General features: G+C 60.8%; 56 protein-coding genes (2 of these 56 only partly in view). 27 read left to right on the top strand and 29 right to left on the bottom strand.

What is annotated here, in order from left to right:
- Window positions 1-1463, bottom strand: partial view of an ABC transporter transmembrane domain-containing protein gene (locus tag E3O56_RS10435; RefSeq protein WP_248128225.1) — the 5' portion only. The gene continues 304 nt to the left of window position 1, outside the view; 1463 of the gene's 1767 nt are visible here — the first part of the coding sequence; it begins with the start codon at window positions 1461-1463; its stop codon lies beyond the left edge, outside the window.
- A gap of 236 nt (window positions 1464-1699) precedes the next feature.
- Here E3O56_RS10435 and E3O56_RS10430 point away from each other — a divergent pair, with 236 nt between their 5' ends.
- Complete coding sequence (locus tag E3O56_RS10430) at window positions 1700-1873, top strand: PA1571 family protein (RefSeq protein ID WP_005786139.1); 174 nt, start codon at window positions 1700-1702, stop codon at window positions 1871-1873.
- Between the two features lie 53 nt (window positions 1874-1926).
- Here E3O56_RS10430 and pdxB read toward each other — a convergent pair whose 3' ends face one another.
- A complete protein-coding gene (gene pdxB, locus E3O56_RS10425; RefSeq protein ID WP_248128180.1) occupies window positions 1927-3069 on the bottom strand; it encodes a 4-phosphoerythronate dehydrogenase PdxB in 1143 nt (380 codons plus the stop codon).
- 168 nt (window positions 3070-3237) lie between these two features.
- On the opposite strand from pdxB, the gene E3O56_RS10420 reads away from it, so the two are divergent.
- Window positions 3238-4632, top strand: a complete 1395-nt coding sequence (locus E3O56_RS10420) for an MATE family efflux transporter (RefSeq protein WP_248128179.1) — start codon at window positions 3238-3240, stop codon at window positions 4630-4632.
- Here the strand turns inward: E3O56_RS10420 and tusA are convergent.
- Window positions 4629-4874 (bottom strand): sulfurtransferase TusA, encoded by a 246-nt coding sequence (gene tusA, locus E3O56_RS10415; RefSeq protein ID WP_032877224.1) that lies wholly within the window; start codon window positions 4872-4874, stop codon window positions 4629-4631. The genes E3O56_RS10420 and tusA overlap by 4 nt on opposite strands.
- 126 nt (window positions 4875-5000) lie before the next feature.
- On the bottom strand, window positions 5001-6077 hold the full coding sequence (rlmM, locus tag E3O56_RS10410; protein WP_248128178.1) for a 23S rRNA (cytidine(2498)-2'-O)-methyltransferase RlmM: 1077 nt from the start codon (window positions 6075-6077) through the stop codon (window positions 5001-5003).
- A gap of 196 nt (window positions 6078-6273) precedes the next feature.
- Here rlmM and acnA point away from each other — a divergent pair, with 196 nt between their 5' ends.
- The gene (gene acnA, locus E3O56_RS10405) at window positions 6274-9015 is read left to right on the top strand and encodes an aconitate hydratase AcnA (RefSeq protein ID WP_248128177.1); all 2742 of its coding nucleotides are present in this window, start codon (window positions 6274-6276) and stop codon (window positions 9013-9015) included.
- A 137-nt stretch (window positions 9016-9152) separates the two neighbouring features.
- On the opposite strand, the gene E3O56_RS10400 is transcribed toward acnA, so the two are convergent.
- The gene (locus tag E3O56_RS10400) at window positions 9153-10091 is read right to left on the bottom strand and encodes an aspartyl/asparaginyl beta-hydroxylase domain-containing protein (RefSeq protein ID WP_005786126.1); all 939 of its coding nucleotides are present in this window, start codon (window positions 10089-10091) and stop codon (window positions 9153-9155) included.
- 153 nt (window positions 10092-10244) lie between these two features.
- Window positions 10245-11219, bottom strand: a complete 975-nt coding sequence (gene cysK / locus E3O56_RS10395) for a cysteine synthase A (RefSeq protein WP_078820617.1) — start codon at window positions 11217-11219, stop codon at window positions 10245-10247.
- 125 nt (window positions 11220-11344) lie between these two features.
- Here cysK and E3O56_RS10390 point away from each other — a divergent pair, with 125 nt between their 5' ends.
- From E3O56_RS10390 to E3O56_RS10380, 3 genes are all read left to right on the top strand, one after another.
- Complete coding sequence (locus E3O56_RS10390) at window positions 11345-12421, top strand: DUF748 domain-containing protein (protein ID WP_043046513.1); 1077 nt, start codon at window positions 11345-11347, stop codon at window positions 12419-12421.
- Between the two features lie 99 nt (window positions 12422-12520).
- The gene (locus tag E3O56_RS10385; RefSeq protein ID WP_025858471.1) at window positions 12521-13366 is read left to right on the top strand and encodes a MoxR family ATPase; all 846 of its coding nucleotides are present in this window, start codon (window positions 12521-12523) and stop codon (window positions 13364-13366) included.
- Window positions 13366-14544 (top strand): VWA domain-containing protein, encoded by a 1179-nt coding sequence (locus E3O56_RS10380; RefSeq protein ID WP_003189625.1) that lies wholly within the window; start codon window positions 13366-13368, stop codon window positions 14542-14544. Before E3O56_RS10385 ends, E3O56_RS10380 begins: the two co-directional genes overlap by 1 nt.
- Before the next feature lie 107 nt (window positions 14545-14651).
- On the opposite strand, the gene E3O56_RS10375 is transcribed toward E3O56_RS10380, so the two are convergent.
- Genes E3O56_RS10375 through E3O56_RS10365 form a run of 3 tightly spaced genes read right to left on the bottom strand, consistent with a single transcriptional unit; the run spans window position 14652 to window position 17004 of the window.
- Window positions 14652-15566 (bottom strand): biotin-dependent carboxyltransferase family protein, encoded by a 915-nt coding sequence (locus E3O56_RS10375; RefSeq protein ID WP_078820615.1) that lies wholly within the window; start codon window positions 15564-15566, stop codon window positions 14652-14654.
- Window positions 15563-16267, bottom strand: a complete 705-nt coding sequence (gene pxpB, locus E3O56_RS10370) for a 5-oxoprolinase subunit PxpB (protein ID WP_248128176.1) — start codon at window positions 16265-16267, stop codon at window positions 15563-15565. The genes E3O56_RS10375 and pxpB overlap by 4 nt, the downstream gene beginning before the upstream one ends.
- Complete coding sequence (locus E3O56_RS10365; protein WP_248128175.1) at window positions 16264-17004, bottom strand: 5-oxoprolinase subunit PxpA; 741 nt, start codon at window positions 17002-17004, stop codon at window positions 16264-16266. The genes pxpB and E3O56_RS10365 overlap by 4 nt, the downstream gene beginning before the upstream one ends.
- 175 nt (window positions 17005-17179) lie before the next feature.
- Between E3O56_RS10365 and E3O56_RS10360 the strand changes: the two genes are divergently transcribed.
- Window positions 17180-18100 carry a LysR family transcriptional regulator gene (locus tag E3O56_RS10360; RefSeq protein WP_005786115.1) on the top strand — a complete coding sequence of 307 codons (921 nt, stop codon included), beginning with the start codon at window positions 17180-17182 and terminating at the stop codon, window positions 18098-18100.
- Between the two features lie 113 nt (window positions 18101-18213).
- On the opposite strand, the gene E3O56_RS10355 is transcribed toward E3O56_RS10360, so the two are convergent.
- Genes E3O56_RS10355 through E3O56_RS10345 form a run of 3 tightly spaced genes read right to left on the bottom strand, consistent with a single transcriptional unit; the run spans window position 18214 to window position 20103 of the window.
- Entirely contained in the window at window positions 18214-18756 is a 543-nt protein-coding gene (locus E3O56_RS10355) for a DUF2937 family protein (protein ID WP_005786113.1), read from the bottom strand.
- Between the two features lie 10 nt (window positions 18757-18766).
- Window positions 18767-19543, bottom strand: a complete 777-nt coding sequence (locus tag E3O56_RS10350; protein WP_248128174.1) for a class II glutamine amidotransferase — start codon at window positions 19541-19543, stop codon at window positions 18767-18769.
- A 32-nt stretch (window positions 19544-19575) separates the two neighbouring features.
- Window positions 19576-20103: an MFS transporter gene (locus E3O56_RS10345; RefSeq protein ID WP_032877234.1), complete on the bottom strand. Its 528-nt coding sequence runs from the start codon at window positions 20101-20103 to the stop codon at window positions 19576-19578.
- Window positions 20104-20127: 24 nt separating this feature from the next.
- Between E3O56_RS10345 and E3O56_RS10340 the strand changes: the two genes are divergently transcribed.
- The gene (locus tag E3O56_RS10340) at window positions 20128-22170 is read left to right on the top strand and encodes a S9 family peptidase (protein ID WP_248128173.1); all 2043 of its coding nucleotides are present in this window, start codon (window positions 20128-20130) and stop codon (window positions 22168-22170) included.
- A 48-nt stretch (window positions 22171-22218) separates the two neighbouring features.
- On the opposite strand, the gene E3O56_RS10335 is transcribed toward E3O56_RS10340, so the two are convergent.
- Complete coding sequence (locus E3O56_RS10335; protein WP_005786107.1) at window positions 22219-22497, bottom strand: hypothetical protein; 279 nt, start codon at window positions 22495-22497, stop codon at window positions 22219-22221.
- 78 nt (window positions 22498-22575) lie between these two features.
- Between E3O56_RS10335 and E3O56_RS10330 the strand changes: the two genes are divergently transcribed.
- Window positions 22576-23262, top strand: coding sequence for a hypothetical protein (locus E3O56_RS10330; protein WP_032877236.1), 687 nt, complete (start codon window positions 22576-22578; stop codon window positions 23260-23262).
- A gap of 117 nt (window positions 23263-23379) precedes the next feature.
- Here the strand turns inward: E3O56_RS10330 and E3O56_RS10325 are convergent, their stop codons facing one another.
- Window positions 23380-24300, bottom strand: a complete 921-nt coding sequence (locus E3O56_RS10325) for a ParB/Srx family N-terminal domain-containing protein (RefSeq protein WP_248128172.1) — start codon at window positions 24298-24300, stop codon at window positions 23380-23382.
- Window positions 24301-24407: 107 nt separating this feature from the next.
- Here E3O56_RS10325 and E3O56_RS10320 point away from each other — a divergent pair, with 107 nt between their 5' ends.
- The 3 genes from E3O56_RS10320 (at window position 24408) to E3O56_RS10310 (ending at window position 25829) form a co-directional block, all read left to right on the top strand.
- Window positions 24408-24782, top strand: a complete 375-nt coding sequence (locus E3O56_RS10320; RefSeq protein ID WP_005786102.1) for a YajD family HNH nuclease — start codon at window positions 24408-24410, stop codon at window positions 24780-24782.
- Window positions 24783-24943: 161 nt separating this feature from the next.
- Window positions 24944-25411 (top strand): RNA methyltransferase, encoded by a 468-nt coding sequence (locus E3O56_RS10315; RefSeq protein WP_003189607.1) that lies wholly within the window; start codon window positions 24944-24946, stop codon window positions 25409-25411.
- 67 nt (window positions 25412-25478) lie between these two features.
- Entirely contained in the window at window positions 25479-25829 is a 351-nt protein-coding gene (locus tag E3O56_RS10310; protein ID WP_032877238.1) for a DUF2892 domain-containing protein, read from the top strand.
- Between the two features lie 83 nt (window positions 25830-25912).
- Here E3O56_RS10310 and E3O56_RS10305 read toward each other — a convergent pair whose 3' ends face one another.
- Together E3O56_RS10305 and E3O56_RS10300 are read right to left on the bottom strand one after the other, a co-directional pair.
- Complete coding sequence (locus E3O56_RS10305; protein ID WP_248128171.1) at window positions 25913-27133, bottom strand: hypothetical protein; 1221 nt, start codon at window positions 27131-27133, stop codon at window positions 25913-25915.
- Between the two features lie 14 nt (window positions 27134-27147).
- Window positions 27148-27597, bottom strand: a complete 450-nt coding sequence (locus E3O56_RS10300; protein ID WP_003172524.1) for a YcgN family cysteine cluster protein — start codon at window positions 27595-27597, stop codon at window positions 27148-27150.
- 154 nt (window positions 27598-27751) lie between these two features.
- On the opposite strand from E3O56_RS10300, the gene E3O56_RS10295 reads away from it, so the two are divergent.
- Window positions 27752-28345: a nitroreductase family protein gene (locus E3O56_RS10295; protein ID WP_078820608.1), complete on the top strand. Its 594-nt coding sequence runs from the start codon at window positions 27752-27754 to the stop codon at window positions 28343-28345.
- Window positions 28346-28415: 70 nt separating this feature from the next.
- On the opposite strand, the gene E3O56_RS10290 is transcribed toward E3O56_RS10295, so the two are convergent.
- The 5 genes from E3O56_RS10290 to E3O56_RS10270 all read right to left on the bottom strand — a co-directional run bounded on the left by E3O56_RS10290 (window position 28416) and on the right by E3O56_RS10270 (window position 33072).
- Entirely contained in the window at window positions 28416-29348 is a 933-nt protein-coding gene (locus E3O56_RS10290; RefSeq protein ID WP_248128170.1) for a D-2-hydroxyacid dehydrogenase, read from the bottom strand.
- A gap of 108 nt (window positions 29349-29456) precedes the next feature.
- On the bottom strand, window positions 29457-29750 hold the full coding sequence (locus E3O56_RS10285; RefSeq protein ID WP_014717482.1) for a YcgL domain-containing protein: 294 nt from the start codon (window positions 29748-29750) through the stop codon (window positions 29457-29459).
- On the bottom strand, window positions 29747-30880 hold the full coding sequence (gene rnd, locus E3O56_RS10280) for a ribonuclease D (protein ID WP_032877242.1): 1134 nt from the start codon (window positions 30878-30880) through the stop codon (window positions 29747-29749). The genes E3O56_RS10285 and rnd overlap by 4 nt, the downstream gene beginning before the upstream one ends.
- A gap of 122 nt (window positions 30881-31002) precedes the next feature.
- Window positions 31003-31602 carry a class I SAM-dependent methyltransferase gene (locus E3O56_RS10275; RefSeq protein WP_005786086.1) on the bottom strand — a complete coding sequence of 200 codons (600 nt, stop codon included), beginning with the start codon at window positions 31600-31602 and terminating at the stop codon, window positions 31003-31005.
- Window positions 31603-31701: 99 nt separating this feature from the next.
- Complete coding sequence (locus E3O56_RS10270) at window positions 31702-33072, bottom strand: glutamine synthetase family protein (protein ID WP_005786085.1); 1371 nt, start codon at window positions 33070-33072, stop codon at window positions 31702-31704.
- Window positions 33073-33422: 350 nt separating this feature from the next.
- Between E3O56_RS10270 and E3O56_RS10265 the strand changes: the two genes are divergently transcribed.
- On the top strand, window positions 33423-34196 hold the full coding sequence (locus tag E3O56_RS10265) for a transporter substrate-binding domain-containing protein (RefSeq protein WP_148852361.1): 774 nt from the start codon (window positions 33423-33425) through the stop codon (window positions 34194-34196).
- Window positions 34197-34301: 105 nt separating this feature from the next.
- Here E3O56_RS10265 and cynR read toward each other — a convergent pair whose 3' ends face one another.
- Window positions 34302-35168 (bottom strand): transcriptional regulator CynR, encoded by an 867-nt coding sequence (gene cynR, locus E3O56_RS10260; RefSeq protein WP_248128169.1) that lies wholly within the window; start codon window positions 35166-35168, stop codon window positions 34302-34304.
- A 112-nt stretch (window positions 35169-35280) separates the two neighbouring features.
- Between cynR and E3O56_RS10255 the strand changes: the two genes are divergently transcribed.
- Genes E3O56_RS10255 through E3O56_RS10245 form a run of 3 tightly spaced genes read left to right on the top strand, consistent with a single transcriptional unit; the run spans window position 35281 to window position 37314 of the window.
- Window positions 35281-35922 (top strand): carbonic anhydrase, encoded by a 642-nt coding sequence (locus E3O56_RS10255; protein ID WP_005786082.1) that lies wholly within the window; start codon window positions 35281-35283, stop codon window positions 35920-35922.
- Between the two features lie 27 nt (window positions 35923-35949).
- Entirely contained in the window at window positions 35950-36420 is a 471-nt protein-coding gene (gene cynS, locus E3O56_RS10250; RefSeq protein ID WP_005786081.1) for a cyanase, read from the top strand.
- Window positions 36421-36474: 54 nt separating this feature from the next.
- Window positions 36475-37314 (top strand): cache domain-containing protein, encoded by an 840-nt coding sequence (locus tag E3O56_RS10245; RefSeq protein WP_148852364.1) that lies wholly within the window; start codon window positions 36475-36477, stop codon window positions 37312-37314.
- A gap of 87 nt (window positions 37315-37401) precedes the next feature.
- On the opposite strand, the gene E3O56_RS10240 is transcribed toward E3O56_RS10245, so the two are convergent.
- Together E3O56_RS10240 and pobA are read right to left on the bottom strand one after the other, a co-directional pair.
- Entirely contained in the window at window positions 37402-38919 is a 1518-nt protein-coding gene (locus E3O56_RS10240) for an MDR family MFS transporter (RefSeq protein ID WP_103733599.1), read from the bottom strand.
- 66 nt (window positions 38920-38985) lie between these two features.
- Window positions 38986-40179: a 4-hydroxybenzoate 3-monooxygenase gene (gene pobA, locus E3O56_RS10235; RefSeq protein ID WP_148852365.1), complete on the bottom strand. Its 1194-nt coding sequence runs from the start codon at window positions 40177-40179 to the stop codon at window positions 38986-38988.
- A 180-nt stretch (window positions 40180-40359) separates the two neighbouring features.
- Here pobA and E3O56_RS10230 point away from each other — a divergent pair, with 180 nt between their 5' ends.
- Window positions 40360-41235, top strand: a complete 876-nt coding sequence (locus E3O56_RS10230) for a helix-turn-helix domain-containing protein (RefSeq protein ID WP_005786075.1) — start codon at window positions 40360-40362, stop codon at window positions 41233-41235.
- Here E3O56_RS10230 and E3O56_RS10225 read toward each other — a convergent pair.
- Window positions 41228-41407 carry a hypothetical protein gene (locus E3O56_RS10225; RefSeq protein WP_003189580.1) on the bottom strand — a complete coding sequence of 60 codons (180 nt, stop codon included), beginning with the start codon at window positions 41405-41407 and terminating at the stop codon, window positions 41228-41230. The two genes, E3O56_RS10230 and E3O56_RS10225, sit on opposite strands and share 8 nt — an antisense overlap.
- A 100-nt stretch (window positions 41408-41507) precedes the next feature.
- Window positions 41508-42413, bottom strand: coding sequence for a LysR family transcriptional regulator (locus tag E3O56_RS10220; RefSeq protein WP_005786071.1), 906 nt, complete (start codon window positions 42411-42413; stop codon window positions 41508-41510).
- A 105-nt stretch (window positions 42414-42518) separates the two neighbouring features.
- Between E3O56_RS10220 and E3O56_RS10215 the strand changes: the two genes are divergently transcribed.
- From E3O56_RS10215 to E3O56_RS10205, 3 genes are all read left to right on the top strand, one after another.
- Entirely contained in the window at window positions 42519-43385 is an 867-nt protein-coding gene (locus E3O56_RS10215; RefSeq protein ID WP_216090892.1) for an MBL fold metallo-hydrolase, read from the top strand.
- A gap of 34 nt (window positions 43386-43419) precedes the next feature.
- Window positions 43420-44034, top strand: a complete 615-nt coding sequence (locus tag E3O56_RS10210; protein ID WP_078820600.1) for an NAD(P)-dependent oxidoreductase — start codon at window positions 43420-43422, stop codon at window positions 44032-44034.
- 290 nt (window positions 44035-44324) lie between these two features.
- A protein-coding gene (locus E3O56_RS10205; protein WP_248128168.1) for an IS3 family transposase occupies window positions 44325-45688 on the top strand; the annotation gives its coding sequence in 2 pieces (ribosomal slippage) (window positions 44325-44790 and window positions 44790-45688; 1365 coding nt in all).
- 371 nt (window positions 45689-46059) lie between these two features.
- On the opposite strand, the gene E3O56_RS10200 is transcribed toward E3O56_RS10205, so the two are convergent.
- Complete coding sequence (locus E3O56_RS10200) at window positions 46060-46938, bottom strand: LysR substrate-binding domain-containing protein (protein WP_248128167.1); 879 nt, start codon at window positions 46936-46938, stop codon at window positions 46060-46062.
- A gap of 111 nt (window positions 46939-47049) precedes the next feature.
- Here E3O56_RS10200 and E3O56_RS10195 point away from each other — a divergent pair, with 111 nt between their 5' ends.
- The 4 genes from E3O56_RS10195 (at window position 47050) to E3O56_RS10180 (ending at window position 52534) form a co-directional block, all read left to right on the top strand.
- The gene (locus E3O56_RS10195; RefSeq protein ID WP_248128166.1) at window positions 47050-48672 is read left to right on the top strand and encodes a 5-guanidino-2-oxopentanoate decarboxylase; all 1623 of its coding nucleotides are present in this window, start codon (window positions 47050-47052) and stop codon (window positions 48670-48672) included.
- 103 nt (window positions 48673-48775) lie between these two features.
- Complete coding sequence (locus E3O56_RS10190) at window positions 48776-50182, top strand: saccharopine dehydrogenase NADP-binding domain-containing protein (protein ID WP_248128165.1); 1407 nt, start codon at window positions 48776-48778, stop codon at window positions 50180-50182.
- 91 nt (window positions 50183-50273) lie between these two features.
- Window positions 50274-51461, top strand: coding sequence for a cyanate transporter (locus E3O56_RS10185; RefSeq protein ID WP_248128164.1), 1188 nt, complete (start codon window positions 50274-50276; stop codon window positions 51459-51461).
- A 137-nt stretch (window positions 51462-51598) separates the two neighbouring features.
- A complete protein-coding gene (locus E3O56_RS10180; protein ID WP_248128163.1) occupies window positions 51599-52534 on the top strand; it encodes a LysR family transcriptional regulator in 936 nt (311 codons plus the stop codon).
- Window positions 52535-52550: 16 nt separating this feature from the next.
- On the opposite strand, the gene E3O56_RS10175 is transcribed toward E3O56_RS10180, so the two are convergent.
- Window positions 52551-53483 carry a LysR substrate-binding domain-containing protein gene (locus E3O56_RS10175; RefSeq protein ID WP_248128162.1) on the bottom strand — a complete coding sequence of 311 codons (933 nt, stop codon included), beginning with the start codon at window positions 53481-53483 and terminating at the stop codon, window positions 52551-52553.
- A gap of 187 nt (window positions 53484-53670) precedes the next feature.
- Entirely contained in the window at window positions 53671-53817 is a 147-nt protein-coding gene (locus E3O56_RS10170) for a hypothetical protein (protein ID WP_164699504.1), read from the bottom strand.
- Window positions 53818-54015: 198 nt separating this feature from the next.
- Between E3O56_RS10170 and E3O56_RS10165 the strand changes: the two genes are divergently transcribed.
- Both E3O56_RS10165 and E3O56_RS10160 read left to right on the top strand, forming a co-directional pair.
- Complete coding sequence (locus E3O56_RS10165) at window positions 54016-55323, top strand: MFS transporter (protein ID WP_032877256.1); 1308 nt, start codon at window positions 54016-54018, stop codon at window positions 55321-55323.
- Window positions 55320-55504: the 5' end (the start) of a substrate-binding domain-containing protein gene (locus E3O56_RS10160; protein ID WP_248128161.1), read on the top strand. The gene runs 574 nt beyond the window's last position; 185 of the gene's 759 nt are visible here — the first part of the coding sequence; the start codon lies at window positions 55320-55322; its stop codon lies off the right edge, out of view. The genes E3O56_RS10165 and E3O56_RS10160 overlap by 4 nt, the downstream gene beginning before the upstream one ends.

Here is a 55504-nt window from a genome sequence, read left to right as displayed (position 1 = left end):
CCGCCAGAGAGGCCCATGCCACCGTCGCCGAGGTGGGTCTGGTAGCCGTCGGGCATCTGCAGGATGAAATCGTGGGCGTGGGCGATGCGCGCAGCGGCTTCGACCTGGGACATGGTGGCGGACGGGTTGCCGTAGCGAATGTTGTCCTCGACGCTGCCGAAAAACAGCGCCGGGCTCTGGGACACCAGTGCAAAGTGGCGACGCAGGTCCAGGGGGTCCAGCTCGGTCAGCGGGCGGCCTTCGAGCAGGATGCGCCCTTGCTGGGGATCGTAGAAGCGCAGCAGCAGGTCGAAGATTGTAGATTTACCCGCGCCTGATGGGCCTACCAGCGCCAGGGTTTCGCCGGGATTGATGGTCAGGTTCAAGCCATCAATGGCGTAACTGTCCGGCCGTGAGGGGTAGCAAAAGCGCAGATCTTGCAGCTCCATGCGGCCACTGACCCGCTGCGGCAAGCGTTCGCTGCCATCGGCCGGCGCCTGGATGTCGTTGCTCGACTGCAACAGCTCACCGATACGCTCGGCCGCACCGGCAGCGCGCTGCAACTCGCCGAGCACTTCGCTCAGAGTGCCAACCGCACTGCCGACTATCAGGCTATAGAACACAAACGCCGCCAGCTCACCGCCGGAAATGCGCCCGCTGATCACGTCCATGCCGCCTACCCATAGCATCACGCCCACGGCGCCGAGCACCAGCATGATCACCAGGGTTATCAGCCAGGAGCGTTGCAGGATGCGTTTACGTGCGGTGGTGAACGCGTCCTCCACGGTAACAGCGAAACGCTGTTCGTCCTGCACCTGGTGGTTGTAGGCCTGCACCGTTTTGATCTGGCCCAAGGTCTCGGCGACATAGCTGCCGACGTCGGCAATACGATCCTGGCTCAGACGCGACAGGCTGCGCACCCGGCGCCCGAAGATCAGGATCGGCGCCAGTACCAGCGGCAGCGCCACCACCACGATGCTGGTGAGCTTGGGGTTGGTGATGAACAGCAACACGATGCCGCCGATGACCATCAGGGCGTTGCGCAGGAACAGCGACAGCGATGAGCCGATCACCGATTGCAGCAACGTGGTATCGGTGGTCAGCCGCGACTGGATCTCCGAGCTGCGGTTGCTCTCATAGAAGCCTGGGTGCAGGTAGATCAGGTGATTGAACACTTGCCGGCGAATATCGGCCACCACGCGCTCGCCAATCCACGACACCAGGTAAAACCGCGTGAACGTACCCACAGCCAGGCCCAGTACCAGCACCATGAACAAGCCGATGGACTGGTTGAGCAAGTGCGGTGACTGGGTCATGAAACCCTGGTCGACCAGAAGGCGAATGCCCTGCCCCATGGACAAGGTGATGCCGGCGGTGACGATCAGCGCCAGCAAGGCGCCCAGGGCCTGCCAGCGGTAGGGCGCAATAAAGCGGCTGGCCAGGCGGATCGCACGGCGTTGACGGGTTGAGAGCATGGAAGGCACCACCAATGAGGAATCTGTACTTCAACATTGGGGGAACTTGCGCAAATAACAATGAGTCAGGTTAATTATGCCCGCCGATACAGGCCGCTAGAGGCTATCGGTCTAAGACTCATCTGGAAATATGTACCGGTTTCTGGTGGACTGGGTGTTCGAACCGATGAGCGTGCAAGGAGTTGTAACAGCGCGTTCATGCGGGGGATTTAAGATAGGTACACAACCTGATGAGGAGACAGGCCATGACCTTGCAAGATAGCAGCAACGCCAAGATTGAAGTGATCCGCCAGCAGCAGGTGTTGCCTTGCTCGTATATCGATGCCAAGGGCCACGAAGTGCAGATTACCGAAGAGATGATCCAGCAAGCCTGCAGCGAGCTGGAACAGCGACTGGTCAAACCTGCCCAGCAAGGCTGAAGTGCCCACGCTCTTTCAAACCCGGCCCAGGTGGCCGGGTTTTTTATGGGTGTTTACAGCGTTTCAGCGCCCAGAGCCGAAACGATAGCCGACAGCGCCGTCGACTCGCCCTTGATGCGCACTTTCAGGCCATCTATCTCACGGCGCTGCGGGTAGTGCTTGCGCAGCAAATCGAAGGACTGGCGCTGCTCCTGCACGGTCCCCACCAGGCTGCGACGAAAATCTGCATCATCACGGCGCGGGTCGTACACGCTGCGGCACAGGGCCGCCAGTGCCCAGGCCGGATCGGTTGAAGCGTTCAGGTGGACTTCGTCCAGCCACGGTGCCGGCAATAAATCACTGAGCTGAACAGTCGGCTCCTGGCCCAGGTGCGCGCAGAACGCCTGGTAGATCTGCGCGGTGCCGCGCTGCTTGCCATCGAGGCTGTAGCCGGCGATATGCGGCGTGGCCAGCACGCACAGGTCAGCCAGGTCGACGTCCACTTGCGGTTCGCCTTCCCACACATCCAGCACCGCTTGCAGGTCTTCGCGGGCCAGCAGCACCTCGCGCAGCGCGGCGTTGTCCACCACCGCGCCACGGCTGGCGTTGATCAGCCAGGTGCCGGGCTTGAGTTGCTCCAGGCGCTGGCGGTCGAATAAATGCCAGGTGGCGCCATTGCCGGACTTGATCAGCGGCGTGTGCAAGCTGATCACATCGCACTGCTCGATGATCTGTTGCAGGCTGACGAAGTCGCCGTCCTCGGCGAGCTGGCGCGGCGGGTCGCACACCAGCACGTTCCAACCCAGGCCCTTGAGGACCTTGACCAGTCGCCCGCCCACCTCACCGGCACCAACGACACCGTAGGTGCGCGAGCCCAACTCGACGCCTTCGATTTCGGCCAGGGTGTGCAAGCTGCCGAGTACGTAATCCACAACCCCCCGCGCATTGCAGCCAGGCGCGCTGGCCCACTGGATCGCTGCCCGCTTGAAAAAGTCCAGGTCCAGATGGTCGGTGCCGATGGTGCAGGTGCCGACAAAGCGTACGTTGCTGCCTTCGAGCAGGGCACGGTTGACGTTGGTCACCGAGCGCACCAGCAGCACGTCGGCCTGCTCGACGGTAGCGCGGTCGATGGACCGCCCAGGCACGCGGCGAATCTCGCCAAACCCCTGGAAAAAGTCATCAAGCAGCGGAATATTCTCGTCGGCAACAATCAGCATGGCAGGCTCCTTTGGCGGATCAGCAGTGTACAGGCATGGGATTCAACTAACACAACAGATCCCTGTGGGACTGCATTACAAATCAGCAACACAGGTTTTTTCCTGACCACTGCGTCAAAGCGTAGAATCCGCCGTCCTTGCGACTGCTTTTTTATTGGACACCTGTACGTGAACACTGCCACCGCTACCCTTTCCCGCCCCGCCCGCATCAGCCGGGAAGTGCGCGGCCTGCTGACGCTGGCCTTGCCGATCATGATCGGCCAATTGGCAACTACTGCGATGAGTTTTGTCGATGCGGTGATGGCCGGGCGTGTCAGCCCCCAGGACCTTGCGGCGGTCGGCCTGGGTAACTCGATCTGGATCCCGGTGTACCTGCTGATGACCGGCACCTTGCTGGCCACCACGCCGAAAGTGGCCGAGCGCTATGGCGCGGGCAAACTCACCGAGATCGGGCCGTTGGTGCGCCAATCGTTGTGGTTGGCCGTGGTGGTCGGCCTCTGCGGTGCGGTGCTGTTGCTGTGTGCCGAGCCCATCCTGCATGCGATGAAGGTCGAGCCAGACCTGATCGAGCCGTCCATGGGTTACCTGCATGGCATCGCCGCGGGGATGCCGGCAATTGCGCTGTATTACGTGCTGCGCTGCTTCAGTGATGGCCTGGGCCGTACGCGGCCGAGCATGGTCATGGGCCTGTGCGGTCTGGCGCTGAATATTCCGCTGAACTACATCTTCATCTACGGCCACTTCGGCGTACCGGCCATGGGCGGCGTGGGTTGCGGCTGGGCCACGGCCATTGCGATGTGGGTGATGATGCTCGGCCTGGCTGGCTGGACGCGCTGGGGCCCGATGTACCAGAGCAGCGAACTGTTCAAGCGCTTTGACTGGCCGAAATGGGCGGTGATCAAGCGCATCCTGGGCATCGGCCTGCCGATTGGCGTAGCGATCTTCGCCGAGTCGAGCATATTCGCGGTGATTGCCCTGTTGCTTGGCAGCCTGGGCGCCACCGTGGTTTCCGGCCATCAGATCGCGTTGAATGTCAGTTCTTTGGTATTCATGATCCCCTACTCCCTGAGCATGGCCGTGACCGTGCGCGTCGGCCAGGCCCTGGGGCGTGGCGAACCGCGTGAAGCGCGCTTCGCCGCCGGGGTCGGCATGGGCACTGCACTGGCCTATGCGTGCCTGTCGTGCAGCCTGATGCTGGTGTTTCGTGAGCAGATCGCGGCGATCTACACGCCCGACCCGGTGGTCATCCACCTGGCGTCGATGCTGATTGTGTTCTCGGCGCTGTTCCAGTTCTCCGACTCGATTCAGGTCACTGCCGCCGGTGCTTTGCGCGGCTACCAGGACACCCGGGTGACCATGGTGCTGACCTTGTTCGCCTATTGGGGCGTGGGGCTGCCGGTGGGTTATGCCCTAGGGCTGACCGACTGGCTCGGCGAACCCAGCGGCCCAAGCGGTTTATGGCAAGGGCTGATCGTGGGTTTGAGCTGTGCGGCGGGGATGTTGCTGGTGCGCCTGGCGCGCAGTGCACGCCGGCGCATTCGTGCCGAAAAGGCGCTGGCTTAATCGGCTTTCTTGCGGATCCAGTACAGGTAGGTGCCAGCATCTTCCTGTTGATCCACCAGTTCGTGGTCAAGAAACACGCAGAATTTGGGAATATCACGACGGGTCGACGGGTCGGTGGCGATCACCTTGAGCAAGCCGCCCGCCGGCAGGTCACGGATGTGCTGGTGCAGCATCATCACCGGCTCCGGGCAGTTGAGGCCGGTGGCGTCGAGGGTGCCGTCTACGGGTAAATCAACACTCATACTTCACTCCTGAAACAGGCCCGCTCTTATGTGGGAGTGGGCTTGCCCGCGATGACGTGGGCACATTCAACATAGATTTTGACTGTTATACCGCTTTCGCAGGCAAGCCAGCTCCCACAATTAATATCAGCGGCTTTTGGATTTCTTTACGTCCACCAGACGGCGCAGGTGACATGTCACTTCTTCGCGGTCGTGGTACAGCTGCTTGCAACCGATTTCCACCCGTATGCCACGCGCCTTGAAGCCCTCTTCGATGCGTTCGAGCAGGCGCTTCACTTCGGCGTAACGCTGCTTCATCGGCAACTTCAGGTTGACCACCGCCTCACGGCAATGCCCCTCGCCGATCCAGGTTTCCAGCAGCGCCGCGTTGCGCGCAGGCTTCTCAACGATATCGCAGACCATCCAGTCCACCGGCTGCTTGGGCACGAAGGTGAAGCCATCAGCCATCAAGTGCTGCACCAGGCCGGTGTCCATCAGGCTTTCGGCCATGGGGCCGTTGTCGATGGCGGTGACCAGCATGCCACGGTTGACCAGTTGCCAGGTCCAACCGCCCGGCGCTGCGCCGAGGTCGACGCCGGTCATATCACCGTGCAGGCGCTCGTCCCATTGGTCACGGGGGATAAAGTGATGCCAGGCCTCTTCCAGCTTCAAGGTCGAGCGGCTGGGCGCGTCACGCGGGAACTTGAGGCGCGGGATGCCCATCGGCCACATTGCCGAGTTGTTCGACTCGGCCAGCCCCATGAACACTTCGCGGCCGCTCTTGAAGGTCAGCAACAGGCGCTGCTTGCTCGGGTCGTCCACCAGCTTGCCGGCGCCCAGCAGGGCTTTGCGCAGGTGCACTTCGAATTTTTTGCAAAAGTTGGAGAGTTCCTTGCCGTCATTGGTGTCGACCATTTCCAACCACAGGCTGCCGCACACCGGGAAGTCGCGCAGGTGGGTAAGGATCACGCTGATGCGGTCGGTTTCCGGCAGGTCGATAAACACCCCGCGTGCCCACTGCCTTGGGAAGATCAGCTCGGCGAAGCGCTGGCCGTGCATCAAGCGCTGGGCGCCGTCTTCTTCCGTGCAGACAAATTCGGCGCAGGCGCTGCCGGTCTTGGCCTTGGCGTAGCCGGACACGTTCAGGCGCGCGGCGTGTTCCGCGATCTCGGAACAGACTTCGCCTTCAAAACCCGGGCGGCAGTGCATAAAAAGGGTGTTCATCTACTCTCCTGGTGAATCAACTGACCTTGCGCTATCGCAATGCCTGTCATGAAAACGCGCGCATGATAGCCGAGTTCGGAACCTTGGGCTCGGCGATAGAGTCCAGTTATTAGCCTGCTAATGAAAACAGCGCTAACGTGTTAGCTCTGTTCGTCCCGCCAGGTCCGTGGCCGTGCGGACCATAAGGAGTCATGTAATGTCATCCCTTGATAGCCTGAGAACCCTTAAGACACTGCAAATAGACAGCAAGACCTACCACTACTTCAGCCTGCCCGAAGCCGCCAAGAGCCTGGGTGATCTGGACAAGCTGCCGATGTCGCTCAAGGTACTGCTGGAAAACCTGCTGCGCTGGGAAGATGCCAAGACCGTTACCGGCACCGACCTCAAAGCCATCGCCGCCTGGCTCAAAGAGCGCCAGTCGGACCGCGAGATTCAGTATCGCCCCGCCCGCGTGCTGATGCAGGACTTTACCGGGGTGCCCGCGGTGGTCGACCTGGCCGCCATGCGCGCCGCCGTGGCCAAGGCCGGCGGTGACCCGCAGCGCATCAACCCGCTGTCGCCGGTGGACCTGGTGATCGACCACTCGGTGATGGTCGACAAGTTCGGTACCACCAGCGCCTTTGAGCAGAACGTTGACATCGAAATGCAGCGCAACGGCGAACGCTACGCCTTCCTGCGCTGGGGCCAGAGCGCCTTTGACAACTTCAGCGTCGTGCCACCTGGCACCGGCATCTGTCACCAGGTGAACCTGGAATACCTGGGCCGCACCGTGTGGACCAAGGACGAAGACGGCCGCACGTACGCCTTCCCCGACACCCTGGTCGGCACCGACTCCCATACCACCATGATCAACGGCCTCGGCGTACTCGGCTGGGGCGTGGGTGGGATCGAAGCCGAAGCGGCCATGCTCGGCCAGCCGGTGTCGATGCTGATTCCGGAGGTCATCGGCTTCAAGCTCACCGGCAAGCTCAAGGAAGGCATCACCGCCACCGACCTGGTGCTCACCGTTACACAAATGCTGCGCAAGAAAGGCGTAGTGGGCAAGTTCGTCGAGTTCTACGGCGACGGCCTGGCCGACCTGCCCCTGGCCGACCGCGCCACCATCGCCAACATGGCGCCGGAGTACGGCGCTACCTGTGGCTTTTTCCCAGTGGATGAGGTGACGCTGGACTACCTGCGCCTGTCCGGCCGCCCGGCTGAGACGGTCAAACTGGTGGAGGCCTACACCAAGGCCCAGGGCCTGTGGCGCAACGCCGGTCAGGAACCGGTGTTCACCGACACCCTGGCCCTGGACATGGGCAGCGTCGAAGCCAGCCTCGCCGGGCCCAAGCGCCCCCAAGACCGGGTATCCCTGCCGAATGTCGGCCAAGCGTTCAGCGACTTCCTCGACCTGCAATTCAAGCCCACCAGCAAGGAAGAAGGCCGCCTGGAAAGTGAAGGCGGTGGCGGCGTGGCCGTGGGCAACGCCGATCTGGTCGGCGAGGCCGATTATGAATACGAAGGCAACACCTATCGCCTGAAAAACGGCGCGGTGGTGATCGCCGCCATCACCTCCTGCACCAACACCTCCAACCCCAGCGTAATGATGGCGGCCGGGTTGGTGGCGAAAAAGGCCGTGGAAAAGGGCCTGACCCGCAAACCTTGGGTCAAGACCTCGCTGGCCCCAGGCTCCAAGGTGGTCACCGATTATTACAAAGCCGCGGGCCTCACCCAGTACCTCGACAAGCTCGGTTTTGACCTGGTGGGCTACGGCTGCACCACCTGTATCGGTAACTCCGGGCCGTTGCCCGAGCCTATCGAAAAAGCCATCCAGAAGGCCGACCTCGCCGTGGCCTCGGTGCTGTCCGGTAACCGCAACTTCGAAGGCCGCGTGCACCCGCTGGTGAAAACCAACTGGCTGGCTTCGCCGCCCCTGGTAGTCGCCTATGCGTTGGCCGGCACCGTGCGCATCGACATCAGCAGCGAACCGCTGGGTAACGATCAGAGCGGAAACCCGGTGTACCTGAAGGACATATGGCCCAGCAGCCAGGAAATCGCCGAGGCGGTGGCCCAGGTCAGCACCAGCATGTTCCACAAGGAATACGCCGAGGTGTTCGCCGGTGACGAGCAATGGCAGGCGATTGAAGTGCCGCAGGCAGCGACCTACGTGTGGCAAAAGGACTCCACCTACATCCAGCACCCACCGTTCTTCGATGACATTGCCGGCCCGCTGCCGGTGATCAAGGACGTCAAGGGCGCCAACATCCTGGCCCTGCTCGGTGATTCAGTGACCACCGACCACATCTCCCCTGCCGGCAATATCAAGACCGACAGCCCGGCCGGACGCTACCTGCGCGAGCAAGGGGTGGAACCGCGTGACTTCAACTCCTACGGCTCGCGCCGGGGCAACCATGAAGTGATGATGCGCGGCACCTTTGCCAACATCCGTATCCGCAATGAAATGCTGGGCGGCGAGGAAGGCGGCAATACGCTGTATATCCCCACCGGCGAGAAGATGGCGATCTACGATGCGTCGATGAAGTACCAGGCCTCAGGCACGCCGCTGGTGGTGATTGCCGGCCAGGAATACGGCACCGGTTCCAGCCGCGACTGGGCGGCCAAGGGTACCAACCTGCTGGGGGTCAAGGCGGTGATCGCCGAGAGTTTCGAGCGTATCCACCGCTCCAACCTGGTGGGCATGGGCGTATTGCCGTTACAGTTCAAGCTGGACCAGAACCGCAAGACGCTCAAGCTCACCGGCAAGGAGAAGATCGACATCCTCGGGCTGACCGATGCCGAGGTCGAACCGCGCATGAACCTGACGTTGGTGATCACTCGGGAAGATGGCAGCAGCGAGAAGGTTGAGGTGCTGTGCCGGATTGATACCTTGAATGAAGTGGAGTACTTCAAAGCGGGTGGGATCTTGCACTACGTATTGCGGCAGTTGATCGCGTCATAAGCAACACTGCAAACCAATGTGGGAGGGGGCTTGCTCCCGATGGCGGTATGTCAGGTTAAATATCTATACCTGATCCACCGCTATCGGGAGCAAGCCCCCTCCCACATTTGGCTGCATTTCAAGTCAAGAAATCACAATCAGCCGAACAACCACTTCCACAACAGCACCAACACCACCACCGCCAGCACCGGCCGCGCAATGCGGTACGCCTTGGGATGCTTGCGCTTCCACTGCTTGACCTGGCCACTGAACTTGTCGCTGAAGGTCTTGCTCCAGGCATAGGCCTGGTTGATGCCGCCCACGCGTTCGTCGTCAAGGTTCTGCGGCGCAGTAGCACGGCCCAGTTGCTTGCTGACCCAGCGGTTGATGCGGGTCATCACACGGTTGCTCAACGGCCGTTCGATGTCGCAGAACAGGATCACGCGGGTCTGCTCGGTTTCGTTCTTCACCCAGTGCACGTAGGTTTCGTCGAACATCACGTCTTCACCGTCGCGCCAGGCGTAGACCTGGCCGTCGACGAAGATGCGGCAGTCGTCAGAGTTCGGCGTGGACAGCCCCAGGTGATAACGCAACGAACCGGCGAAGGGGTCACGGTGCGGGTTCAGGTGGCTGCCGCCTGGCAACAGCGCGAACATGGCGCCCTTGACGTTGGGGATGCTGCTGACCAGGGCCACGGTTTTGGGGCACAGGGCCTCGGCCGATGGCAGGGGTTTGTCGTACCACTTGAGGTAGAAGCGCTTCCAGCCTTTCTTGAAGAACGAACCGAAACCGGCGTCGTTGTTCTTTTCGGCGGCGCGGATGTAGCCCTCGTCGAACAGGTGCATGGCCTCTTCGCGAATCACTTCCCAGTTGTCCTTGAGCACGTCCAGTTCCGGGAACTTGCTGCGGTCCAGGTACGGCTTGGACGGCACCGCGGAAAACAGGTACATCAAGGCGTTATACGGGGCGAACAGCGCCGAATGGTTGACGAACTGGCGCAGCATCGGCAAACGGGCCTTGCCACGCAGGTGCACATACAGCGTGCTGCCGATAAACAGCAGCAACACCGACAGTTTGGCGGCCAAAGAAAAGGTCATGCAGCAACTCCTGGAAATAAGCGCCTGGCCGGCAAACTTGCGTCAACGGGAAACCAGACGTAACAGCCGGCCATGATAAACACTTGAGCCATTATGCAGAAGGCCCACGCCGACCGGATGACTTACATCAACCTTGTGGGACCGCTTTGAAGATCAGGCCTGGTTTTCCTGGTCGGTAAACACATCGCTGAACAACATGCTCGACAGGTAGCGCTCGCCGGAGTCCGGCAAAATCACCACGATGGTCTTGCCTTGCATTTCCGGCTTCTCGGCCAGGCGTACTGCCACAGCCATGGCGGCACCGCAGGAGATACCGCACAAGATACCCTCTTCCTGCATCAGCCGCAGGGCCATGGCCTTGGACTCTTCGTCGGTCGCCAACTCCACGCGGTCGACCATCGACAGATCAAGGTTTTTTGGCACAAACCCGGCGCCGATACCCTGGATCTTGTGGGGACTGGGCTTGATTTCTTCCCCCGCCAAGGCCTGGGTGATCACCGGGGAAACCATGGGTTCCACGGCCACCGACAGGATCGGCTTGCCCGCAGTGTTCTTGATATAGCGTGACACCCCGGTGATGGTGCCGCCGGTCCCCACGCCCGCCACCAGCACATCCACGGCGCCGTCGGTGTCGTTCCAGATTTCCGGGCCGGTGGTTTTCTCGTGGATCGCAGGGTTGGCCGGGTTTTCGAACTGGGCCGGCATAAAGTAGGTGCTCGGGTCGCCGGCGAGGATTTCACCGGCCTTTTCGATGGCGCCCTTCATGCCCTTGGCCGGCTCGGTCAGCACCAGCTCGGCGCCCAGGGCCTTGAGCACTTTGCGGCGCTCAAGGCTCATGGACGCCGGCATGGTCAGCAGCAATTTATAGCCACGGGCCGCCGCGACAAACGCCAGGCCGATACCGGTATTGCCGGAAGTCGGCTCGACAATGGTCATGCCTGGCTTGAGCTTGCCGCTGCTTTCGGCATCCCAGATCATGCTTGCGCCAATGCGGCACTTCACTGAATAACTCGGGTTACGCCCTTCGATCTTGGCCAGAATCGTCACGCCACGCGGTGCGATGCGGTTGATCTGAACCAGGGGCGTGTTACCGATGGAATGCGCGTTGTCTGCAAAGATACGGCTCATGAGGGATCCTGTTGGCGACTTTGAAGAAGGTCCCAAGGGTATGCCTCGTTCTCCAGGGCGTCCAGACGGGGGAACGTTGCGTTCATCAGAACAGTCAATCTCCTACAAGCAAGGAGAACTGCCCCATGAAACGTCGTTACAGTTGGCCGTTAGGGACAATCGCCGCTCTGGTGCTGGTCCTGATTGCCTTGAATATCGCGCTGCCCTACCTGGTGCGCAATTACCTGAACGAGAAACTCGCCAACATGGGCGATTACCGCGGCGAAATCGCCGATGTGGACCTGGCCCTGTGGCGCGGCGCCTACCGGATCAACGGCTTGCAAATCGTCAAGGTGGACGGCAAGGTCCCGGTGCCGTTCGTGAAGGCGCCGCTGATCGAGTTCGCCGTGAGCTGGCATTCACTCTGGTACGACCACGCCGTCGTGGCCGAGGGGCATTTTGTGCGTCCGCAGATCAACTTCGTCGATGGCGGTGCCAACAAGCAGGCGTCCCAGACGGGTAAAGGCACCGACTGGCAGGAACAACTGCGCAAGTTGCTGCCGATCACCCTCAATGAAGTGCGCATCGAAGACGGCGAGATTGCCTTCCATAACTTCAGCTCCAAGCCCCGGGTCAATATCAACGCCACTGGGGTCAACGCCAGCTTCTACAACCTGACCAATGTGGTGGATGTCAAAGGCAAGCGCGACGCCCGCTTCGAAGGCAAGGCACTGCTGCAAGGCCAGGCGCCGCTGGAGGCCAATGCCACCTTTGATCCGCTGAGCGATTTCGAAGAATTCGAGTTCCGCTTCCGCGCCCGCGACCTGCAACTCAAGCGCATGAACGACTTTGCATCGGCCTATGGCAAGTTCGACTTCAAGGCCGGCACGGGCGACGTGGTGATCGAAGCCCAGGCTGAAAATGGCCGACTCACCGGCTACATCAAGCCGCTGCTGCGTGACGTAGAGGTGTTTGACTGGCAACAAGATGTTGAAAACAAGGACAAGAATATCTTCCGCTCAATCTGGGAGGCCGTGGTCGGAGCCAGCGAGACGGTGCTGAAAAACCAGCGCAAAAACCAGTTCGCCACCCGTGTGGAGCTCAGCGGTAGCGTGCACCAGCAGAATGTCAGTGCGTTTTCTGCGGTGATCGCAATTCTGCGCAATGGGTTTATCCAGGCGTTCAATGCCCGGTATGAACAACCCAAGCCATCGGCGGATTGAGCCTGACCCGCCATTCAGAGACTGAATGCCCCGTCTGCGTTCACAGTCGCCGGGGCTGCGGGGTATAGTCGGGGCATTGATGAATCCGAGGAATGACCGATGAAGTTCGAAGGCACCCAGGCCTATGTGGCTACCGATGACCTGAAACTGGCCGTCAACGCCGCCATCACCCTGGAGCGGCCATTGCTGGTCAAGGGCGAACCGGGCACTGGCAAGACCATGCTTGCCGAGCAACTGGCCGAATCCTTCGGTGCCAAGTTGATCACCTGGCACATCAAGTCCACCACCAAGGCGCATCAGGGCCTCTACGAGTACGACGCAGTGAGCCGCCTGCGCGACTCGCAGCTGGGCGTGGACAAGGTCCACGATGTGCGCAATTACCTGAAAAAGGGCAAGCTCTGGGAAGCCTTCGAGTCCGAGGAGCGGGTGATCCTGCTGATCGACGAAATCGACAAGGCCGACATCGAGTTCCCCAACGACCTGTTGCAGGAACTCGACAAAATGGAGTTCTACGTCTACGAAATCGACGAGACCATCAAGGCCAGGAAGCGCCCGATCATCATCATTACCTCCAACAACGAAAAAGAGCTGCCGGATGCATTCCTGCGCCGCTGCTTCTTCCACTACATCGCCTTCCCCGACCGCACCACCCTGCAAAAAATCGTGGATGTGCACTACCCGGACATCAAGAAAGACCTAGTCAGCGAAGCGCTGGACGTGTTCTTCGATGTGCGTAAGGTTCCGGGCCTGAAGAAGAAGCCTTCCACGTCCGAACTGGTCGACTGGCTCAAGCTGCTGATGGCCGACAATATTGGCGAAGCGGTACTGCGCGAGCGTGACCCGACCAAGGCCATCCCACCGCTGGCCGGCGCTTTGGTGAAAAACGAGCAGGATGTGCAATTGCTGGAACGGCTGGCGTTCATGAGCCGCCGCGGTAATCGCTGATGCTGCTCAACCTGTTCAATGAAATGCGTGCGGCCAAGGTGCCGGTGTCGGTGCGCGAGCTGCTGGACCTGATCAACGCGCTGAAACAGCGCGTGACCTTCGCTGACATGGACGAGTTCTACTACTTGGCCCGAGCGATACTGGTCAAGGACGAGCGGCATTTCGACAAGTTCGACCGTGCCTTCGGTGCCTATTTCAATGGCCTGGAAAAACTCGATGACCATTTGCAGGCGCTGATCCCCGAAGAGTGGCTGCGCAAGGAATTCGAACGTTCCCTGAGCGATGAAGAACGCGCGCAGATCCAGTCCCTCGGCGGCCTCGACAAGCTGATCGAGGAATTCAAGAAGCGCCTGGAAGAACAGAAAGAACGCCATGCCGGCGGCAACAAATGGATCGGCACCGGCGGCACCAGCCCGTTCGGTTCCGGTGGCTACAACCCCGAAGGCATTCGTGTCGGTGACGCCGGCAAGCGCCAGGGCAAGGCGGTGAAAGTCTGGGATCAGCGCGAGTACAAAAACCTCGACGATCAGGTGGAACTGGGCACGCGCAACATCAAGATCGCCCTGCGCCGCCTGCGCAAGTTTGCACGTCAGGGTGCGGCCGAAGAGCTGGATATCGACGGCACCATCGACCACACCGCACGCGATGCCGGGCTGCTGAATATCCAGATGCGCCCCGAGCGGCGCAACACCATCAAGCTGTTGTTGCTGTTCGACATTGGTGGTTCGATGGATGCCCACGTGAAAATCTGCGAAGAGCTGTTCTCGGCGTGCAAGACCGAGTTCAAGCACCTGGAGTACTTCTACTTCCATAACTTTGTGTACGAGTCAGTGTGGAAGAACAACCAGCGTCGCACTTCGGAGCGCACGTCCACCCAGGACCTGCTGCACAAGTACGGCGCCGACTACAAAGTGATCTTCATCGGCGATGCGGCCATGGCGCCCTATGAAATCACCCAGGCCGGCGGCAGCGTCGAGCACTGGAACGAGGAGCCGGGGTATGTGTGGATGCAGCGCTTCATGGCCAAGTACAAGAAGCTGATCTGGATTAACCCCTACCCGAAAGATACCTGGGGCTATACGGCCTCGACGGGGATTGTGCGGGAGTTGGTGGAGGACCAGATGTACCCGCTGACGCTGCGCGGGCTGGAAGAAGGTATGCGTTTTCTCTCGAAATAGGCGGTGTTTTGACCGGCCTCATCGCAGGCAAGCCAGCTCCCACATGTTGACTGCATTTCAAGGTTGGAATGCATTCCTCTGTGGGAGCTGGCTTGCCTGCGATGCTTTTAGCGATCGGCAAACCGCTGCAAAAACTTGGTGTGCTGCCGATGCGCCGCCTCCTGCACCGCCGGTGCCAACCGCACCTTCTCCCCCGGCAAACACTGCGCCAGCCGCGCCAAGGATAGAGGCGTCAACGCGCCCAACCGCGGATAACCGCCGATAGTCTGCCGGTCATTGAGCAACACAATCGGCTGCCCATCCGGGGGCACCTGGATCGCGCCCAACGGAATCCCTTCGGAAATCAACGACGGCCCCTGGTACTGCAACGGCGTGCCGAGCAAGCGCATACCCATGCGGTCGGCGCGGCTGTCCAGCGCCCATTCGGTGTTGAAGGCGTCGAATAAACTCTGCCCGCTGAACTGGCCGATCTGCGCACCGATAATCACGTCCAGTGAGGCACCGGATTGCAACTCCGGCTTGGCCAGCACCTTCATTGCACCGCCCGTTCCGGAATACGCCAAGTGCCCGCCTTCAGCCAATGCCTTGCCGAAACCGTCCACCCCGCCCAACGCTTCGCGCACGACCGTGGCACAACTGCCAAGTACAGCCGGGGCATCGAACCCACCGGGCGCCGCCAGATAAGCGCGTGCCCCATTGAACGGCTGGGTGAAGCGCAGTCGCTGGCCCTTTTGCAGGATAAAACTGCGACCGGGGCTTATGGCGCGCTCATCGATATAGGCGCCCAGGTCTGCACCGGCCAGTGCCAGCAGGCAATAATCCTCGGCCTGCACGGTGAAACCACCCAGGGTGATCTCCACCACCGGCGCATCCAGGGCATTGCCCAAGAGCCAGTTAGCCCAGGACATCGACACCCAGTCCAGTGCGCCGCCCTGGGTTACACCCAGGTGGCGCACGCCAAAACGCCCGGCGTCCTGCAACAGGCACAGCGGCGTGCTGGCCTCGATCATCAAGCGGCTCATGCCAGCGCCTCCAACGGCGTGTCATCGCCACCCAGGTTGACGAATTCGGTGTGGCTGACCGGGGCGAAGCGCACCGTGTCGCCGGGCTGCATCAGGCTGTAGCCGTCGCGCTCACGGTCGAAGAGTTTGGCCGGGGTGCGGCCGATCAGGTTCCAGCCGCCCGGGGACACCACCGGGTACGCAGCAGTTTGCCGTTCGGCAATGCCGACGCTGCCAGCGGCCACGCGTTTGCGCGGCGTGTTGAGGCGCGGTGTGGCGAGGCTTTCATCCACCAGGCCCATAAAGGCAAAACCCGGCGCGAAACCAAGGGCGAACACCTGGTATTCATGGGCGCTGTGGCGGCGGATCACGTCCTCTACCGTCAGCCCGCCGCGCTGGGACAACAGGGTCAACTCCGGGCCGACACTCAGGTCATACCACACCGGCAGCACATGGCACTGGCCGCTGCCCTGGGCCTGGGGTTGCAGGTCCGTGAGCGCAAGGTCGATCAGCTCCCGAGCCTGTGTCGGGGTCAGCTCCCTGAGGTCGTAATGCACCATCAAGGTGGTGTAGGACGGCACCAGATCCACCAGCGCCGTGCCGAACTCTGCGCGCAAACGCTGCGTGGCAGCGAGCATCCACTGCATGTTGGCCTCGGCAATCACCTCAAACAGACGCACCATCAGGCAGTCGATGGCCACCACTTCAATGCGTGGCTTCATGCTGTATGCAACGCTTGGCGGATACGCTGCACCGCGGCCACCGAGCTGGTGTTGTCGCCATGCACGCACAAGGTATCGGCCTGCAAGGCCAACGGGCTGCCGTCGCTGGCGACCAATGCCGCGCCACGGGAAATGGTCAGGGCCTGCTGCACGATAGTGTCGCTGTCGTGGTGCACCGCGCCGGGCAACTGGCGGGAAACCAGATGGCCCTTGTTGTCGTAGGCGCGATCGGCAAAGGCTTCGAACCACAGGGTCACACCGTATTCGTCACCCACAGCTTGGGCGGCGCTGTTGTCACGGGTAGCCAGCAGCATCAGCGGCAGGTCGCCGTAGGCGGCCACGGCCTGGATCACCGCACGCAACTGCGCGGGGTTGGCCATCATGTCGTTGTACATCGCACCGTGGGGTTTCACGTAGCTGACGCGTCCGCCCTGGACCCGGCAGATGCCGTCCAGCGCACCGATCTGGTAATGCAACAGATCCTGGATTTCCTGCGGCGTGTAGTTCATTGAGCGTCGGCCAAAGCCTTGCAGGTCTTGATAGGCCGGGTGAGCGCCCACTTGCACGCCATGCTTGAACGCCAGGCTGACGGTCTTGCGCATGATGCTCGGGTCGCCAGCATGGAAACCGCAGGCCACGTTGGCGCAATCAATGAACGGCATGACTTCGGCGTCCAGACCCATGGTCCAGTTGCCAAAGCTTTCGCCAATGTCGCAGTTCAGTAGCAGGCGGCTCACGGTGGTCGCTCCTGTAGGTTTTGTTTTTTTGTAGTGTGGGATTTATTACACAGAACTCGCAACTTGTCCTGGCACCCCAACGACGCTTATCGTGGAACGGCTCGATTTTTGGCGCTTGCCCGGTGCGACGTCCAACTAATAAAAACCGATCCATGCATAAGAAAAAGTTGATCCCATGAATTTGAAGTTCCTCGAAACCTTCGTCTGGGTGGCCAAGCTCAAGAGCTTTCGCCTGACTGCCGAGAAGCTGTTCACCACCCAGGCCTCTATTTCCAGCCGCATCGCCGTGCTCGAAAGCGAGCTGGGGGTGAAGCTGTTCCTGCGTGACTCCCGGGGCGTGAGCCTGACCCCGGAAGGCTTGAAGGTGCTCGATTATGCCGAGCAAATGATGGTGACCATGCAGGGTTTGAAACAGTCCCTGGAGACCACCAGCAGCAAGGTCGGACGCATTCGGATCGGCGCGATGGACACGGTGATCCACACCTGGCTCAGCCCGCTGGTGGCAGAACTGATGAAGCTGTTCCCGCTGGTGGAAATCGAGCTGGTCGCCGATACCGCGCTGAACCTCAGCGATCAGTTGCAAAAAGGTTTTCTCGACCTGATCCTGCAAACTGACCTGCTGCGCCTGGAAACCGTGCGCAGCCTGGAACTGGCCAGCCATCCCATGGCCTGGATCGTCGCCAGCCACTCGATTTACAACCGTGACTACGCCTCCCTCGCCGAACTGGCTCAGGAGCGCATCATCACCTACTCGAAAAACTCCCACCCGCATCAGGACGTGCTGAGTCTGATGCAGGCCAACGGCGTGGCCGCGCCCAGAATGAACTGTGTGAACTCGGTGTCGGCGATTACGCGATTATTGCGTGACGGCTTCGGCATCGGTGCCCTGCCGCCGGTGCTGGTCAGTGAAGAGCTGGCGCGGGGGGAATTAGTGATGCTGCCGATGGCACAGCGCCTGCCGAACTTGCAGGTGGTGGTGTCATGGCGTGTGGGGGTGGAGTTGGTGGAGGAGATTGTGGGGTTGTGCCAGAAGGTGGTGGCAAGGTATGCCGAGGAAGTCGGTGCAGAACGCATGCAACTGCATAAACCCGATTAAAACTGTGGGAGCTGGCTTGCCTGCGATAGCGGTGGGCCAACGTGCACATCTGTGACTGGACCACCGCTATCGCAGGCAAGCCAGCTCCCACATTGGACCGAGGCGGCCCTGACTTATAGGCCCTTCAAGTCCCGCTCTTCGATCGGCCGGCTCTGGCGCAAGCGCCGGCCACCCAGCACTACCCAGTCGATCAGGCGATACAGGCACTCGATGCCGAACGACAACAGCATCGCCCCGCCCAGGCCCCAGCCCATGGCTTCGGGCGTCAGCAGAATCTGGTAGCTGTAGCCATTCCAGGTTTCCAGGCGGATATCCGGGTCGGCGGCTACGGCCACTTGCAGGGCGCGGATGTACCACGGGCCTTGCATGGCCTGGAATTGCTTGTCCAACTCAAGCTGGCGATCAAGCATCGCGCCCAGGCTGCTGGCGTCGCTCTGGAACACCGGGTCATCGCTGGCGCGGTAATGCGCCACCAGCGCTTGCATGTCCCCGTTGAAGAACTGCTGCGCGGTGGACTCAAAGCCGCGCAAGCCAGTCTGCGCCTCGATCAGGTGGGCTTCGACGCGCTTGGCGTAATCGTTGATAAACCCCGGCACTTGCACGCCGACCAACAAGCCAATGGCAAACAGCACCAACCGCAGATAGCTGAGCAACATGGTCGATTCCTTATTCGGTAACGCCCTGGCTGACGCATTCACCGCGTCGCCACAGGCTCCATTGGCCCGGTTCGTAGCGGGTCCAGTTTTCGTTGTCGGTCAAAGGTTCAGTGGCGATGACGGTTACCACGTCATTGGGCGTCGTTTCGGCCTGAAAGTCGACGATCACGTCGACATCTTTCAAGCGCGCCGGGCCAAACGGCGCGCGCCGGGTAATCTGCGCCAGTTTGGTCGAGCAGTAGCAAAACAACCAGTCGCCGTCGCTGAGCAAGCAGTTGAACACGCCCTTGCTGCGGTATTCGGCGCAGGCGGCGATCAGGTCCGGCAGCACGTGCTCGATGTGCACAGGTTCAGGGAAGGCTTCGCGCACGCGGTTGAGCAGGTCACAGAAGGCCGCTTCGCTGTCGGTATCGCCGACCGGGCGGTAGAACGTGGCGCGCGGGTGGAAGTCGGCCAACTGGCCGTTATGGGCAAAACACCAGTTGCGGCCCCACAGCTCACGCACGAACGGATGGGTATTGGCCAGGCTGACCTTGCCCACATTGGCCTGGCGGATATGGCCGATCACCACTTCGCTCTTGATCGGATAGCGCTGCACCAACAGCGCCACTTCAGACTCACTGCTCGCGGCCGGGTCCTGGAACAGGCGCAGGCCACGGCCTTCATAGAAGGCGATGCCCCAACCGTCGCGGTGCGGGCCGGTACGCCCACCGCGCTGCATCAGCCCGGTAAAGCTGAACACGATATCGGTGGGGACGTTGGCACTCATGCCCAATAATTCACACATGCCAGGGCTCTCGCTGCAGGGGCAGTCTACGTTTAAAGGCGCGGCTCGACCCGCATACCACCAGCAGGCGCCGGGCGACGGAACGGTTCGTCGTCTTCCGGCTCGGCGGCCAAGGCGGCATCTGCAGCAGCCTTGCGCTCACGGCGAGCGCTGGCCGCGCGTTCGATGGGCCAGCGGATCAGCACAAACACGATGTACAGGGCAAACACGATCATCGTGTACATGAACAGATCGGAGATCGCCCGCCAGGCGTTGTTGCCGACCTTGAGCACCAGGTCCAGGGCGGTAATGGCCACGGCCGGCGCAAACTGGGTCTTGACCGGGTCGACGATGGTCGGGCTCAGTAACAGCACCGCCATCAGCAATTGCAGCGGCTCGCGCAGCCAGCGCCAGACCCAGCGGGTCATGCGCCACCACACTAACAGGCAGCCCAAAGCGGCGAAGGCGTAGAGGCCCCAAGCGGTCAGATAGTCGTTCTCGGTCATGGTGTCCATGGCAAGGCTGGCAAAGAGGCGGCTATGATAACGGCTTTTGCGTGTCGCGGCTGCAATGCCGGCCACCGTCCGCCAGATAGGGAATTATCCATGCCTATTTCCACCGCTCCGATTGCCCGCAAGGCCCCAGGCGCAGACCCCTACGCCTGGCTGCAGGAGCGCGACACCCCTGAAGTGCTCGATTACCTCAAGGCGGAAAACGCCTGGCAGGAAGCCCAACTCGCCGACCAGCAGGCTTTGCGCGAAACGCTGTTCGAAGAGATCAAGGGCCGCATCCTCGAAACCGATCTGTCCCTGCCCTCCCCCTGGGGCCCGTACCTGTACTACACCCGCACCACCGCCGGTGACGAATACGCACGCCACTATCGCTGCCGCCGCCCGGCCGATGACAGCAACCAGGTGGACGAGAGCAGCGAAGAACTGCTGCTGGACCCGAACGTCTTGGCCAATGGCGGCTTTTTCTCCCTCGGCGCGTTCAGCATCAGTCCCGACCATCAGCGCCTGGCCTACAGCCTCGACACCAGCGGTGAAGAGATCTACACCCTGTACGTGAAGGAATTGGCCACCGACAAGGTCAGCGAACTGGCGTTCGACAACTGCGACGGCAGCATGACCTGGGCCAATGACAGCCTGACGCTGTTCTTCGGCGAACTCGACGACACCCATCGCCCGCACAAGCTGTATCGCTACCGTCTGGACGGTACGGCGGCGCAGGAAGTGTTCCACGAGCCCGATGGCCGTTTCTTCCTGCATTGCTACCGTTCCAGCTCCGAGCGCCAACTGCTGCTGGCTCTGGGCAGCAAGACCACCAGTGAGATCTGGGCACTGGATGCCGATCAGCCGCACCTGGCCTTCACCTGCCTGGCGCCGCGGGTCGAGGACCATGAATACGATGTCGACCACGGCAAGCGTAACGGCGAGTGGGCCTGGTTTATTCGCAGCAACCGCGACGGCATCAACTACGCGCTCTACCTCGCCGCCGATACCGGTACGCCGCCTACCGAGGCCGACTGGCAGAACCTGATCCCTCACAGCGACGAAGTCATGCTCGACGGCGTGAGCCTGAACGCCAGCGCCATGACATTGAGCCTGCGCATCGGCGGCCTGCCGGTCATCGAGGTGCACCCCGAGGGTGTACCGGCTTATCGCGTGGAATTACCCGACGCCGCCTACAGCCTCTACGTACAAAACAGCCTGGAATTTCCAAGCGACAACATCCGCCTACGCTATGAGGCCCTGAACCGTCCCGCCCAGGTGCGTCAGCTAGAGCTGGCAAGCGGCGCGCAGGTGGTGCTCAAGGAAACCCCGGTACTCGGCACATTCAACGCCGACGACTACGTCAGCCAGCGCCTGTGGGCCACCTCTGCCGACGGCACCCAAGTGCCCATCAGCCTGGTGGTCAAGCGTGATCAACTGGGTAAACCCACCCCGCTGTATCTGTACGGCTACGGTGCCTACGGCTCAAGCCTGGACCCATGGTTCTCCCACGCACGCCTGAGCTTGCTGGACCGAGGGGTCGCGTTTGCCATCGCCCATGTGCGCGGCGGCGGTGAGCTGGGTGAAGCCTGGTACCGCAACGGCAAGCAGGAACACAAACAGAATACCTTCAGCGATTTTATCGCCTGCGCCGAACACCTGATCACCGAGGGGCTGACCACTTCCAGGCAACTGGCGATCAGCGGCGGAAGTGCCGGCGGCCTGTTGATTGGCGCGGTGCTCAACCAGCGCCCGGAACTGTTCCAGGCGGCGATTGCCGAAGTGCCGTTTGTCGATGTGCTCAACACCATGCTCGATCCGGAGCTACCGCTGACCATCACCGAGTACGACGAATGGGGCAACCCCGAGGAACCCGAAGTGTATGCGCGCATCAAGGCTTACGCGCCATACGAAAACGTCAGCGCCCAGGCGTACCCGGCCATGCTGGTGATTGCCGGCTACAACGACAGCCGCGTGCAGTATTGGGAGGCCGCCAAGTGGGTGGCCAAGCTGCGCGATACCGCCACTTCAGACAACCTGTTACTGCTCAAGACCGAGCTGGGCGCCGGCCATGGCGGCATGAGCGGGCGCTACCAGGGATTGCGTGACGTAGCGCTCGAATATGCGTTTGTGTTCAAGGCGCTCGGGCTGATCTAAGCACTTGATGGAGCGGTCCTGTCTGAACGCAGGACCGCCTTGACTGTTTTAACCGCCGGGCGTCTTCGGCTTGCTGTCGTTCTGCTGCAAGCCGGGGACAGTCTGGTCCTTGGGCGGCGTGGGCAACACGATGGGCACCAACGGTGGCGTACCGTTCGTCTTGGGCGTGGCGGGCGGGCTGACTTGAGGGTACAACGTCGGGGTCGGCGTGCCCGGCGCGCCTGGGGTTGGTGCGGGCGCGACCGGTACGGTTTGCAACTCCTGAGCCTGCGCCGCAGCGGATATGAGCGCGCTCAATACAATGACCGTTAGAATGCTGCACTTCATCGATGGCTCCATGGCCTGACCGGAATGCCTTAAGGCTACTCCCAACTGCGCAAGAATGCCCTTCCCAATGAGATTTCCATGAAACGTTTCGTTCTGCTGGACACTACTCCGATCCCCGACAACGGCGGCGCCTTGTGCCTGTTCGAGTATGGCGAGGATTTCGTCATCAAGATCCAGGGCGGTGACGGCGGCCAGTTGATGAACACGCGCATGCACGGTTCCGAAGACGCCCTGGCGGAGATTCCCTGCCGCAAGGTCGCCGGTCGCCCGAACTCACGCGTGCTGATCGGCGGCTTGGGCATGGGCTTTACCTTGGCCGCAGCACTCAAGCATTTGGGCAAGACTGCCGAAGTGGTGGTGGCCGAACTGGTGCCGGGCGTCGTGGAATGGAACCGTGGGCCACTGGGAGAAAAATCCGGGTGCCCCTTGCAGGACCCGCGCACGGTGATTCGTCTGGAAGATGTGGCCAAGGTGCTACAGGCCGAGCCCCAGGGCTTCGACGCGATCATGCTTGACGTCGACAACGGTCCCGAGGGGCTTACGCAAAAGGCCAACAGCTGGCTGTATTCCGCCGGTGGCCTGGCCGCCTGCGCCAAAGCCCTGCGGCCCAAGGGCGTGCTCGCCGTGTGGTCGGCCAGTGCCGATAAGCTGTTCAGCGACAAACTGCGCAAGGCCGGCTTCAAGGCTGAAGAGGTTCAGGTGTTCGCCCATGGCAATAAAGGCACGCGGCATACCATCTGGATTGCAGAAAAGCTCAAGGGCTGAATCACCATCGGTCAAATGTGGGAGGGGGCTTGCTCCCGATAGTGGTGTGTCAGCTTGCCTATCCTTAACAGACACACTGCTATCGGGAGCAAGCCCCCTCCCACATTTGGTACTGCTTCAGTCTCTGGATTTGCGGTAATCGATCACGTACGGCACTTTCTTGTCGAAGGTCTTTTCCAACTCCTTTTGATCCAGCTGGGTCATACCACCCAACTGCCCGGCAGTGAAACCGCTGTCGCCGACCATTGCCCCCGGCGCCAGGCTGACCATGCGCTTGGCGACAGCCTCGATGGCACCCTTGTAGCCGCCCTTCTTGTTCAGGTTGTACTGGCCCAGATCAATCTGCGTGCGCAGCCAGTTGCCCCAGTAGAACTCGAGAAATTCCGGCGCAATCGCACCCTCGTTTGGCTTGCCGTACGCGGCCTTGCGGGTGAAATACACCAGGCTGCGGAACGTGTCGTCCTGCAGGTTCTTGAAGCCCAGGTGCGCCGGCAGTTGCTCCGCTGGTAACGCCTGGCCCCGGTTGTCCTTGAGCCAGACCTTGCGGGCCGCTTCCATCCGCTGCCAGAACGTGGCGAGGTTGGGGCTGGCACTGAAGTCGTCGGTGACCTTGACCCACATTTTCAAGCGCGGGCCAGCGCCGGGTGTTTCCCACAAGGTAGTGAAACTGTGATGACCATCGGTCAGGTAAAGCTGGCCGCCGGGGCCCACCACCACGGTTTTCATATCCTGCGGGTAGGTGCCGACCGGGTGCTTGCAGGTAAAGCTGTCGGGCCTTAGCAGCTCGGCGTTTTTCGGCACCTGGTCAGCCTCGCCCTGGCCGTTGGTTTCGCAGTATTCATCGAAAGCCTTGGCCGGCTTGTCGGCGAACAGCCCGAGGCTGTAGTAGATCTGGTCGAAACCCACCACGGCCTGGGTGGGGTGCAATTGCTCCAGGGCCACCTCGATCACCTGCCCGGGCTGCGGCGTAGAGAACGCCTGGGCCTGAGCGGTAACCACACAGAGCACAAGCCCGATAGTCCATGAATACAGACGCATAAATTTCAAATCCTTATCAGTCAGTGAAGCAATCCCTAGGGGTGATTTTCAGCGTAAGCGGCTAGAATCAACCTTATCCGTGACCCACCAAATAGCCAGGAGCCATGATGAGCTCGACCAACCCGCCCTCCCACACCGCCAAGCTGGACCGCATCCTCGCCGATGCCCAGCGCGACCGCGAAATGGGCTACCGCGACAAAGCCTTGAAGATGTACCCCCACGTGTGCGGCCGCTGCGCCCGTGAATTCGCCGGCAAGCGTTTGAGTGAACTGACCGTACACCACCGCAACCATAATCATGATGACAATCCCCAGGACGGCTCCAACTGGGAATTGCTGTGCCTGTACTGCCACGACAACGAACACTCGCGCTACACCGACCAGCAGTATTTCGGCGAAGGCTCCACCAGCAGCCCGAGCATTGCCAAGGCGACGCACAACCCGTTTGCGGCGCTGGCGGGGTTGATGAAGAAAGACGACTGAAGATCGTCCTTGTCTGTACTGGCCTCATCGCAGGCAAGCCAGCTCCCACATTTGGAATGCATTCCCCTGTGGGAGCCGGGCTTGCCCGCGATGACGATCGCCCAAGCACTGCATACCCCCAGGCCGTATAATCGCCGTTTTTCTCCAAGGCACCCTTCCCCGTGGGCAATAAACGCTACAGCTGCATCGGTCTGTATAACCCAAAATCCCCCGAAAACGTCGGCTCGGTGATGCGTGCCGCCGGTTGCTACGGCGTGGCCTCGGTGTTCTACACCGGCGTGCGCTACGAGCGCGCCCGGGATTTCATCACCGACACCAAGAAGGTCCACCACGACATTCCGCTGATCGGCATCGACGACCTGAAGAAGATCCTGCCCCTGGGCTGCATCCCGGTTGCCGTGGAACTGGTGGAAGGCGCCCGCCCGCTGCCTGAATACACCCACCCCGACCGCGCGCTGTATATCTTCGGCCCCGAGGACGGTTCCCTGGACAAGGAGATCCGCGACTGGTGCGAAGATGTGGTGTACATCCCCACCACGGGCTGCATGAACCTGGCAGCCACCGTCAATGTGGTGCTCTACGACCGCCTGGCCAAGGGCAACAACACCCGTTCGGGCCCCAAGTACTGATTCTGCGGGAACATCCGGCACCTGCGCGCAGTCAGCTAGTAACACTAGCCCTTGTTGGAGACAGATCATGAGCGACAGCAAAATCTTGCAACCTATCATCGAAGCCACACCGTTGAAGCCTCAGCCTACCCAGAACGTGCATGGCTGGGAGCGCATCGGCTCAGTGGCGGGCGGCGTGATGATGGTCGGCAAAGGCCTGCGCCGCGGCGGGATTTTCGGGCTGATCCAGGTGGCGATTGGCGGCGTGGCACTGGCCCGTGGCTTTACCGGGCACAGTTCGCTCAAAGACAAGCTGGAGCAGGGTCGCCAGGAAATGAACAGCGTGCGCACGAAGATCGAGCGGGCCGGGGAAGAATTGAAGAATTTGAAGACCAAGGCGGAAGTGGCGGCTGAGAAGGCTGTAAAACCCAAAGCCTGACCTAAGTAATTGGACATGCTGGAGATTCAAATGTGGAAGGGGGCTTGCCCCCTCCCACATTTTGAATTGCACAGGGCTTGGGATCAGCGCAGCAGCTTGCTATCCAGTACCACCGACGATTCGCCGATTACGCTTTCAGCCAACTGAACGAACTCTTTGGTGTTGATGCTGTTCACCCGCATCACCGCCTGCGCCAGATCATCCAGGGAGCGCTTGTTGTGGGTTTTCACGCGGATCTCGCGGTCCAGGTCCTGCAACACCAGTACTGCCCGCGCTACACCAGCGCTGCCGATTTGCTCGCCTCTCAGCGTGGTGACCGCCTTGCTTTCTTTGGCCAGGCGCGCCTGGATCGCCGCATAACGCTCATCGGTGAGGCCCCCCGCACGTCGCACCAGTTCAATCGCGTAATACTCCCCCAGGCCCTCGCTGATCCAGTCACTGCTGTCGTGGTCGTTGAAGCGCCCGATGGCCTGCACCACCTCGCGCAGCAACGGGCTGCCGCCATTTTCGCTGACCAGTGGCGTACGGCTGTTAAGGTAGATCGAATCGTGCGACGCCCAGGCTCCGCGGCGCATCGGGTCACTCGCGCCGACGATCAACAATTTGGCGGGATGGCGTGGGAACGCAGCGTCCACCTGCGGCCAGACGAACGTCAGCAGCGTCAGCACGTCCATGCGGCGCATGCCCTGCCCCTTTGGCGAGGCCACGGTGACCTCGGTTTCACCCAGGCGCAGGCGACGGCTGCCGAGGTTACCGGCGAGCATCCAGCCGGTGGGGCGATCGAACAGGCGGGACACGTTGTCGATGCGAAATTTGTTTTTGCCAATGCGCGGCCAGGCAGTTTCGACGCTCCTCCAGCCCGCGGGCAGTTCGAACATCAGGCGCGAGACCAATTCAATGCCATCTTGCTGGTCCAGGCGCGCAGCCGGCACCAGGTCTTCACCGCGCAATAATGCCCAATTGGGCGTGGCCCGTGTGTCAAAGGTGCCCGGCTTGCGCGCGTGGGTCAGACGCACGCGGTAGGTCAGGCTGGCCTTGTCGGCGCTGGGCTGCCACACACCACGGCTGCCCGTGACTTGCCATTGGCCGTCGGCCTTGAAGTCGCTGTAATCACCACTGCGGCCCAGGTCAAAGTCCAGGCTGCGCACCGCCGAGCCTTGGGACAGGCTGACGTGCACCTCGGCCTGCTCGCTCTGGGGCAGCAGCTTGACGTGATAATCCAGGTCAACCTTCTTAGCGCACCAGCCCGGCCCGCTCAGGGCCAGCAATACCAGGGCCGCTGCCAACTTGGCTGCCACCTTCATACACACTCCTTTGTTCAGCCTGCACGGAAGATCAGGTAATCCTCCCAGTCGTCCTCTGGCACGCTGCCTTCGCTGAGCATGCGCCCGGACTGGGAAATGCGTTCATGGTGCACGGCGTCGCGGTCGCCGCAGACCAGGTGGTGCCAGAGCGGCAAATCCTTGCGCTCGCTGACCAGACGATAGCCGCAGGTTGGCGGCAGCCATTTGAACTGGTCGGCCTGGCCGGGCGTGAGCTGGATACAGTCCGGCACCGAAGCGCGGCGATTGGGGTAATCGGTGCACTGGCAGGTTTTCAGGTCGAGCAGTTTGCAGGCGATACGCGTGTAATAGACGCTGTTGTCGTCTTCATCCTCAAGCTTTTGCAGACAGCACAGGCCGCAGCCGTCGCACAACGACTCCCACTCCTCCTGGTCGAGGTGCTCAAGGGTTTTGCGTATCCAGAAAGGTTCGACTTTGGCGGCCATGGCTCTACATCAGTATCAGAAGGTGAAAAGGCCGCCAGTCTAGTGCCCAAGCCCGTTACGGCCAAGCGCTTACGACTGACGGTGTTGCAAGACTTGTCAGGCCTGGGTTGGCGCAGTAGTTTTGAACCCCGGCTTTTTTCATCAGGATCTGTCCATGAGCGATAACCCACGCGTTGCCGATTACCCGATCCATACCCAATTCACCGAACGCTGGTCGCCCCGCGCCTTTACTGGCGAAAGCATCCCGCAAGAGACGTTGCTGAGTTTCTTCGAAGCCGCACGCTGGGCACCCTCGGCGTACAACTCGCAGCCGTGGCGGTTTCTCTACGCCCGCCGGGACACGCCGGACTGGGAGCGTTTCCTGGGCCTGCTGAATGAGTTCAACCGCAATTGGGCGCAGCATGCGTCGGCCCTGGTCATCATCGCGTCGAAAACCGACTTCATCGCCCCCGGCGCTACAGAAGAAACCCCGGCGCTGTGGCACACCTTCGACACCGGCTCGGCCTGGGGCCACCTGGCGCTGCAAGCCAGCCTCAGCGGCTGGCACACCCACGGCATGGCCGGTTTCGATCAGGAGCTGACCCGCAAAGAGCTGAAGATTCCACAAGGCTATGCGCTGCACGCGGCCGTAGCGGTGGGTAAGCTGGGTGACAAGTCGAACCTGCCGCAATACCTGCAAGGCCGTGAAGCGCCGAGCCCGCGCAAGCCGTTGACTGAACTGGTGTCCGAGGGCGACTTCAGCCTGTAAGCCTAGTGCAACTCCAATGTGGGAGGGAGCAAGCCCCCTCTCACATTTTAGATTGATGCATGGCCAAGGATCAGTAGCCCCGGTCGAAGTCCACTTCGCCGCGCAGCGCTTGCTTGGCCTGGTAGGCGCGCACGTTTTGCACAAACAACGCCACCATCATCGACGGCGAGGTCGGTGCCGAGCTGTGCCCAGTCAACAGCAAACCCCACGCGGTCCAGAACGGGTGGCGTTGCGGCAACGGCTCCTGACGGCACACGTCGATCACCGCGCCGGCCAGATGCCCTTCTTTCAGGGCCTCGACCAGGTCGGCATCCACCACCGCCACGCCGCGCCCGACGTTGATAAACAGCGCCGTCGACTTGAATTGCTTGAACAACGCCGCGTTGTACACGTCATGGGTGTCCGGGGTATTGGGCAGCAGGTTGATCACGTAATCGACCTCGCCCACCAAGCGGCCCAACTGATCGAGCCCGGCCACTTCGATAAAGGGTGCCTGTTCCCGCGCCGTACTGGCGATGCCGTACAACTTGACGCCAAAGGGCACCAGGAAATCAGCCACGCTTTTGCCAATATCACCCGTGCCGACAATCAGCGCCTTGCGCCCCGCCAGGCTCTGGCCCATGCGGTTGTCCCACTTGCGCTCGACCTGGCTGACCAGGCGCGCCAGCACTTCGCGCTCATGGCCCAGCATATAGGTGAGGACAAACTCGGCCATGACCTGGCCAAAGATGCCGACTGCACGGGTGAGGCGATAGTCGCGGGGCAAGCCATCGGCCAGCAGCGGCGTGATACCGGCCCAGGTCGATTGCAACCACTGCGGGTGATGGCCCTGGCGCAGCAGCGTCGCCAGCAGATCGGGCTGGCCCAGCCACACCGGGCAATCGGCGGCCAGGCGCGAGAGTTCGGCCGAGTCACCGCTGGTCAGCACGTCAAGGTCCGGGGCGGCCTCCTTGAGCAGTTGGGCGTAGAGCGGGTGATCCTGTTCAGCAATCAGAACACGCATGGTTCAAACCTTTCAAAAACAATGCAGACGGCCGCCCGCATCCTTACGGCCACCGTCGTCTAATACGATTCCATTTAAAGCCTGTGCCCTGACACGGGCACTGATCGATCACATCGGGTCGTTGCGGCGCAGCAACTCTTCGGGCAAGTGCTCGATGTACTCGTCTTCGGCCGGCGGCATTTGCAGGTGGTAGCCCTGTTTGTCGAGGTTTTCCAGCACCACGGTGATGTCTTCGCGCGACAGCTTGCGCTCCGGCGTCAGCACCATGTCAAACGCGTGATGCGCCTTGCCGAAGGCCTCCATCAACGGCTCGGGCACGCGCTCGAGGGCATCGCTTTTGAGCACGTAGAGGTACATGCCGTCTTTTTTCTTGCTGCGGTAGATGGAACAAATACGTTTCAAGGCTGTTCTCCGGCATTGGCCAGGCTGTCGAGCAGCGCCTGGCCCATCAACTCGCGGCGCCAGCCACGCAGCGAGTCTGGCAATTGGTAAGGCCCATCGGGGTAGCCACTTTTGACCAGGGCTTCGAGGGTTTTCTTGCGCAGCATCAGTTCCGGCGCCATCTCCAGGCGCTCGGCGAACGTCTGGCCCAGGGCGCGCAGTTGCTTGATCAGCGCGGCGGCGTCCACCGGCAACGGTTCGGCCACGGCGGGAGGCCATTGGTCCATCGGCACGCTACCGGCACGTTTGATCAGGTCCAGCAGGAACTGGCCGTCCTGACGCACGGTACGCGGGTGCATGTCTTCGATCTTGCCCAGCGCGGCCAGGTTATCCGGCTGGGATTTGGCCAACGGCCAGAGCGAATGCTCGCGGATGATGCGGTTGCGCGGCAGGTCCCGGGCGCGGGCCTGCTGTTCGCGCCAGGCGCACAATTCACGCAGCACGGCAAGTTGGGCACGGGACAGTTTCCACGCCAGCTTGGCATCGCGGTACACCTCGAAAGGGTCGATTTCGCGGCGCAGGTTGGCCACCAGTTCGGCACCGTCTTCCAGGACCCAGGCGTACTTGTCATCCGATAGCTGCGGGCGCAGGCGAATATAGACCTCGGCCAGGTGCACCGCGTCTTCAGCGGCGTAGCTGACCTGCGTCTCGGACAATGGCCGCTGCAGCCAGTCCGAACGGGTTTCGCCCTTGGGCAGCTCGATATCCAGCACGGCTTGCACCAGGCGCGAATAGCCCATGGAAAAGCCGAGGTTGAGGTAAGCCGCGGCCAACTGGGTGTCGAACAACGGTGCCGGCAGGCTGCCGGTCAGGCGCAACAGCACTTCCAGGTCTTCGCTGCAGGCGTGCACCACCTTGATCACCGCCGGGTTCTCCAGCAAAGCGGCCAAGGGTTGCCAGTTGTCGATGGTCAGGGGGTCGATCAGGTAAGCGCGTACGCCATCACCGATCTGGATCAGCCCGGCAATAGGGTAAAAGGTGTCGACCCGCATGAATTCGGTGTCGAGGGCGACGAATGGCAACTGCTGCCATTGGGCGCAATGCTGGCCGAGGCTATCGTTGTCGCAGATCCAGTGAATATCGATGGCCACACGGCTCTCCCTTGAAGAATGGCGCGCAGTATATATCGCGAAAGGGGCTTGCGAGCATCCGTAGTGCACACACCATCATGAAAACTCCGACAGGAGATGAAGAATAGTCCGACATATGGGAGTTATCCTCTCTTACGCAGGACGTACACACACCACAGTTTGGAGCCCGGCAGGAACTCCTGGTAATTCAGAACCTTGAAGCCCGCCTGACGAAACTCATCCTCTACCGGTGTACCCGCGCTTACGGAAACAATCACCGTGTCGCGGCTGACGCGGTGAAACTCGCGCAACAACATTAATCGCACATCGCTGCTGGGCACATGGCGAAACAACTCCAGGCAGAAAATACAGTCCACCGCGTTCGCCGAAAGGCCAATCGAAAACGCCGAGCCCTGGAAGGTTTTGACACGTTTTAGCAACGTGCCCGGGTGATGGGTGCGCGCGTGGTCGAGCATGGCCTGGGAGTTGTCAGAGGCGAGGATCACCCGGTTGACGTGCTCGGCCAGCACCGGCCAGAAGCGCCCCGAACCACAGGCCAGGTCAAGGATAAGCCCTGGCTCACCCGCGACCTTCAGCGCATGGCGTACCAGCCGCGCATCCCGCCACGCGGCCAAGCGCTGCAACAGCCTTGGCGGACGCGGATCACCGCACACCCTGGCATGCTCACGGTCACAGCGCTCGGTGAATTCAGTCTCGATGGGGGATGGAGGTTGTGGCGACATCACGGGCTCATGTGGGTAAAACGGTAGTGAACGACCTTGATTCCCAGCTTAACCACTGCAACGTGAAAAAAAGGTCGAAAGCCGCCACCGTAAACTCCGTCACGCCTGATGCAGGTACCAACGCCAATCCTGCTCGCCGACCTCGCCCATGAACTGGCGATATTCGGCACGTTTGACTGCCAGGTAAACACCAAGGAATTCACTGCCAAACGCATCCTTTGCCCATCGTGAAGCCTCAAGCGCACGCAGGGTGGTCAGCCAGTCAGTGGGCAACAGCTCCTTGGCCTGGGCATAACCGTTTCCTTCCACCGGGGCGCCAGGGTCGCGTTGCTCGCGAATGCCGCGATGGATGCCGGCCAGGATCGCGGCGGCCGCCAGATAAGGGTTGGCATCGGCGCCGCAGATGCGGTGCTCGATATGCCGGGAACTGGCCGGGCCACCGGGCACGCGCAGGCTGACGGTGCGGTTGTCCACGCCCCAGGTGGCAGCCAGCGGGGCATAGCTGTTGGTTTGGAAACGCCGATAGGAGTTGGCGTTGGGGCAGAACATCAGCAGCGAATCGAGCAACGTACTCAGCATCCCGCCCACCGCCTGGCGCAGCAGTGGCGTGCCATCAGCCGCCTCGCTGGCGAACAGGTTATTGCCCTGGGCATCGGCCAGGCTGACGTGCATATGCATACCGGTGCCGGCCAGGTCGTCGAACGGCTTGGCCATAAAACATGCGGCCATTCCATGCTTGTGGGCCACGCCCTTGACCAGGCGTTTGTAGCGCACCGCTTCGTCCATCGCCTGTAAAGCATCAGTGCGATGTTCAAGGGTAATTTCCACTTGGCCCGGGGCGTACTCGGAGATGGCCGTTCGCGCCGGGATACCTTGCAGCTTGCAGGCGCTATAAAGGTCGGCGAGAAACGGCTCGATCTGCTCCAGTTCGCGCAGGCCGTAGACCTGGGTCGAACGCGGGCGATTGCCGTCCATATCCCGCGCCGGTTGCGGACGACCGTTGCCGTCGGGCTTCTGGTCGAGCAGGTAGAACTCCAGCTCTGCCGCCATCACTGGGTAATAGCCATCGGCTTTGAGTGCATCGATGACCTTGGCGAGCAAATGCCGAGGGTCGGCCACGGTAGCGGGCAAGCCTTGTGTGGGGTGCATGCTGACTTGCACCGCCGCGGTGGGGATCAAACGCCAGGGCATACGCTGCAAACTGCCACTGATCGGGTAGGCGCGGCAGTCGATATCGCCGACTTCCCACACCAGCCCTGAGTTTTCTACGTCATCGCCATTGATGGTCAGGCCGAGAATGGTGCTGGGCAGTGGCCGACCGGTTTCGTACACCGCCAGCAGTTCGTCGCGGTGCAGCAGCTTGCCGCGGGGTACGCCGTTGTTGTCGAGGATAAACAGCTCGAACATCTCAATGTCGGGGTTCTGCTCAAGGAAGGTTCGGGCTTCGTGCAGGCGGGCAAAGACACTCATGGCAATTCTCATACGTTTGGGTCGGGCAGATGCAGATGGGCACAGGTGCACGTCATCCGTGGGGGTGGATCAACGTAGAAAAGAGGTGTCTGGCGGGCGCGCGTGTCGACAATGGAACAAGGCCCAGAACGCAAGTGCAGAAGGCAGTGTCGCGGCGTGAGTGTCGGGGCAACCGTCCATGCGCGGATCACAGAAATAGAGAACCCCGAGCGTCACACGCCTGGATAGGCGGTTAAATTCAGGCTTGATGGAGTTTGGGTGCAGTTTGGCTAAACATTCCCCGCACCTTGCCACCCTGCCCGGCGCTGGAAATAATGGGTGCCCCGACCGTGCCCCAAGGACTCGCCCCCATGAAAGCTCCTCTGGCCCTCTGTGTGCTGGCAAGCCTGGTAAACATCGCCCAGGCCGACACTGTCCCGTCACGTCTTGACGAGGTGATCCAGCGCGGCACCCTGACCGTTTGCACAACGGGCGACTACAAGCCCTACACCTCATTGCGCGCCGATGGCCGTTATGAAGGTATCGACATCGCCATGGCCGAGTCCCTGGCCAAGAGCCTCAACACCACGATCAAGTGGGTGCCCACCACCTGGAAAACCCTGATGCCGGACTTCCTCGCCCAACGGTGCGACATCGCCGTGGGTGGGATTTCGGTGTCGTTGGAGCGGCAGAAAAAGGCGTTCTTCAGCCAATCGCTAGGGGTTGACGGCAAGATCCCACTGGTGCGCTGCGCCGATGTGCAGCGCTACCAAACGGTTGAGCAGATCAACCAGCCACAGGTGCGGGTGATCGAGCCGGCAGGTGGCACCAATGAAGTGTTTGCCCGTGCCCACCTGGGCCAGACGCAGATTCGCCTGCATGACAATGTGACGATTTTTGATGAGCTGCTGGCGGGCAAGGCCGATGTGATGATTACCGATGCCAGCGAGGCGCGGTATCAGCAGAAGCTCAAGCCGGGGTTGTGTGCGGTCAATCCTGAGCGGCCGATGCAGTACAGTGAAAAAGCCTTCCTGTTACCTCGCGATGATGTGGCCTGGAAGAGTTATGTTGATCAGTGGTTGCACTTGAGCGTGGCGACCGGGGGGTATGCGGGGATTGTCAGCCAGTGGTTGGCTGCGCCTTGAATTTGCTGCCATGACGGCCTGTCTGGCGCACCGAGATCCAAATGTGGGAGGGGGCTTGCTCCCGATATAGGTGGATCAGCCAAAAAATTGTTAACTGACACTCCGCTATCGGGAGCAAGCCCCCTCCCACATCAGCTCGACGAACGCCCTGCAGGCGGCGCTGCGGTAGGCGCCCTTGCGGCTCAATAGTGCGGCAGTACGCTGCGGCAGCGGTGGGTCGATGGTCACGGCGTGCAGCCCCGTCTGCGCCTCGGCCAGTGCTTGGGGCAGGACGGTTGCCAGTGACGTGTTGCGGACGATTTCGATGATTGCGCTGATGGAGTTGGCTTCCATGGCGATAAATGGTTTCACACCTTGCCCGCGGCAGTAGTCATCTATATGGCGGCGGGTAGCGAAGCTCGTGTTCAGCAGCACCAGGGGTTGTTCCAGCCAAACGAGTCGGCTCAATTGGGGATGGCTGGCACTGACCACTACGCTCAGTTGTTCGACGAACAGCCCCTTGCACTCAATGTCCGGCCCATGTTCGCCGGTAAATCCGATACCGATATCCAGCAGGTCTTCGCCCAGTGCAGCTTCGATACGGTCCTGGGTCAACTCCTCGACGCTGAGGGTGATGCCCGGGTACAGCGTATTGAATCGCGCCAGCAACGGGCCGATCAGGTAGGCGGTGAAGGTCGGCGTCATGGCCAGTCGCAAATGCCCGCGGCTGAGGTCCTGCACATCGTGTATGGCGCGGCTGCCGGCCTGCAGGTCCTGCAAGGCCAGCCGGGCAAAGCGCACATAGGCTTGCCCCGCATCGGTCAGGCTGATACTGCGCCCGGAGCGGTCGAGCAGCGGCGCGCCGAGGCTTTCTTCCAGCTGTTTGATCTGTTGTGAGAGGGTCGGCTGCGATACATGCAGCGCTTCGGCGGCGCGAGTGAAGTTGCGATGCTCGGCAACGGCGAGCAAGTAACGGATATGACGCAGCAGCATCGACAGCGCTCCAGCTATAGGCATGACTTATGGACAGCATCATAAACCGGTCTTGGACGCTATAGCCGAAAACTTCCATCCTTGCCCCATCAGCGACGCAAGGAGAACCACCATGCAGCATCTCATCGATGGCTTCCGCAAATTCCAACGTGAAGCCTTTTCCCAACGCAGCGACTTGTTCAAGCACCTGGCGACCACACAGAACCCCGGCACCTTGTTCGTGTCCTGCTCCGACAGCCGTGTCGTACCGGAGCTTCTGACCCAGCAGGAACCCGGCGATCTGTTCGTGATCCGCAATGCCGGCAATATCGTGCCGTCCTACGGCCCCGAGCCGGGTGGTGTGTCGGCCACGGTTGAATATGCGGTGGCGGTACTCGGGGTCAGCGACATTGTGATTTGCGGGCATTCGGACTGCGGCGCCATGACTGCCATTTCCACCTGCAAGTGCCTGGACCATCTGCCGGCCGTGGCCAACTGGTTGCGTCATGCCGAGTCAGCCAAGGTGATCAATGCATCCCGTACGCATGTCTCGGACGCTGCGCGCCTGGATTCATTGGTGCGCGAAAACGTGGTCGCCCAACTGGCTAATCTCAAGACTCACCCCAGCGTTGCGCTGGCCCTGGAACAAGGCCGGATGAACCTGCATGGCTGGGTGTATGACATCGAAACCGGTGGCATCGACGCGCTGGACGGTCGCACCGGACGCTTCGTCTCTTTGCTCGACCATCCAACCACCCGCGCCCACGCTGCCTGAACCTTAACCACCCAAGAGGACATCACCATGTTGCAATCCCAATTCGCCCAAACCCCACGCCTGGCCCTGGCCGATACCGTTATCGACCTCAAGGCACGCAAGAATCTGTCATGGCAGGACCTCACCGATGGCACCGGCCTGAGCCTGGCGTTCGTCACCGCCGCCCTGCTCGGCCAGCACCCACTGCCCAAGGAGGCGGCCGACATCGTGTGCGACAAACTCGGCCTCGACCAGGACGCCAGCCGCCTGCTGCAAAGCGTCCCACTGCGCGGCAGTTTCCCCAGCGGTGTGCCGACCGATCCGACGATGTACCGCTTCTACGAAATGCTGCAGGTCTACGGCTCTACCTTGAAGGCCTTGGTGCATGAGCAATTCGGCGACGGCATCATCAGCGCCATCAACTTCAAGCTGGACATCAAGAAAGTCGAAGACCCGGACGGCGGCTCCCGTGCGGTCATCACCCTGGACGGCAAATACCTGCCCACTAAACCCTTCTGATTTGCCGCCAACCGTCTACGCTCTTGGCACACCAACAAGAACGAGGGACGGTAAATGAAGAGACTGCTCCGATTCACCTGGCTGCTGCTGTTGTGTTGCAGCCAGGTGCATGCCGCCACGGCACAGGAAGCGGATGCCCAAGCCGCCAAGGCCCTGCTGGAAAAGGCCTTGGCGTACTACCACAAGCAAGGTGACAAGGCGTTCGCCGCCTTCAGCCGTCAGGGCGAATTCATCGACCAGGACCGTTATGTGTTTGTGGTCAATACCCAAGGCGTACTGTTGGCCAGTGGCGGGCCCTCCTCCGCGCTGATCGGTCGCGACGTGTCCGAGGTACTCGGGCCCGACCTGCAAGCCTCGTTCAAACAAGCCTTGAGCGTGCCGGAAAGCCAGGGTATCCAGCAGGCTGACTATCGCTGGCAGAACTGGAACGACGGCAAGGTCGAACATAAGCATGTGTTTTATCAGCGGGTGGGCGAACGCATCCTGGCGGTCGGTTATTACTTGCCGCGCGCCACGCCAGAACAGGCACGGGCGCTGCGCAACAAGGCGGTGGAAGCGCTGGTCAAGGATGAAACCGGCACGCTCAAGGCGATCAACTCCTTGCAGGGCGGCTTCTTGCAAGATGACCTGTATGTGTTCGTGGTAGACCTGAACACGCGACGCTACGTCGCCCACGGCACCAACCTGCGCCTGATCAACACCGACTTTGCCAAGATCAAGGACCCGGATGGCAAACCGGTGGGTGTGCCGATCCTCAAGATGATGGCCGAGCAGGACCAGGGCGAATACAAATACCGCTGGAAAAACCCAGTGACGGGTAAGGTCGAGAACAAGCACGCTTATGTGCGCAAAAGCGGGCACTTCATGGTTGCGGTGGGATATTACAGCCCCTGACCTGACTTGAAACGCAATCAAACTGTGGGAGCAAGTCGAATCGTCGCGCCGCCCCTCCCACATTTGGTTTCCTACATTCAGTTGGACCTAGCGGGCTTTGTCTTCCCGACCACGCAGCACCCGATTCGGCATCACGATCGCAGCCGCCAACCCCAGCAACGACACTGCCGCACTCACCATCAGCAAATGCCGGAACGTCACCGCCAACTCCCCGCGCAACGCATCCTGCGCCGGGCCGGGTGCGGCGTTGAGGCCGTCAAGCAGCACGTTGCCAGAACTGCCTTCGGCCACCAGTGCGGCGCTCGTCAAATGGGCGAAACTGGAGTCGTGCAACAGCGCCAGCAGCAACGCCGACATGCAAGCCACCCCCACTGCCCCGCCCAGGGAGCGGAACAGGTTGGTGGTGCTGGTGGCCACACCGATATCCCGTTGCTCTACCGAGTTCTGCGTACCCACCAACGAGGTCGGGAACTGCATACCGGCGGCAATGCCGCACAACAGCATGAATACGCTGGTGAGCACCACCGCCTGGGGCGCGCTGTAGGCCATGCCGAGAATCGCCAGCGGGCTCAACACTGCGCCACTGAGGATCATCGGTTTATAGCGGCCAGTCACCGACGTCATGCGCCCGGCAAAATACGCGCCCATCGGCAAGCCCATCGCCAAGGGCAGCAAGTGCAGGGCCGCACTGTCGGCACCGGCGCCGGTCACGGTCTGGTAACGCAGGGGCATCAGCACGGTCAGGGAAATTGCCTGGAAGCTGGTGACAAAAATCGTGCACCAACACAACACCGCATTGCGGTTGGCAAACAAGTGCATGGGCAGCAGCGGTTCGCGCGCGCGGCGTTCGTGCCACACAAACACGCTCAACGCCAACAGTGCGCAGGCCAACAACCCCAGCACTTGATCGTCACGCCACGAATGGCCCTGGCCGATTTCGGTGATGCCCAGCAACAAGGCGGTGAGGCCGATGATCATCAGCACCGTGCCGAGGTAATCGATGATCGGCTTGCGCTGCGGCACCGGCAGCCCCACCAGAGTGCGATGGGCCACGTACCAGGCGCCGGCACCCAGCGGCAGGTTGATCAAAAACACCCAGCGCCACGACAGGTACTCGGTCATATAACCGCCCAGCACCGGCCCCGCCACGCTGGCCACCGCGTACATGCTGCTGAAATACCCCTGATAACGTCCCCGTTCGCGGGGAGGAATAATGTCGCCAATGATTGCCTGGCTCACTGAAATCATCCCGCCGGCACCGATGCCCTGGAGAATCCGCGCCAGCACCAATTGCTCCATGCTTTGCGCCATGCCACAAAACAGCGACGCCAGGGTAAACACGCCCATGCCGATCAGCATCATGGGCCGACGCCCATACAGATCGCCAAGCTTGCCGTAGATCGGCACCGCCACGGTCATCGCCACCATATAGCCGGAAATCACCCAGGCCAGCAGGTTGACGTCATGAAACTGCGCGGAAATGGCCGGCATGGACACCGCCACAATGGTCTGGTCCAGGGCGCCGAGGAAGATCGCCATCATCAGCGCAGCGAGAATACTGCGCACGGCGGGAACGGTTGGGGCGGGCTGATTGAGGTGAGTCACGGCAGAACCTTCGAACAAGGCCCGCAGGACAAGATCGCCCGCGGGAATGCTCAATACGATAGCAGGCTATTCGATAGGCTCGTAAGCAAGCCCGACGTAATTTTCTGCAATGGTTTTGCGCCCGGCATCCGAGTGGATGAAATAGTCCAGCTCACTCTCGGCAATGCGCTGGCTGAAGGCGTCCGCCTGGGGAAACTCATGCAGCATCGAGGTCATCCACCAGGAAAACCGCTCGGCTTTCCATACCCGGCGCAGGCAGATAGCCGAGTACTTTTGCAGCAAGTCCAGGCGTCCTTCGCGGTACACCTTGAGCAAGATCCGGAACAACGTGCTCACGTCACTGGCCGCCAGGTTCAACCCCTTGGCGCCGGTGGGCGGGACAATATGTGCGGCATCGCCAAGCAGGAACAGGCGCCCGTACTGCATGGGTTCCACCACGAAGCTGCGCAGCGGCGCGATACTTTTTTCAATCGATGGGCCGGTCACCAACTGCTGCGCCAATGAACCGGGCAAGCGGGTTTTCAGTTCATCCCAGAAACGCTCATCCGACCAATCCTCCACAGCCTCGTCCTGCGGCACTTGCAGGTAATAACGGCTGCGCGTCGGTGAGCGCATGCTGCACAGGGCAAAACCCCGTGGGTGTTTGGCATACACCAGCTCGGCGTGTACCGGCGGCGTATCGGCGAGCACCCCCAGCCAACCGAAGGGATAGACCCGCTCGAATACCTTCAACGCCTGCGCCGGAATCGACTGGCGGGCGACGCCATGGAAGCCATCGCAACCGGCGATGTAATCGCACTCCAGGCGATAGGCTTGGCCTTGGTGATTGAACGTCAGCCAGGGTCGATCACTTTTCAGATCATGGGGCTGTACGTCGCACGCCTCGTACAGCGTGGTAGCGCCGGCGGCTGCGCGGGCGGCCATCAGGTCGCGGGTGACTTCGGTCTGGCCGTAGATCATCACCGATTGGCCACCGGTCAATGCCTTGAGATCGATTGGGATAAGTTGGTCATTAAGGGCAATGTCAAAACCTGTGTGCACCAACCCTTCAACATCCATGCGTTGGCTCACCCCGGCTTCGCGCAACAGGTCAACCATGCCCTGCTCCAACACTCCGGCACGGATGCGCCCCTGCACGTAATCGGAGCTCTGGCGCTCTAGAACAAGGGTTTGAATACCAGCGTTGTGCAGCAGCTGGCCGAGCAGCAATCCAGACGGACCGGCGCCAATAATGGCGACTTGGGTTTTCAGGGTTTTCATTATTTTTATGGCCTTCACGCTTTACCCGAACGTATCGAGTGAAAGAGTTGTCAGTGGAATTGTGGCTGACATTTTTCACTTGAGCGAACCGCATAAGAAGGTGAAAACTGCGTCAAAGCCTGCGCTTTTCGCCAATCGGGGCGATTACCGAACCATTATCCTGAGTATCGGATTGAAACCATGACCAAAACCGCGATTCCGGTCTTCAAGCTTTACGGGGAAAGCCAGCAGTGGCCGACGCCCGATTTGTTGCACTGCGAAACCATTTCCCGGCGCAGTCGGGAATACCAGTGGGAAATCCAGCCCCACCGGCACGCGGATCTGTGCCAACTGCTGTATGTGCACAAAGGCCAGGCACAACTGGAAATCGAAGGCCAGCGCACCACCCTCAATGAAGCGAGCCTGCAAGTGTTGCCGCCACTGTGCGTGCATGGCTTTCGTTTTTCCGAAGATGTGCAGGGTTATGTGGTGACCCTTTCGGCGCCGCTGGTCAGCCATTTGCAGGCGCAATTGGGCGACACCGTCGATGGCCTGCAAACCCTCGGCAGTTATCCTGCGGGCAAGGACAGCGACTACTTGAACAACCTGTTCGTGCGCTTGCAGGACGAATACGCCGATGATCAACCGGCACGGGACATGATGTTGCACGCCTTGGTCAGCGTGCTGCTGGTGTGGGTCAGCCGCCAGGCGATCCAGCGCCGTCATCCACGCGCCCCACGTGGTCGTGAGTATTTTCGGCGTTTCACCCAACTGGTCGAACAGCATTACCGTGAGCACCCCAAGATTGAAGATTTGGCCCACAAGCTGGGCATCTCGGTCTCACACTTGAACGGGACTTGTCGGGAGTTGGGCGGGCAACCGGCATTGCAGATCATGCATGACCGCCAATTGCTGGAAGCCAAGCGCTTGTTGACCTACACCAGCATGACCATCAATGAGATGTCCGAGGTGCTGGGCTTTTCCGACCCGACCAACTTCTCGCGACTGTTTCGCCGCAGGGTCGGGTTTTCACCCAAGGCGTTTCGCGAGCAATTAAAGGCCGAGCAGCCTACCTGAGCGCGCTGAAGCTGCCGGTGCGCGGCACGCATTGGTCCTGATGGCAACTGATGGCGAACGCCGCCGGTTGCATGCGCGTTTGCTCAACGCGATAGGCGGCTGTCCCGTACAACGCAGTCGCCAATGCGCAGAGGGTGAAAATCGTCAGGTATTTTCTGGTTTTGATACTCATGGCACAGACCTCTGAACGGATCTACACGGTGCTGTTTAAAGCATAGGTCAGTCAGCGCAAGTTGCCATGATTGGCTGCCATTCAGCGCGTTTATATCGCCTCAGAGGCCGACGTCCCACGCAGGCGCCTCCGGAAACCGCAGCACCAGAAAATCCAGCAGGCTGCGCAGTGCCGAGGGCATGTGCTTGCGCGAGGCGTACACCGCATAGATGTTCATCTGCCGTGGCTCTGCTGCAGGCAGCAAGCGCACCAGTTCACCACTGCGGATCAGGTCACCGGCCTGATAACTGGGGAGCATCGCCACCCCTGCCCCGGCCAGGGTTATACGCAATAACGTGCTGGCCTCGTTGGCGGTGATATTGCCGTGCACCGGCACCGACACGTGTTCGCCCTGCTCTTCGAAATGCCACAGGCTCTTGCCGAAATAGGAGTGGGTCAGGCAGTTGTGCCGGGCCAGGTCTTCGACTTTCTGCGGCGCCGGATGCTCACGCAGATAGGCCGGTGTGGCACACACCACCGAGCGGCACACGGTCAAGCGCCGGGCGATCAGGTTCGGGTCCAGGTCATTGCTGGTGCGGATCGCCAGGTCGATGCGCTCGTCCACCAGGTTCACCGTGCGGTCGAGCATCTGCAAGTCCACCGTCACCAGCGGGTAGCGCTTGACGTACTCGGCAATGGCCGCGCCCAACTGCGCCTGGCCGAACGAGGTACTGACGCTCAGGCGCAACAAGCCCCGAGGCGCGTCATCGGGCTCGCTGACGGCGGCCTGCATATCAGCGCACAGCTCCAGCAATTGCCGGCAGCGCGGCAGGGTTTCGCTCCCGGCAGCAGTGAGGCTGAGCTTGCGCGTGGTGCGGTGCAGCAGGCGCGCACCGACCCAATCCTCCAGCTCAGCCAGGTAACGCGAGACCACCGGGCGCGACAGGTCCAGATGATCGGCGGCGGCAGACTGGCTGCCCAGGTCCACCACGGTGACAAACACGCGCATTGCTTGAAGACGATCCATGATCTGTCCGATTTCAGAAACAAACTATGTCCAAGCATCGCATTTTTTGTGGTGTTTTATGCAACTAAGCTCTACCCACCCCTTACCAATGGCAGGAGCTGCCCGATGTTCTCGACCTTCAAACGCTTGACCCTGGCCACTGCCGCCCTGGCGTTCGCCGCCCACGCCGCAGCCGCTGAGCTGAAACTGGACGTGTACAACCCAGGCGAAGCGGCGATCTTCCCCGTCAGCTCGGTGCTGGTCAGCGGTGCCAAAGACGCGATCCTGGTGGACGCCCAATTCGGCAAAGGCCAGGCCGAGCAATTGGTGCAGAAGATCCGCGCCAGCGGCAAGCACCTGACCACCATCTACATCAGCCATGGCGACCCGGACTACTACTTCGGCCTCGACACCCTGACCGCCGCGTTCCCCGACGCCAAGGTGCTGGCGCCACAACCGGTGGTCGACCATATCAACGCCACCGTCGCCGGCAAGCTGGCATTCTGGGGCCCGAAAATGGGCGCCGACAAACCGACCAAAACGATCGTGCCGCAAGTGTTGCAAGGCCACAGCCTGACCCTTGAAGGGCAACAGCTTGAAGTGGTCGGCCTGGACGGTCCGCAGCCGGATCGCAGCTTTGTGTGGATCCCGTCGATCAAGGCTGTAGTCGGTGGCGTGGTTGTCGCCGAAAACATTCACCTGTGGATGGCTGACACTCAGGGCGCGCAATCTCATAAAGACTGGTTGAGCACCCTTGAGCGTATTGAAGGCTTGAAGCCAAAAACAGTGATCCCTGGTCACTACCTGGGCACCCCATCGCTGGCCTCGGTGAAATTCACCGCCGACTACATCCAGGCCTTCGACATCGAAACCGCCAAGGCCAAGGATTCCGCCGCCCTGATTGCGGCCATGAAACAGCGTTACCCCACCCTCGCCGACGAAAGCTCGCTGGAATTGAGCGCCAAAGTCGCCAAGGGCGAAATGAAGTGGTGATCGGCTTTAAACCCTAACCCTGATGGAGAACGTCATGAGCAAAATCGCAATCATTGGTGCCACCGGCCGTGCCGGTAGCCAACTGCTGGAAGAAGCCCTGCGCCGCGGGCATACCGTCACCGCCATCGCTCGCAACACCGACAAGCTGGGCGTACGCCCGGGCGTCACGGTCAAGCAGGTGGATGCCCTGGACGCCGATGCCCTGCAACACGCTATCAGCGGCAGCGACGTGGTGATCAGCGCCGCGCACTTTGCCACCTTGCCCGCCAGCGCCGTGATCGGCCCGGTGAAAAAGGCCGGGGTCAAACGCCTGCTGGTGGTGGGGGGTGCAGGTTCGTTGCTGCTACCGGACGGCAGTCGCGTCATCGATAGCCCGGGGTTCCCGGCGGAGTACAAGGCCGAAGCCAGTGCCGGGGCTGATTTTCTGGAAACGCTGCGCCAGGAAACGGAATTGGATTGGACGTTCCTCTCGCCATCGGCGCTGTTCGACGGGACCGAGCGCACCGGCAAATTCCGCCTGGGCCAGGATGACCTGTTGGTGAGCAGTGACGGTAACAGCTCGATCAGCTTTGCCGACTACGCCATCGCCATGATCGACGAGGTTGAAACACCCAAGCACTCGCGTAAGCGCTTCACCGTTGGCTACTGACACCACGCGGTAAAAAATGTGGGAGGGGGCAAGCCCCCGATAGCAGTGGATCAGGCAGATTATTTGTGACTGACACACCGCTATCGGGGCATGGGTATCTACACAACTTCTGGTACGCCGCCGGCCCCTGTGGGAGGGGGCTTGCCCCCGATGGCGGCCTCACAGCCGACCAGGATGTTCGGTTGGATCGAGTACATATCCATTGTTTAGGTGACGATCACTATTGGTTCCGCCCTTATGTGAACTGCCCCCCGAATGTTGGACACCTGACCCCCTCGGGAGGGTGTTCCATGACGAAATACAACCTAGCACTCAAGCAATCACTGATTGAAGAGTGTCTGTCTGCCAGTAGTGTTCATGAGGTGGCCCTCAAGCATGGCTTGAGTCCATCGCTGCTTCGTCGCTGGGTCAAGGGTTTTGAAAAGCACGGCGCCTCTGGCTTGATTGCCAAGTACAGCCATTACGATGCCCAGTTTAAATTGAAGGTTTTGCAGTGCATCAAACAAGACGGGCTGTCGGACCAACAGGCCTGTATACGGTTTGATATCCGTGGTCCAAGTAGTATCAGGCAGTGGCGAAAGCTGTACGATGAAGGCGGTGTAGAAGCACTACAACCGCATCGTCTTAAAGAGTCCAGCATGCCCCGCAAACCTTCCAGGCAACCCAAAGCAAGTCCCGCTCTTCCTGCGGACGCAGAACTGACCCCTGCACAAATGCTCGCAGAACTGGCTTATCTGCGCGCGGAGAATGCCTATCTAAAAAAGCTCGATGCCTTAATCCAAGCGGATCCCCTTACTGCGCAGCCAAAAAAACGCAGGCCGTCCAAGGATTGAGGCATGAGCATCCACTTGCTCTGTTGCTACGTGCTGCGGCACTTGCACGCAGCACCTTCTATTACCAAAGTAAAACACTGCTAACCGACAAGCATGCCGGCCTTAAAGATCGCATCCGCAGCGTCTATCACAGGCATAAGGGGCGTTACGGCTACCGCCGCATCGCCGCGACTCTTGGAAACAGTGGTGAGTTGATCAATCACAAAAAGGTGTATCGGCTGATGCAGATGATAGGCCTCAAGTCGCTGGTCAAAGTGAAGAAATATCGCTCTTACCGAGGTGCTGAAGGGCTTGTTGCGCCTGATCTACTAAAGCGCGAATTTAAGGCACAAGCCCCTAACCAGAAATGGGCAACCGACGTGACGGAGTTCAAGGTGAAGGGGCAAAAGCTGTTTCTCTCGCCTCTCATGGATTTGTACAACGGCGAGATCCTGGCTTACCAGGTCAACCGACGTCCCGAATTCAGGATGGTTTCGACGATGCTGGAAAAAACCTTCGGGCGACTGAATCAAGGTGACAAGCCGATACTGCACTCTGACCAGGGTTGGCAGTACAGGCAGCCTACCTACCGACACATGCTGGCCGAAAAGAGCATCGAGCAGAGCATGTCGCGCAAGGGTAATTGCTTGGACAATGCCGTCATGGAGAGCTTTTTCGGCACGCTCAAGAGCGAGTTTTTCTATCTGGAATCATTTGAGAGTGTGGAGCAACTGGCATCAGGCTTAGAGGATTACATCACCTACTACAACCAAGACCGCATAAGCCTCAGACTGAATGGCTTGAGTCCGGTACAGTTTCGGACCCAGGCACTAAATCAATAGCGTCTCCTGTCCAACTTTTGGGGGGCAGTTCAATGGCGGGTCACTTTCGAAAAGCGCGAAAGTAACCAGCGCTCTTGCCCCACCACTCGGCACCTCGCCTGGGCTCGGTGTGCCCGTAATCCGCCATGGATTTGGGGGGCCGCCGCCATGCGCCATCCATGGCGCGGGGCGGCTAAACCGGCATCCCTGCCGGTTTACCCCCCAAATCCCCGTCGAATTCCGGCCAGCGTGGTTTAACGGGGCGCCTGAGACCAAAAGCAGAGCAAGATCAAGAGCGGCTCGCTTCGCATCGTGGTTACTGACGGTCGCATGTCAGAGTTGCGTAGATACCCATGCCCATCGGGGGCAAGCCCCCTCCCACATTTGAATCTTCAGTGCTGTGACTGCTGTGCCTGGCTCACTAGCCAGTCCATCAGGGCCAACAACCCGGCAGAAGGCACTTTCCCCGGCGGATACACCAAGTAATAGCCCATCCCCGTCGGCACCCGCAATTCAAACGGCATCGCCAGGCGTCCGGCCTTCAAGTCCTCGCCAATCAACGCACGATCACCGATCGCCACGCCATTTCCCTGTGACGCCACCGTCATCGCCAAGTCCAGGGTTTCGAAATGAGGCCCCTGGTTCAGGTGACTCAAGTGCGTACCCGCCGCCTTCAACCACAACGCCCAATCCCGCTCGTCCCGCGTGGGATGCAACAGCACTTGTTGCTGCAGATCAGCCGGCGTGTGCAAGCCTGCCAGCAACGCCGGCGCGCACACCGGGGTCAGTTGTTCGTCGAACAAATGCCGTGCCTCGGCGGCCTGCTCGGCGATGGGTGCGTAGATCACCGCCGCGTCGAATCGTTCGCAGCGAAAGTCCACGGTAAAGGCCACGGTGGTGGTGAGTTCCACCGGCACATCCGGACGCTCCTTCTGCCATTGCAACACGCGCGGCAGCAGCCAGCGTATGACGCAGGTGGGCGCCTTGAGTTGCAGGACCTCGCGACGGCCGCCGATGTGCTCCACGGCCTCACCGATCAAGCCGAACACCTGCTGCGCCCGTAACGCCCACTCGCGGCCTTCCTCGGTCAAGCTCAAGCCCCGCGCCTGGCGCAGGAACAAGGCATAGCCCAACTGGTGTTCCAACCCGGCGATCTGCCGGCTCACCGCCCCCTGGGTAATGTGCAGCTGCTCGGCGGCACGGGTGAAGTTGCAGCACTGGGCCGTGACCCAGAAAGTGTGCAACGCGGGCAAGGGCGGAAGACGTTTCATCGGGGCGCAGCCATGACGTGAGGACATGGCGAGTATGACTTTTTATCGTTTGTTGCCGCTACCGGCCTGCCGCTCCAATAGCGTCTCGAATCCATCACAAGAGCGACCTCTATGGCGACCTGCGGCGAAGTATTGGTCAACCTCCTGGAAAACTACGGCGTGGACCAGGTGTTCGGCATTCCCGGCGTGCACACCGTGGAGCTGTACCGTGGCCTGGCGCGTTCCAGCATCCGTCACGTCACCCCGCGCCATGAACAGGGCGCCGGTTTCATGGCCGACGGTTATGCGCACACCAGTGGCAAGCCCGGCGTGTGCTTCATCATCACGGGCCCCGGCATGACCAACATCACCACGGCCATGGGTCAGGCCTATGCCGACTCGATCCCGATGCTGGTGATTTCCAGTGTGCAGGCGCGCAGCCAATTGGGGGGCGGGCGCGGCAAGTTACATGAGCTGCCCAGCCAGAGCGCGCTGGTGGCAGGCGTGGCGGCGTTCTCCCATACTCTGATGTCGGCGGCAGAATTGCCCGGTGTGCTGGCGCGGGCGTTTGCGCTGTTCCAGGCCGGTCGGCCGCGCCCGGTGCATATAGAGATCCCGCTGGATGTGTTGGTGGAGAACGCCGACGCCCTGATGGGCAGTGCACCGGTCAACGTGGCCCGCGCCGGGGCGGCACCGGCGGCGGTCAGGCAGATGAGCCGCTTGCTCGCCGCCGCCAAGCGCCCGCTGATCCTGGCCGGTGGCGGTGCTATCGATGCAGCGCCAGAACTGACCCGCCTGGCCGAAACCCTCGGCGCCCCCATGGCCCTGACTATCAATGCCAAAGGCCTGCTGCCTGCCGCACATCCTTTGTTGCTCGGCTCGACCCAAAGCCTGGCAGCCACCCGCGCCTTGGTCGCCGAGGCCGATGTGGTGCTGGCCATCGGCACGGAACTGGCGGAGACCGACTATGACGTGACCTTCGCCGGCGGTTTCGAAATTCCCGGCGCGCTGCTGCGGGTCGATATCGACCCGGACCAGACCGTACGCAACTACCCGCCCCAGGTGGCGCTGGTGGCCGACGCGACAATCGCCGCCGAGGCCTTGCTCACCGAGCTGAACCGCCAGCCACTGCCACCGCGCCACGCCGAGTGGGGCGCAGCACGCGTCGCCCGTTTGTGGGCCGAACTGGCGCCCACCTGGGATGCCGCCACCCGCGCACAAACGCTGTTACTCCACACCATCCTGGAAGCACTGCCCGGCGCCGTACTGGTGGGCGACTCTACCCAACCGGTGTACAGCGGCAACCTGACCCTGAACCTCGACCACCCACGCCGTTGGTTCAACTCATCCACCGGCTACGGCACCCTGGGATATGCCCTGCCCGCCGCTATCGGTGCCTGGTTGGGGCGCGGCGACGGGCAACCGGTGGTGTGCCTGATCGGCGATGGCGGCCTGCAATTCACCCTGCCGGAACTGGCCAGCGCCGTGGAAGCCCGCATACCGGTGATCGTGCTGTTGTGGAATAACCAGGGTTATGAAGAGATCAAGAAGTACATGCTCAACCGCGCCATCGAGCCGGTGGGCGTGGACATCTACACCCCGGATTTCATCGGCATCGCCAAGGCAATGGGGTGCGCGGCAGAAAGCATCGATGGCATCGAACAACTGCGTGCGGCATTGCGTGCGGCTGCTGAGCGCCCGGGGCCGACGCTGATTGAAATCGATCAGGGGCGGTGGCAGCAGGCGAACATTTGAGCCGTGGATCACGCCAACCACCCTGTCGATTCTGACAGTAGACGCACGAGTACGACGCCGTAATATTCAAGCCATGCACAACGTTGATGCACAAGGAGGCTGCATGGCTAAGGCATCGATATTTTCCGGCAACCTGGTAGTGATTGGCTTTGGCTCGATCGCCAGGGCCACACTGCCGCTGTTGCTGCAACAGGACACGCTGATCCTGCGCACCATCACCGTGATCGCGCCCGTACTTGACCAGACATCATGGTTCGAAGCCCACGGCATCACCTTTATCAAGGCGCACTTGGACGAGGACAACTACGAAGCCTTGCTGGATCGGTATATCGACCCCGGCGACTTCCTGCTCAATTTATCCGTGGACGTCAGTTCCATCGCCCTGATGACCTATGCCGCCAATGCCGGTGTGTTGTACCTCGACACCTGTATCGAACCCTGGGCCGGTGGTTACACCGACCCGACACTGTCGAGCGAGCAACGCACCAACTACGCCTTGCGCCAGCAAATGCTCAAGTTGCGCAAGAAACTCGGCAAGGGGCCCACGGCGGTGGTGGCCCATGGCGCCAACCCCGGGCTGATCTCACACTTGCTCAAGGCGGGGCTCATGGGGCTGGCAGACGAACTGAAGCACCCAGTACCCGTCGCCAACGCTCACGTGGAGTGGGCACGGCTGTCGATGCAAATGGGGGTCAAGGTGATTCATATCGCCGAGCACGACACGCAACGCTCCACCCAGCCCAAGCAAACCGGAGAGTTCGTCAATACTTGGTCGGTCGACGGTTTTATCAGCGAAGGCGGACAGCCGGCAGAGTTGGCGTGGGGGACCCATGAGAGACACTGGCCGCCAAATGCGCGACGTCATCGTAATGGTGAAAAAAATGCTATTTTTCTGGATCGCCCCAGCGCGACGGTGCCGGTCAAGACCTGGACACCTGTAGAGGGTAGCTGCCTGGGCCTGTTGATTACCCACCATGAAACCTGTTCATTGGCCGATTGCCTGACGCTGCGCGAAAACGGCCATGTGATATATCGGCCCACGCTGCACTACGCCTACCGCTGTTGCGACGACGCATTATTGTCGATCCACGAATTGATCGGCAACAACTGGCAGCATCCGCGCAGCAAACGGGTAATGGGTCATGAAGTGGCCGACGGCGGCATTGATGCGCTCGGAGTATTGCTCATGGGGCATGCATTGAATGCCTATTGGTTTGGCTCAATGCTGTCGGTTGACCAGGCGCGGGCCCTGCTGCCGTTCAATACGGCCACCAGCCTGCAAGTCGTCGCGGGGGTGTTCGCGGGAATGGTCTGGGCGGTGCGCAACCCCGACCAGGGCATTGTCGAAGCCGAGGATATGGACCATACGTATGTCCTCGACGCGGCGTACCCGTACCTGGGCCTCGTGCTTGCCCGGCAGACCGACTGGCGGCCGGCCATTACGGCCCTGCCGGAACAACGCGACGACATTGAATACCCGTGGCAATTTGCACAGTTCACAGAGGCATGAATCGTTTTTTTCAATAGCCCCTGCAACTTTCTGATTTGCCCTGCTTCCCCATCCGTGGCCTGATTCGCCCTCGTTCACTCAAGGCAGGCCCATGGAAAACGTTCACGCAAAACCCACCACCGCCGTATGGCTGATGATCAGCGTGGTGCTGGTCGCCCTTAACCTGCGCCCGTCGATGGCGGCTGTGGGGCCGTTGCTGTCGTCGATTCGCGTGGATGTGCCGTTGAGTTTCAGCAGCGCCGCCTTACTGACCATGTTGCCGGTCATGGCCATGGGCCTGGCGATGTTTGTTGGCATGGGCCTGGCCAAGCGCCTGGGCGAACATCGCAGCATTATGCTGTCGCTGCTGGTGATTGGGCTGGCGACCTTATCGCGGCTGTTGCTGGATTCGGCGCTGGAGCTGATCGTCAGCGCGATTGCCGCAGGGGTCGGCATCGCGCTGATTCAGGCGTTGATGCCGACGCTGATCAAGTCGCGATTCAGCGCTGACGTTTCGCTGTTCATGGGCCTGTATGTGACTGCGATCATGGGCGGCGCTGCGCTGGCGGCATCACTCTCACCCTTGGTACAAGTGCGCACCGGCAGTTGGCGCATCGGCCTGGCGATCTGGGCGGTACTGGCGCTGTTGGCGCTGGTGTTCTGGTATACCCAGCGTTCGGCTCTGCCACCCTTGCCTCAAGCAGCTTCGAGCACTCGGGAATCATTTTTCAGCAATCGCCGCGCCTGGTTGCTGGCGATCTTTTTTGGCCTGGGCACGGCGTCCTATACCTGTGTATTGGCGTGGCTGGCGCCGTACTACGTCGAACAGGGCTGGAGCGAACAGAATGCCGGCTTGCTGCTGGGCTTGCTGACCGCCATGGAGGTGATCTCCGGCCTGGTCACCCCGGCCATCGCCAACCGACGCCAGGATAAACGCGGCGTGATCGCGGTGCTGCTGGCGCTGATCATCCTCGGGTTCTGCGGCCTGATCCTCAGCCCGCAACACTGGAGCCTGCTATGGCCTTGCCTGCTCGGCCTGGGTATCGGCGGATTGTTTCCCATGAGCCTGATTGTGTCCCTCGACCACCTCGACAACCCACGGCGCGCCGGTAGCCTTACCGCATTTGTACAGGGCATCGGTTACCTGATTGCCGGCGTGTCACCCTTGATTGCCGGAGTGATCCGCGATCAATTGGGCAGCTTTGAAGGGGCCTGGTGGTCGCTGACCGCGGTGACTGTGGTGATGCTGCTGATGGTCCTGCGCTTCAACCCCCGGCATTACGTACGACATATCCGCTGACGTCGTATTACAAACAGTATTTGTCCCACACGAAACATTGAATAGTCCTACAGAGCTTTCTATTGGTACGAGCGTTCCGTTAACATTTTGCCCAGTCTTGTACTGAGTTCGGTACAAAGGGTTTACGGACGAAACCGATGCTAAACAGTAACTCGCTCAGAAAGCTCGATATGCAGGATTTGATGGTGTTTATCGCCGTCTACGACCAGAGCAGCGTTACTGATGTGTCCGAAACGCTGTTCGTCAGCCAGTCCACGGTGAGCTACAGCCTGAAGAAGTTGCGCACCAGCTTTGAGGATGAGCTGTTTATCAACACACGGGCCGGTATGCGTCCGACGTACAAGGCCACCACCATGTACGGGCATGTGCAGAAGATCCTGGAAAGCATCAACCTGTGTCACGCCGGTGGCCAGGCCTTTGACCCGACCCAACAGGCGGTGACCTTCAATGTGTGCGCCCCGGAATACTTCGAGCAACTGATCCTGCCACGGCTGTTGAAGCACTTCGACCATGCCGACCTGCCGGTGATCGTCAATGTGCAGAAGCTGGAAACCGACATTCCCGTCGATGACCTGCGTGAAGGCCGCCTCGACCTGGTGATCTGCTTCGGCCCGCACTTTCATCGCACCCATAAAGACTTCAAAACCCAGATGCTGTTGGAGGATGACCTGGTTTGCGTTTTCGACCAGCGCTCGGCACCCAGGGAGCCGGCGTTCAGCCTGCAATCTTTCGTCGAGCGGCGTCACATATTCCCCACGCCATGGTCCTCCGACACCAACATGATCGACGGCTGGCTCGCACGTCAGGCGCGCAAGCGCCAGGTGATCGCGCGGGCCAATAGCTACAGCGCAGCGTTGAAGATGATTACCGGCACCGACTTCATCGTCACCCTGCCGCGTCGCGTGCAAAAGTTGCTGGCGCCGGGGTTCGGTGTGTGCGAAGCACCCAACGGTTTGCCGGGGTTCACCCTGGATATGCACTGGAAGGAAACCAATGGGCAAGACAGCGCCAATAGCTGGTTTCGTGAGCAAGTGGTGAGGGTGTGTGAGGAACAGCTGCAAGCGGCAAGTTGAAGGCGCCAAGCAGTCTTTATAGTTGCTTTGAGCTTGGAGCCGGGAGCTTGTCACTCATGAACGCCTCCAGCCGCGAACGCATCCAGCGCTCCGCCGGGTCGGTGTCGACGTGGCTGAGCCAGACCATCGACAAATCCAGGGTCGGGGTTTGGAAGGGAAACGGCTCGCAGTACAGATTGCCGCTGGCGGCCATGGCTTGGGCAGTGTAATCCGGCAGGCTGGCGATCATATCGGTGCCGGCGAGCAACGCCGGCAGCGAACTGTATTGCGGCACCGACAGCACCACATGGCGCTTGCGGCCCACCTCCGCCAGCCACTCATCGGCAAACCCGGCCACGTTGGCAGTGTGGGACACCAGCACATGGGGCCGTGCGCAATATTCGTCGAGGGTCAGCGGCGTGTCCGAGGCATCGGCGCGCAGCAGGCAGGGGCGGATATGCCGCAACAGCTTGCGCTTGGCATTTGCCGGCAGGCCGCGGGTCTGGGTGATGCCGACGGTGATATCGCCCGACGCCAGCAAGTCGGGAATGCGCCAGTAATCCACGTGCTGCACCACGAACACCACCTGCGGCGCCTCCTGGCGCAAGGCGCGCAGCAACGGCGGCAGCAGGCCGAACTCGACGTCATCCGACAGGCCGATGCGAAAGGTCATGGTACTGATGGACGGATCAAAGTCATGGGTCAGGCTCAGGGCCGATGACAAGGAATCCAGGGCCGGCGACAGGTGCTGGATGATTTCCTCGGCACGGGCCGTGGGCTCCATGCGATGGCCGACACGAATGAACAACGGGTCGTTGAACAGGGTGCGCAGGCGGTTGAGGGCCGAACTGATGGTGGGCTGGCCGAGAAACAGCTTCTCCGCCACCCGCGTCACATTGCGCTCAAGCATCAGCGCTTCGAAGACCACCATCAGGTTGATGTCGGCCTTGCGTAATTCATTGCGATTCATCGGCGCCCGCCCCTTTCCCCAAGACAAGCCGCAGTTTAGAAAGGCCACGGGGCTGCGTCTATGTGCGCGCTGTTCATCAGGCGGTTTGGAGACGATAAATCAGCGCTTGAAGTTTATGTAAGCCTCACAAAACAACTGTGGGAACGGCCTATCCCACTCCCACAGTTGGATTGTATTGGACTTGAAGTCAGGGTTTCAGCGGGCGCTCCTGGTCCCGTTCGGAAAGCTCCGTGCCGTCGTCGGGGTGCTTCCAGGTTTGCGGTTTTTCTTCCTCTGGCTGCCGCCGATGATGATCACGTTCTGGCTCATTGTGCTGCTGGTGTTCGTTGCCCATAGCCACCTCCCATCCGTAAGAATTGGACACAAGCTCAAGCATAGAACAGGTCTGAAAAATCGGATGGCCGTTTTGACTAATAACCAAAACACATCAATGCATCCATATTTGTCACTTATCATTTCTAAATGTGTCAGCCACTATCCCCAGTCTTAAGCGAAACAAGCACTTTAAAAAGAACGCTGGAGACACAAAATCATGACTAGCCCTTCCCGGCCCGCCCCTGCCAGCTCGAAAGTAGGCGCTGTACTGCGCGTTACTTCGGGCAACTTCCTTGAACAGTTCGACTTCTTTCTGTTCGGGTTCTACGCGACCTATATCGCCGCCGCGTTCTTCCCGGCCGCTAATGAGTTTGCGTCATTAATGATGACCTTCGCCGTATTCGGCGCGGGCTTCCTGATGCGACCACTGGGTGCAATCATTCTGGGTGCCTATATCGATGACGTGGGCCGTCGCAAAGGCTTGATCGTGACCTTGTCGATCATGGCCAGCGGCACGCTGTTGATCGTGCTGGTGCCCAGTTATCACACCATTGGCCTATGGGCGCCGCTGCTGGTGCTGCTGGGCCGCCTGCTGCAAGGTTTCTCGGCCGGTGCGGAATTGGGCGGTGTCTCGGTTTACCTGTCTGAAATGGCTACGCCGGGCCGCAAAGGGTTCTACACCAGCTGGCAGTCGGGCAGCCAGCAGATCTCCATCGTGGTCGCCGCAGCGCTGGGCTATGGCTTGAACGTGTGGATGGAACCGGCAGTGGTGGCCGATTGGGGCTGGCGTATTCCATTTGCCGTAGGTTGCGTGATCATTCCGTTTATCTTTGTGCTGCGTCGCAACCTGCAGGAAACCGAAGAGTTCGCCAACCGCAAGCATCGCCCGACCATGCGTGAAGTGATGGCGACCCTGGTGAAGAACTGGACCGTAGTCATCGGCGGCATGTTGATGGTGGCCATGACCACCACCGCGTTCTACCTGATCACCGTGTACGCACCGACCTTCGGCAAGACCGTGCTGCAACTGAGCACTTCCGATGCCCTGCTGGTGACCTTGCTGGTGGCGGTGTCGAACTTTTTCTGGCTGCCGATCGGCGGCATCCTCAGTGATCGCTTCGGCCGCAAACCGGTACTGATCGCCATGACCGTGCTGACTGTTCTTACTGCTTATCCAGCGCTGTCCTACGTGGTCAACGCGCCAAGCTTTGCGCACATGCTGGAAACCCTGTTGTGGTTCTCCTTCCTCTACGGCCTGTACAACGGCGCGATGATCCCGGCGCTGACCGAAATCATGCCGGTGGAAGTGCGCGTGGCGGGTTTCTCCCTGGCTTACAGCCTGGCGACTGCGGTCTTCGGTGGCTTCACGCCGGCGATTTCCACCTGGTTCATCCACATCACTGAAGACAAGGCATCTCCCGCCTATTGGATGATGTTCGCCGCACTGTGTGCGCTGTGTTCAACCCTGGCGTTGTATCGCCACGCCAATACCCGTGGCCAAGTCATGCAGGAGGCGGTGCAATGAAGCCTTTATTCAAATCCCTCACTGCCGTCGTCCTCGGCGCCCTGGCGCTGACGGCCCAGGCCGAAGAGCTCAAGGTGATGACCTCTGGTGGTTTCACCGCCGCCTATAAACTGCTTGGCCCGCAATACGCCAAGCAAAGCGGTGACACCCTCGACACCATTCTCGGCCCGTCCATGGGCAA

The sequence above is a fragment of the Pseudomonas sp. W2Aug9 genome, from assembly GCF_023127755.1.
Taxonomy (GTDB): domain Bacteria; phylum Pseudomonadota; class Gammaproteobacteria; order Pseudomonadales; family Pseudomonadaceae; genus Aquipseudomonas; species Aquipseudomonas synxantha_A.
The sequence above is the reverse complement of the archived record's forward strand: the minus strand, read 5'-3'. Positions and strand labels throughout refer to the sequence as shown.

Bases quoted from the DNA above. Each gene is read 5' to 3' on its own strand.
- E3O56_RS10430 (WP_005786139.1), top strand. From the start codon at position 1,700: ATGACCTTGCAAGATAGCAGCAACGCCAAGATTGAAGTGATCCGCCAG.
- pdxB (WP_248128180.1), bottom strand. From the start codon at position 3,069: ATGCTGATTGTTGCCGACGAGAATATTCCGCTGCTTGATGACTTTTTC.
- tusA (WP_032877224.1), bottom strand. From the start codon at position 4,874: ATGAGTGTTGATTTACCCGTAGACGGCACCCTCGACGCCACCGGCCTC.
- rlmM (WP_248128178.1), bottom strand. From the start codon at position 6,077: ATGAACACCCTTTTTATGCACTGCCGCCCGGGTTTTGAAGGCGAAGTC.
- acnA (WP_248128177.1), top strand. From the start codon at position 6,274: ATGTCATCCCTTGATAGCCTGAGAACCCTTAAGACACTGCAAATAGAC.
- E3O56_RS10400 (WP_005786126.1), bottom strand. From the start codon at position 10,091: ATGACCTTTTCTTTGGCCGCCAAACTGTCGGTGTTGCTGCTGTTTATC.
- cysK (WP_078820617.1), bottom strand. From the start codon at position 11,219: ATGAGCCGTATCTTTGCAGACAACGCGCATTCCATCGGTAACACGCCC.
- E3O56_RS10390 (WP_043046513.1), top strand. From the start codon at position 11,345: ATGAAACGTCGTTACAGTTGGCCGTTAGGGACAATCGCCGCTCTGGTG.
- E3O56_RS10385 (WP_025858471.1), top strand. From the start codon at position 12,521: ATGAAGTTCGAAGGCACCCAGGCCTATGTGGCTACCGATGACCTGAAA.
- E3O56_RS10380 (WP_003189625.1), top strand. From the start codon at position 13,366: ATGCTGCTCAACCTGTTCAATGAAATGCGTGCGGCCAAGGTGCCGGTG.
- E3O56_RS10375 (WP_078820615.1), bottom strand. From the start codon at position 15,566: ATGAGCCGCTTGATGATCGAGGCCAGCACGCCGCTGTGCCTGTTGCAG.
- pxpB (WP_248128176.1), bottom strand. From the start codon at position 16,267: ATGAAGCCACGCATTGAAGTGGTGGCCATCGACTGCCTGATGGTGCGT.
- E3O56_RS10360 (WP_005786115.1), top strand. From the start codon at position 17,180: ATGAATTTGAAGTTCCTCGAAACCTTCGTCTGGGTGGCCAAGCTCAAG.
- E3O56_RS10355 (WP_005786113.1), bottom strand. From the start codon at position 18,756: ATGTTGCTCAGCTATCTGCGGTTGGTGCTGTTTGCCATTGGCTTGTTG.
- E3O56_RS10350 (WP_248128174.1), bottom strand. From the start codon at position 19,543: ATGTGTGAATTATTGGGCATGAGTGCCAACGTCCCCACCGATATCGTG.
- E3O56_RS10340 (WP_248128173.1), top strand. From the start codon at position 20,128: ATGCCTATTTCCACCGCTCCGATTGCCCGCAAGGCCCCAGGCGCAGAC.
- E3O56_RS10335 (WP_005786107.1), bottom strand. From the start codon at position 22,497: ATGAAGTGCAGCATTCTAACGGTCATTGTATTGAGCGCGCTCATATCC.
- E3O56_RS10330 (WP_032877236.1), top strand. From the start codon at position 22,576: ATGAAACGTTTCGTTCTGCTGGACACTACTCCGATCCCCGACAACGGC.
- E3O56_RS10325 (WP_248128172.1), bottom strand. From the start codon at position 24,300: ATGCGTCTGTATTCATGGACTATCGGGCTTGTGCTCTGTGTGGTTACC.
- E3O56_RS10320 (WP_005786102.1), top strand. From the start codon at position 24,408: ATGAGCTCGACCAACCCGCCCTCCCACACCGCCAAGCTGGACCGCATC.
- E3O56_RS10310 (WP_032877238.1), top strand. From the start codon at position 25,479: ATGAGCGACAGCAAAATCTTGCAACCTATCATCGAAGCCACACCGTTG.
- E3O56_RS10305 (WP_248128171.1), bottom strand. From the start codon at position 27,133: ATGAAGGTGGCAGCCAAGTTGGCAGCGGCCCTGGTATTGCTGGCCCTG.
- E3O56_RS10300 (WP_003172524.1), bottom strand. From the start codon at position 27,597: ATGGCCGCCAAAGTCGAACCTTTCTGGATACGCAAAACCCTTGAGCAC.
- E3O56_RS10295 (WP_078820608.1), top strand. From the start codon at position 27,752: ATGAGCGATAACCCACGCGTTGCCGATTACCCGATCCATACCCAATTC.
- E3O56_RS10290 (WP_248128170.1), bottom strand. From the start codon at position 29,348: ATGCGTGTTCTGATTGCTGAACAGGATCACCCGCTCTACGCCCAACTG.
- E3O56_RS10275 (WP_005786086.1), bottom strand. From the start codon at position 31,602: ATGTCGCCACAACCTCCATCCCCCATCGAGACTGAATTCACCGAGCGC.
- E3O56_RS10270 (WP_005786085.1), bottom strand. From the start codon at position 33,072: ATGAGTGTCTTTGCCCGCCTGCACGAAGCCCGAACCTTCCTTGAGCAG.
- E3O56_RS10265 (WP_148852361.1), top strand. From the start codon at position 33,423: ATGAAAGCTCCTCTGGCCCTCTGTGTGCTGGCAAGCCTGGTAAACATC.
- cynR (WP_248128169.1), bottom strand. From the start codon at position 35,168: ATGCTGCTGCGTCATATCCGTTACTTGCTCGCCGTTGCCGAGCATCGC.
- E3O56_RS10255 (WP_005786082.1), top strand. From the start codon at position 35,281: ATGCAGCATCTCATCGATGGCTTCCGCAAATTCCAACGTGAAGCCTTT.
- cynS (WP_005786081.1), top strand. From the start codon at position 35,950: ATGTTGCAATCCCAATTCGCCCAAACCCCACGCCTGGCCCTGGCCGAT.
- E3O56_RS10245 (WP_148852364.1), top strand. From the start codon at position 36,475: ATGAAGAGACTGCTCCGATTCACCTGGCTGCTGCTGTTGTGTTGCAGC.
- pobA (WP_148852365.1), bottom strand. From the start codon at position 40,179: ATGAAAACCCTGAAAACCCAAGTCGCCATTATTGGCGCCGGTCCGTCT.
- E3O56_RS10230 (WP_005786075.1), top strand. From the start codon at position 40,360: ATGACCAAAACCGCGATTCCGGTCTTCAAGCTTTACGGGGAAAGCCAG.
- E3O56_RS10225 (WP_003189580.1), bottom strand. From the start codon at position 41,407: ATGAGTATCAAAACCAGAAAATACCTGACGATTTTCACCCTCTGCGCA.
- E3O56_RS10220 (WP_005786071.1), bottom strand. From the start codon at position 42,413: ATGGATCGTCTTCAAGCAATGCGCGTGTTTGTCACCGTGGTGGACCTG.
- E3O56_RS10215 (WP_216090892.1), top strand. From the start codon at position 42,519: ATGTTCTCGACCTTCAAACGCTTGACCCTGGCCACTGCCGCCCTGGCG.
- E3O56_RS10210 (WP_078820600.1), top strand. From the start codon at position 43,420: ATGAGCAAAATCGCAATCATTGGTGCCACCGGCCGTGCCGGTAGCCAA.
- E3O56_RS10200 (WP_248128167.1), bottom strand. From the start codon at position 46,938: ATGAAACGTCTTCCGCCCTTGCCCGCGTTGCACACTTTCTGGGTCACG.
- E3O56_RS10195 (WP_248128166.1), top strand. From the start codon at position 47,050: ATGGCGACCTGCGGCGAAGTATTGGTCAACCTCCTGGAAAACTACGGC.
- E3O56_RS10190 (WP_248128165.1), top strand. From the start codon at position 48,776: ATGGCTAAGGCATCGATATTTTCCGGCAACCTGGTAGTGATTGGCTTT.
- E3O56_RS10185 (WP_248128164.1), top strand. From the start codon at position 50,274: ATGGAAAACGTTCACGCAAAACCCACCACCGCCGTATGGCTGATGATC.
- E3O56_RS10180 (WP_248128163.1), top strand. From the start codon at position 51,599: ATGCTAAACAGTAACTCGCTCAGAAAGCTCGATATGCAGGATTTGATG.
- E3O56_RS10175 (WP_248128162.1), bottom strand. From the start codon at position 53,483: ATGAATCGCAATGAATTACGCAAGGCCGACATCAACCTGATGGTGGTC.
- E3O56_RS10170 (WP_164699504.1), bottom strand. From the start codon at position 53,817: ATGGGCAACGAACACCAGCAGCACAATGAGCCAGAACGTGATCATCAT.
- E3O56_RS10165 (WP_032877256.1), top strand. From the start codon at position 54,016: ATGACTAGCCCTTCCCGGCCCGCCCCTGCCAGCTCGAAAGTAGGCGCT.